Source organism: Campylobacter sp. RM12654 (assembly GCF_020137585.1).
Taxonomy (GTDB): Bacteria; Campylobacterota; Campylobacteria; order Campylobacterales; family Campylobacteraceae; genus Campylobacter_E.
On the sequence record NZ_JACGAR010000002.1, the window covers coordinates 56,624 to 113,617 of the forward strand.

The window sequence follows — 56,994 nt, forward strand, 5'->3', positions numbered from 1 at the left end:
TTAAGTGAATTAGGACGCCTTGAAGTTAGCGAAAAAACTAAAAAATTATATGGTAAAGACTTAAAATATGGAAAAGATTTAATAATTCCAAAACCATTTGATGATAGGGTAAAAGCTTATGTTAGCACTGCAGTTGCTAAGGCTGCTGTTGATGAAGGCATAGCTTTAGTTAAAAATTTTGATGATAAAGCATATTTTGAAAGGTTATTGAATGAAAGTAATTAAAAATACACTAGTTTCAACTTATTTAGCGAAAATTAGAGATAAGAACACATCTTGTAGGGATTTTCGTGAGCATATAAAAAAGCTTAGTGGATTTGTTATTTATGAAGCTTGTGAATTTTTAAGCACAGAAAAAGTTAATATTCAAACTCCACTTATGCCTTGTGAGTGCGAAGTTATTAGCGATGATATTGTAATAGTGCCTATTTTAAGAGCTGCACTTGGTATGAGTGATATTGCACTTGATTTATTGGGTAAAGCTAGTGTGGGATTTTTAGGTATTCAACGCAATGAAGAAACGCTTGAGCCTGAATTTTTCTTTGAAAAATATCCACAAGATATGCAAAATAAAACTGCAATTATAATTGACCCTATGTTTGCAACGGGCGGAAGTGCTATTGCAGCTGTTGATAGATTAAAATCAATTGGTGTCAAAAAAATAATTTTTGCAAGTATCATTGCAACTCCTGAAGCAAGAGATAGAATGAAAAAAGCTCATCCTGATGTAGCATTAATTACTGCTTGTTTGGATAAAGGGCTGAATGAAAAAGGCTATATTATCCCAGGTCTTGGAGATGCTGGAGATAGGATATTTAATACTTTAAAGGCTTAAAAATGAAAAAAATATTATTGGGTTTAAGTTTATTTGTTTGTTTAAATGCTGAGGTAATTACACAAAATATCAAGGAATTTGATTTTACTAATAGTGATTATGCTGTAATTGATGTTAGAATGCCTAGTGAATACGCTGCAACAGGTGTTGTAAATAAAGCAAAATTGATAACATTTCTAAACGAAAATGGAAGTATTAATCCTGATTTTTTGAATGAAATTAGTAAAAATTATTCAAAAGATAGCAAAATAGCAATTATGTGTAGAAGTGGTAAAAGAAGTGCAATGGTAACTAAAATGCTTGAGCAAAACGGCTTTACTAATATAATAAATCTTGATGGTGGAATGAACGAATTATTAAAGACAGATATTAAATTAGTTCCATATCAAAATTAATTTTTAATCCTATTTTAAATTCTTTTTAAAATAGGATTTATTTAAGTATTCCTTGATAGCCTGTATTAAAAAGCGCTTGATTTATTATGCTTTCGTTAAGTTCTTTATCGCTTTTAATTATCGCTGTTTTATTTTCTAAACTAACATTTACTTTATTTACTCCATCAATTTTTAGTAGTGCCTTTCTAACAATTGCCGTGCATAATGGGCAATGTATTTTAGGAATTTCTAAAGTGTATTCATAAGCATTTAAAACACTTAAAAATAAGCTTAACAATAATATTTTTTTCAAATCATTGCTCCTATAATTTCAGGATAAAATATGATAAATAATAATGCAAGTCCTATTAAAAATAATCTGATTTTATTTTTTTGATTTAGTTTTTTATAGATAAATATGCAATATAAAATGCAGGTTGCAATCCCCAAATATACTCTAAAAGGTGCTAAAAAATCAAAATTAACAAGGCTTACTCCAAATATCAAAAAGCTAATAGCTCCAACACAACAAAGGCTAGAGCTAATAGCTAAGATAAACATTGATATTAAATATTTTTTCATATTTGTTTTGAAGTGTATTCATATACAAATTCATTAGGTGAATAATAATCAATAGTATTTGAATCAACTTCAGCATATACATAGCCAAAATTATTAAGCGGTGCTTGAGCTGGGCGTGGAATTAACACGAAATCTCTTTTGGTATTAAACTCGCACCAACACATTTCCCAATTTCCGAATTGAAATTCTCTTAATTTTTGTATCCCACTATCATTATTATCTAGGTTTAAAGATAATTTAACTTTAGCTACATCAGCAGGATCGCAAGGAATCCACCCATAGCCTTTTAGATAAAACTCCGCCCTACAATGTTGAGCTTTTGTTATATTTTCTTTACTACCCATTGCAGCATAAAATCTACTCGCACCTAAACGAATTCCAAAGCACTCTCTAGCAGGAATATTAATACTTCTTAAAAGTGCTACAAAAACAGAGCTAATATCAGTGCATTTGCCATAAAGTTTTTTACTTTCTAAAATAGCCTTAGCATCACCAATTCCACACCCAATTACGCTCTCATCACGAGTAAAATTAAGTGCTACCCAATCATAAATAGCTTTTGCTTTTTCTAAATCGCCTTTTATACCTTTTGTAATTTTTAGTGCATATTCTTTTACTATTCCGCTAGTAAAAATATGTTCGCTTGGTTTTAGATATTGTGCGATACTTTCGTCTAATTTCTCGTTTTCATTAAAATTAACTTTAGAAAAATCAGTAATTCTATCGTGAGTTTTAATGCTAAATTGTGTTATTAATTCAGCTTTTACATTAGAAAAACTTGCATATAAACTATTAGTTTCAAAATCACTTAAATAAATTTCATTGTAATTTCCACTATTTACAATATCACTTGTAAGGTATTGATATGAGCGTGATTTTGGTAATGGAAGCCATATTTTGCTAACTTCGCCTAATTCGCTTAAATTATGTTTTAAGCTTACAATGTATTCTTTACTATCGTCTTTTGTTGCTTGAGTATTATTTACTAAAGGTGTTTCATTCGCACTTAGTAAAGTGTTTGCTGCAACTGCAGACGATAAAGTTAAAAATGTTCTTCTTTTCATAACTTTATCCTTGTGTGAAATAAACTTTTATTTTAAATTATTTTATTTAATAATAAATTTAGTTTTTTAATAGTTTTTATGTTATTATTGACCTTTACATTTTTACAAAGGAAAATTATGGCTAAAGATGATGTAATAGAAATTGACGGCGAAGTTATTGAAGCTTTACCAAATGCAACTTTTAAAGTTGAGCTTGATAACAAACACGTAATTTTATGCCACATTGCGGGTAAAATGAGAATGCACTATATTAAAATTATGCCAGGAGATAGAGTAAGAGTTGAGCTAACTCCTTATAGTCTTGATAAAGGACGCATTACTTATAGACACAAATAATTTAGCACTTTTTATGGTGCTAAACTTCTAAATTATTTTTTACCATTCATTTATCTTGGGGGGGGGTATAATCACTCTTTTGAAAGGAGATTAAATGAGTGATTTAACAACAAATGAAAATCAAAATGAAGACAAATATGATTTGTTTAATGGAGTTTTATTAGTAGATGTTGGTGCCGTAACGCAATATAGCTTAATTCATATGAGTGAATACGAAATAACTGCCGAGTCTAGTATTAATTATGAAGATGCAGAAAAGTCATTAAAAAATTTAGCTAGTTCTTTAGGCTTTAACTGTGTTTTAAATGTAGTAAGAAGCAATTATACTACAGGCAGTAGAACTACGGAGACTATGTATACAGAAGGTAGTTCAACAGGTAGTATTAATAAGGGTTTTTTTAACACTTATAATACTACATCTACAACTAATTCTACAACTACAGTCAATTCAAACACTAAGGTATATAATACTTTTATTATAAAGGGTATTCTTGCAATCATCGGTAAGCTAAGTCCTAGTGGAGAAATAATTAGTATAAATGCTATTTTAGAAAGAGAAAAAATGGCTCATGAATATATCAATGTTGTTAAAAATATCTACAATGCTAATTATAAGATGAATGATATACCTCGTGATGAATCTAAGATGATGTTATTTAGTTTTATATTTGTAGTACTTCTTTTACAATTAACTCCATATGTCGGACACTTGTTTTTTGCAATGGCTATATATGGTTTGTTTTATTATCCTAGTGTGTATAATGATGGTAGCATTGATATGGTTAAAAAAAATATTAAAGAATCAAACGATATTTATAATATTTATGAATCAAAACTTAAAAATCTTGTATCAATATATGGTTATGATGGTGTTTTAAATATTTATAGATTAACAAGAACCGGTGCAATTTACAACACATCAATTAAACACATAGGGGCATAAAATGAATAATTTAGAAAAAATAAATAATTTAGACAATCTTAAATGTGGTGAATTTTCAAGAGCATTACATAAAATTGCTGTGGATAATACATCAGATATTAATGAAATATTAAAGTATGCACAAAATGACCCACTTGAAGTAGTAACAAAAAGAGCAAGAGATAATATACCTTTTTATCGTTTAATATTAATAATAGTTGTTATAGTTGATATATGGTATTATATTTTTTATTAATACCTAATAGTAATTATAGACATTGCTTTTGTGAGTTTTGAGTAAATCATCTTAATATTAAAAGGAATTTTAAAATTTCTTTTAATAAATTCTTAAATAATTTTTATAATATGTTCTATTTTATTTTTATCTAGTATTTTTGAAACTTCGCTTATATTGGGATATTTCACATACTTTAAAAGTTATCTAAAACTTTATGAATTAAAAAAGTAAAATCTATAAATTAATTCTTAAATAATAGTTTGAGATTAGATTGCTAAGAAATTTTTAGAATTATCAAAGACAAATAAATTTAATATTTAAACCTATATTAATTTTGTTTTGATAATATTAGCACTTTTGCAATTTATCTGTGTGAAGAAGTAATATTTGAGTGAATTTTCCACCATTTAAATATTAGTTGGTAATTCGTGATACCTAAAAATGCAGATTGTAAAAAAGTGGAAAGCAAATTATTTTTTAGGAGACAAGATGAAAGTAAGACCATCTGTTAAGAAAATGTGCGACAAATGTAAAGTCGTTATGAGAAAAGGCGTTGTTCGTATTATTTGCGAAAATCCAAAACACAAACAAAGACAAGGATAAGGTATGGCTCGTATTGCAGGTGTTGATTTACCAAAGAAAAAAAGAATTGAATATGGCTTAACTTATATCTATGGTATAGGTTTATTTACTTCACGCAAAATTTTAGCAGCAGTTGGAATAGATCCAAACAAGCGTGTATATGAATTAAGCGAAGATGAAGCAGCAAATATTCGTAAAGAAATCCAAGAACATTATTTAGTTGAGGGTGATTTAAGAAAACAAGTTGCTATGGACATTAAAGCTTTAATGGATTTAGGTTCATATCGTGGTTTAAGACATAGAAAAGGTTTACCAGTGCGTGGTCAAAAAACTAAAACAAATGCTAGAACTCGCAAAGGTAAGAGAAAAACCGTTGGTGCAAAAGCGTAAGGATAGATAATGGCTAAGAGAAAAGTAGTTAAGAAAAAAGTAGTTAAAAAGAATATTGCTAAAGGTGTAGTATATATTAGTGCAACTTTTAACAATACAATGGTAACAGTTACAGATGAAATGGGAAATGCAATTGCATGGAGTAGTGCAGGTGGTTTAGGATTTAAAGGTTCTAAAAAATCAACTCCATTTGCTGCTCAACAAGCGGTTGAAGATGCTTTAAATAAAGCTAAAGAACACGGAATTAAAGAAGTTGGTATTCGTGTTCAAGGTCCTGGTAGCGGTAGAGAAACTGCTGTTAAGAGTGTTGGTGCAGTTGAAGGTATTAAAGTTACTTTCTTAAAAGATATTACACCATTAGCACATAATGGTTGCAGACCACCAAAACGCCGTCGTGTATAATATAAGTATAGGAATATAGGAGAAATAGTATGGCAAGATATACTGGACCAGTAGAGAAAATTGAAAGAAGATTAGGCGTTAGCCTTGCAATGAAGGGTGAAAGAAGACTAGCTGGTAAGAGTGCTTTAGATAAAAGACCTTATGCACCAGGTCAGCATGGTCAAAGAAGAGGTAAAATTAGCGAATACGGCTTACAATTAAGAGAAAAGCAAAAAGCTAAATTTATGTATGGTGTAAGCGAAAAGCAATTTAGAAAATTATTCCAAGAAGCTGCTAGAAAAGATGGAAATACAGGTTCTATTTTAATTCAATTCTTAGAACAAAGACTTGATAATGTTGTTTATAGAATGGGTTTTGCTACAACTCGCCGTTTTGCAAGACAACTTGTAACTCACGGACATATTTTAGTAAATGGTAAAAGAGTAGATGTTCCAAGTTATAGAGTATTACCAGGCGCTAAAATTGAAGTTGTAGAAAAAAGCAAAAACAATCCTCAAATAGTAAGAGCAGTTGAGCTTACAAATCAAACAGGTATTGTTGAGTGGGTTGATGTTGAAAAAGATAAAAAATATGGAATTTTCACAAGAAAACCTGAGAGAGAAGAAGTTGTCATTCCTGTTGAGGAAAGATTCATAGTAGAGCTATACTCTAAGTAATAAGGAGTAGCAAATGAGAAAAGTAGTTACAACAGCTCATATGCCAAATGATTTTACTATTGAAAATATCGGCGAAAATAAAGCACGCATTAGTGCTTGGCCTTTTGAAATTGGTTTTGGCATTACATTAGCACATCCACTGCACAGGCTTTTACGCCTTAGTGCAATTGGCTATGCAGCAACTGCTATTAAAATTGATGGAGTAAGCCATGAATTTGATAGCAAAAGAGGTATGGTAGAAGATATTTCTTTATTTATTATTAATATCAAAAATATGCGTTTTAAAATTAAAAACGAAGATAGTAAAAGAGAAGAAGTAAGCTTTAGCTTTAAAGGGCCAAGAGAAATTAAAGGTAGTGATTTAGCTAATAATGTAATTGAAGTTGTAAATCCTGATAACTACATTGCTACTATAAATGAAGACACTGAATTAGACTTCACATTAATTATTGAAAAAGGTATTGGCTATGTAGCAAGCGAAGATTTAAGAGAAAAAACTGATAGTAGTTTTATAGCTCTTGATGCGTTTTTTACACCAGTTAGAAATGCAAATTATTCAATAGAAAAGGTATTACACGAAGATAATCCTGATTATGAAAAAATTGTATTTGAAATAACAACTGATGGTCAAATTACACCTGAAGATGCGTTTAAAAATGCTTTAGATGCTATGTATCAACAAATGATGGTATTTAATAAAATTGCAACTACAAGTCCTAGATTAATAGGGGAAGAAACAACTGAAGAAATTGATTTATCTCCTTTATTAAAAAGCGTTAAGGAACTTGGTTTAAGCGTAAGAAGTAATAATGGTTTAGAAAAAGCTGGCATTGAATTTATAGGCGAATTAGCTTTAATGAGTGAAAGCGATGTAAATAATTTAAAAAATGTTGGTAAAAAATCAGTGGATGAAATTACTACTGCTATGAAAGAAATAGGCTATCCGATAGGTTCAAATTCTGTAGATGCTTATAAAGATAAACTTATTGAAAAAATAAAAGAAATTAAAGGATAATAAATGAGACACGGACATGGATATAGAAAGCTAGGTCGTACTAGCACTCATCGTGCAGCTTTACTAAAGAATTTAAGCATTGCAATTATCAAAAATGGTAAGATTGAAACAACTTTAGAAAAAGCTAAAGAATTAAGATCATACATTGAAAAACTAATCACTCGTGCAAGAGTTGGAGATTTTAACGCTCATAGAGCAGTATTTGCAGCTTTACAAGACAAAGAATGCACAAATAAATTAGTAAATGAAATAGCTCCAAATTACAAAGAAAGAAATGGTGGCTATACAAGAATTATTAAAACAAGAACTCGCCGTGGTGATGCGGCTACTTTAGCTTATATTGAGCTAGTATAATAATTGAGTGCTTCGGCACTCAAAATATTATGAATAAAATAACACTCCCAAATAATCAAACTTTAGAAAACTATATATTAAACAAAGAACTTTTTACCCTAGCTGATATTTCTCAAAATGCTTATAAATTTTGGAAAAATATAAAATACGCACAATATCCAAATTCTAGAATTGTATTTTTAGATAAAAATACAATAGCTAAAAAATATGAGAATTTAATCCCTAAATGCTCTAATTTAAGTGGATTAGTATTAGCTAGTGCTTTTTGTTCTATGAGTAATCTAGCGCCATCACATTTAAATCCAAATAATAATTCAAATCTTTTAAATGTAATAAAATTAGTAGAGATTGCAGGAATAAAATTTATTGATTTAAATGATTTTTTTACAAAGTTAAAAATACCTTTAAATTCTCATATTTATATAGAAAAATGTTGTTATTTTGCACCCGAGCCTTTTGAGAAAAAAATCAAACTCACAAATACTTTATGTTTAGGATATTACTAAGGAGATAAAATGCTTACGAAAATAAGAGATATTTTAAAAATCAATAATGCTGATTTTGCTTTAATACTAACGGCTGATTATCACTTGAGTGAGTATATTTCTGAATATTTTAAACTTAGAGAATTTATAAGTGGATTTAGCGGTTCTGCTGGCTCGCTTTTAATTAGCCTTGATGATGCAATTTTATTTACTGATGGTAGATATTTTTTACAAGCTGAAAATGAGTTAAAAGATAGCATTAGATTAATCAAAAGCCCTGATTATATAGACTATATTAAAAACAATCTAAGCACTAAAAAGGCTTTAATTGATTTAAAAACCATATCTCAAAATAATTATGAAAAGCTAAAAAACCTTGTTAATATAATAGATTATGATAATTTTTATAAAGATTTTTACGATAAACAACTCCCGCAAGAGCCAATCTATAAACAAAACGAAAAATTCATAAGTAATTTAAGTGCTAATAAAATAAAAAAAGTCCAAGATGAATTAAAAAATAAAAACATTGATTATTGTGTAATCTCAAGCCTTAGCGATATAGCTTATCTTACAAATTATCGTGGTAAAGATGTGGAATTTAACCCTGTATTTTTAAGCTATATGATAATTTCACAAACAAATGCGATTTGTTATATAGAGCCAACAAAGCTTAAAAATATTCAAAAAGATTTAAATATAATTTATAAAAATTACGATGAGTTTTATTCGGATTTATCTAGTTTAAGTGGTAATGTATTGTGTGATTTTGCCAATACGAATGCAAAAATTATTAGCTTAATAAATGCAAATTTAGTAAATGAAATCTTGCCTAGCACCATACATAAAGCTTGTAAAAATGATATAGAAATAAAGCACATAAAACAAGCTCATATAATTGATGCTATTGCATTAACTAAGTTTAATTATTACTTAGAAAATACTAATTTAAACTTAGTTGATGAGCTAAAAATTGATGAAGTTCTAACACAATTTAGACAAGAAAATGAGTATTTTATCAGCAATTCTTTTGATACTATCGCAGCATTTAATGAAAACGCCGCAATAATTCACTATAAAGCAAACGCAAAAACTTCAAAATTACTTAATAAATCAGGCTTATTATTACTTGATAGTGGGGCTCAATATGAGTGCGGCACTACTGATATTACGAGAGTTTTTAAGATAAAAAACGCAAGTTTAGAGCAAATTAGAGATTATACTTTGGTTTTAAAAGCACATATCGCAATATCAAAAACCATAGCACCTGAAAATATAAAAATGCCTTTATTAGATAGTATTGCAAGAAAAGAATTATGGCAATACGGATTTGATTATTTGCACGGCACGGGACATGGGGTAGGGTATTTTTTAAATGTTCATGAAGGGCCACAAGTTTTATCGCTAAATGCTAATATTAGCGAACATACTAAATTAAAAAGGGGTATGCTAACATCAATTGAGCCAGGTTTGTATCATAATAACAAATACGGAATTAGACTTGAGAATTTAGCAATTAGTAAGCATTGTTTTAGCAGTGAATATGGAGATTTTTTAAGCTTTGATATAGTTACGCTTTATCCTTTTGAGCTTGATTTGATTGATAAAAAATTATTAAATCAAGATGAGATTAATTGGTTAAATGATTATCATAAAAGGGTTTTTGATACCATAAGTGTATTTTTAGATGATGAGTTAAAGCAGTTTTTAGAATTTAAAACGAGAGCATTAAACTAAACTTTAGGAATATTATTTGCTATTAAACAAATAATTAAAGGAGTTTTAATGAAAGTAGAAAATATTGCATTATTTAATGATACTAAAATCAAAAAAAGCAAACAAATATCATCTGAGTTTTTTACAAATGAATTAGCCAAAGTTACGACAAAAACTATATCAAATAATACGCCAACTTTACTTAGCACTTTAAATAATAGTATAAAAAATGAGCTTGATTATAAAAACGAATTAAATAAAGCAAAATCTAGCATTCAGTTTGGCTATAGCGTAGATAATGATGGTTTTTTAGGAGCTGATTTTAACAAGGCTGCAGGGTTACCAGATGATTTTAAAATACATTCAAGCACACTAAAAGAAATAGTTAGATTTAATGAAAAAATGAATGTATATTCGGTGATGAAAGATTCGGGCAAGACATTTAGCAATATTGATTTAGCCGATACTATTAAGCATTATTATGATTTATTTACGCAAATTACTCACAACAATCAAGATTATCCAAGTGGCATTAGCATAGATTTTGGTTATAGCAAGGTTAGTTTTGATTATATAAATGATGTTAGCAAATACAAAATCACGAATATTTATAAAAATAACGAAGAATTAGAATATGCAAAAAGCATAAAAGCAGATGGCTTTAGCGTAATAGAGCTTAGTTTCGAGCCAAAAAATATTAGCGTTGATAAAGAACTTGCTTTTAGCCCTGATTTTTCTATGTATAATGAAAAAGAAAAGAAATTTATAGGATTTTTACAAAGCATAAATCCATTTGCAAGTGATAGTGGGACAACAAGGCTAAGCAAAGATGCTTTAAAATATGCTTTAGCTATGCAAGATGATTACAATAATATAAATAAAGATATTAAAAAGCATAAAGATTTATTAAAAATGGCTGATGAGATTAAGCATTTAGGCATTGATGAATTGCTAAAAACCAATACCGAAGTGGCTAAGTTTTTAGACAAAACTAAGGCTTGATTAGACTAAAATCTGCATTAGTTTTGTTTTATTCTCTTGGCTAATTTGGTAACTATCTTTACATTTTTGTAAAGTCATTTTAAGTGTTTTAGCGTCTAATTTGTGCGAACTTAAAAACGAAATGCCTAATTCAAATTCTTTAGCTAAAACTACTTGAAAATACCAAGCTCTAGCCATATTTATATAATATTCATCACTTTTTATACTAAATATAGCTTTTAACCCATCTTTATAAGCGATAAATTTCATATAACAAATTATCCCAAAACGAATTTTGTATATGTGGTTTTCGCAAATTAATTCATTTGCAAAAGCTTTTATATCTTGATTTTTAAAGCTTTTAGGCACTAAAGTATCACAATTAGCCCAATTATCAACGAAATCTAAATAAAGCTTAGTGTATTTTAGTGCTTTTGAGAAGTCTTTTTCATAATTAATCCCATAGGCAATTATTTGTAGATATTCATAAAATTTCTCATCTTTTAAAAACTTATTAAAAAATTCATCAAAGGTATTTTCTTTTTGAAGTTTTTTTGCGTAGTCTTTTAATATATTTGAGCGAACTCCTAAAATTTCATATTTGCTAAAAACTAATTTTTTATGAAATTCTTTATAATTGTTATCAATAAATTTTGTTAAATACTCTTTCAATCTAGCTCCTTTTAAATGCTAATATAAATAATTGGAATTTAAAGATTATATTTTAAATTCTAAAACTAAACTTAAAAAGAAATTACTAATTAACAAATATTTACAAATTTTTATTATTTTCATAGATTTAAAGTTAAATTTTGATAATATTAAAAGATTTTAATTCAAGGAATAATTATGAGAAATAAACTAAGTTTATCTTTATTAACTTGTTTGGCAATCAGCGGGGGGGGGTATTTACACGCTGAAGAATTAAACACCTTATGTAATGACAAGAACCCTTGTAATATTGATGGTAAAACAGTCACTGTTAGCGGAACAGAAAACATTGATACTGTTAGTGGAAACCAAACTAAAATAACTGTTAATGGTAGTTTAACTACAAAATCAATTAATCTAACAGGCGGAAGCTTATTTAGTAAAAATACTGGAAAAATTGATTCTAAAACTATAATAGGAGAAGGTATTTCTATTGACTTAACATCTAATACTAATTCCTTATTTAGAGTTGAAAAGCTAGAATTATATAATTCTTCTAAACTAAACATTGATGCCGGCTCTTCTGGATATAATATAGTTATTAATGTTGATTACTTTAAATTGGATAATTCAAGTATAGTTAAAAGTGGTATGCTTGGTGTTAATGTTCTTGAGTTGGTAAATAATGCTAGTTATAAAAATAATTTTTATAATGCAGAAATAGGTGAGTTAAAAATAGATGAAACTTCTACTTTTCATAATTTTCAAGGTAAAACTACTATAAAAAAAGTTACAAATAATAGCACGAATGGTTCAAATGTTACATTAAAATCTGAAGGTAGTAGTATTGCTATAGGAGATTCTTCTAGTAATTTGCAAGGTAATATGTCAAAAGTTAATATAGAGGGAAGCACTATTATATTTAGTAATTTAGTGTTAGATAATACTAATAATATAAATGTTAGTGGTAATATAGTTTTGGATAATAAAATTAATATTAATAATATGGATTTATCAAAAACGACTTCCACTCCAACTTCACATAAGATTGTTATAAAAGATGGTGCAAATGTTATAATTACCGATACAAATCTTACTAATCAATCTATAAATGCTAATAGTAAAAATGATACGAGTGGTTCTTTAACAATTACAGGTGGAATCTTTAAAGATGTTAGTATAGGTGGAGAACAATCAGGAACTAATCTAGCTAATGTTACTTTAGATAAAGTAAATATTGAAAATAGCGGATTAAATAAAGATAACAATATAATAGCTCAAAATGTTACTCTTAATAATATTACAACTTCAAATAATGCAAATATTAATGCAAAAACAAAATTGGATATAAAAAATTCTAAAATAGATAATACAAACAAACTTACAGCAACTAATGCAGAAATAGGAACTTCTACAATAGGTGCAGATATTAATGTGACTAATGAGTTAAAGGCAACAAATGGTGCGAATTTAAACGGCAGTATAACTTCAGGCACTATTATTGCTGAAAATGGTTCTATATTTAATGGCACAACAACTGCAACTGATAGCATAACTGCTAATAGTGGCTCAAAATTTGTAGGAACTACTACAGCAACTAATAAAATTACTTCAAATGGTGCTACATTTGATGGGGTAGTGGAAGCAAAAGATTTAGAAAGTTCTAATAACTCTAAATTTAATAACAATATAATTATTTCAAATTCTATAACTTCAAGTGATACAACATTCGCAAAAAATGTAAGTGCAAATACAATCACTTCTACTAATTCAGTGTTTAACGGCACAACCACTGCAACTGATAGCATAACTGCTAATAATGGTTCAAAATTTGTAGGAAATGTAAATGCAACTAATAAAATTACTTCAAATGGTGCTACATTTGATGGAGTAGTGGAAGCAAAAGATTTAGAAAGTTCTAATAACTCTAAATTTAATAACAATATAACTATTTCAAATTCTATAACTTCAAGTGATACAACATTCGCAAAAAATGTAAGTGCAAATACAATCACTTCTACTAATTCAGTGTTTAACGGCACAACCACTGCAACTGATAGTATAACTGCTAATAGTGGCTCAAAATTTGTAGGGAATGTAAATGCAACTAATAAAATTACTTCAAATGGTGCTACATTTGAAAAAGAAGTAAAAACTGCATTCTTAGACGCTCAAAAAGGCTCTACATTTGGTGCAAATAGTAATGTAACAGCAACAGATATTAAAGCAACAGGTGCTACATTTAATGGAAGCATAGTTAAAAACAATTCAATCACAGCTGATAGCTCAACATTTGCTAATGCAATTGATACAGCTACTCTAACAGCTAAAAATAATTCAAGCTTTGCAAATGTTACAGCAAATACTATCACTTCTACTAATTCAGTGTTTAACGGCACAACCACTGCAACCGATAGCATAACTGCTAATAGTGGTTCAAAATTTGTAGGAAATGTAAATGCAACTAACAAAATTACTTCAAATGGTGCTACATTTGATGGGTTGGTAAATACAAAAGATTTAGAAAGTTCTAAAAATTCTATATTCAATAACAACATAACAGCAAGTAATTCAATTACTTCAAGTGATACAACATTTAAAGCTATAGTAAATACAGCTACATTAAATGCTAATTCAAATTCTATATTTGATACTACAAGCATAGTCAATGCAACAGATATTAATGCAGTAGGTTCTACATTTAATGGAAGCATAGTTAAGAATAATTCAATTACAGCTGATAGTTCAACATTTGCTAATGCAATTGATACAGCTACTCTAACAGCTAAAAATAATTCAAGCTTTGCAAATGTTACAGCAAATACAATCACTTCTACTAATTCAATTTTTAGCGGTAGTGTAAATGCAAGTAATTCTATAAACTCTACAGGCTCAACCTTTAAAGCTTTAGTAAATACTTCTAGTTTAACTACTGATGCTAATAGTGTTTTTAGTGCTACATCTAAAGTAAATGTAGAGAAATTAACGGCTAATAGCACTAATTTTCAAGGTTTAGTGGATATTAATTGTAAAAATACTGACTGCACTTCAAGTCTTAATAATAGTAAGTTTAATGAATTAAGCGTTACAAATGCAACCATAAGCGATACATTTACAGCACACAAACTAACAGCAAATGATAAAGCTACATTTGAAAAAGATATAAAATCAGATTTTATCACGGCAAATAGCGGTTCAGTATTTAACGGCACAACCACTGCAACCGATAGCATAATTGCAAATGGCGGCTCAATTTTTAATGGTTTTGTATCGGCAAATAATATAACTTCAGAAAAATCAGTATTTAATAAAGAAGTTAATGTAAAAGATACTTTAAAGTCTAATAATTCTACATTTAATTCTATAGTTAATGCCAATACAATTGAAGCAGTTTTAGACACTACATTCTCTAAAGATTCAAAAGTTAATGCTAATACTATTAATGCTAGTAAATCTATTTTTGATGGCGAAGTTGTAGTAAGCAATCTTAATGCACTTAATACAAAATTTAATGGAGCTACTACAATTGATTGTAAGGATAATGCAAATTGTAAGTCAGATATTAAAGCTAGTTATTTTAATGATTTGACATTAAAAAATAATGCAAAAATTACTCTTGATGAGGGAAGTTCGGCAAATAACTTAACATTATCTGATGATACTACTTACCTAGCACTTAATGGCAAATCTCAAATCACAGGCGATATTAAAAATGAAGGTATTATTGAGATAGTTGATGGGACGATTTCATCAAAAATCACAGGTAGTGGGGATTTAATCAGTAATAAAGTAGTTTATACAAACGATGTTGAATTGAGTGATATTAAAGGTAGTGGGGGTAAATTTGGTGGAATAACAACTACTACAAATGATGTAAGTGTAGATAATACAATATTTGAAAAAGATTTAAATGTAGGTAAAACTTTATATGCTAATCAAGGAAATCAGTTCAGTGGTAAAGTTAGTGCTACTGATGCAATCTTTAGCCTTGATACAAGTAAATCTATGGAAAAAGGTAATGTAATTACGGCAAATCAAGTTGATATTACTAAGAATTTAAATATAAAAGATTTAAATGTTACAGCAGAAAATATCAAATCAAATTCCGCACGCATTACAAACTCTACTATCAACTCATCAAATATCAATTCTAATTTAGTAAATATTGCAAACTCTACTATTAATTCTAAGCTTTTAGGCAAAGATGATAGCTCAAGTAATGTATATGACGCTAATATACAAAAAGATAGCGGAACTTACACTACAAAACAATCAGAATTAAATGGCGGCGTAAGGGTTGATAAACTAGATACAACAAATACTCATATAAAAGGTCAAGTAGCAGTAAATACTTTAGTAGCTAATAATTCTAAGTTTTATATTTATGGTGGTGGAATTGATACTTCATTCCACGATATTTATAGTGGAGCTATAATAGTAAGAGAAGCTATAAGTGGTGCTAACAATACAATACAACTTGCTAATACAAACCTTACTATGCTAAAAGATAAAGAAGGTTTTATCCCTATAGCAATAGTTAATAACACTACTAATTCACAAAGAAGTGATGCAAATTCTCAATCAGGAATTAGCAAGGACTTTTTTAAAGTAACTTATCAAACAAAAGTGGCAAATTATGAATTAGCCGATAGATTTACGCATTTTAATCCTAATGCTAAAGGAAATGCTATTTGGAGCATTGGTATTAAAGGCGATGATTTAATAGATGAGAGTAATGTTGATAGTGTTATTTCGGGTCAAGATTTAGGCAATATAGCAAATGGTGCTAATAGCAATAATGTTAATACTTCTAGTTTAGAAGTTGTTTTAGGCGATATGTTTGATTTAATAGATTTTGATAAAGACGCTGTTGGGACGGCTAATTTCATTCTAACAAGCCCTGATTACATAGCAAATACTAAAAACAATACATTAAACAATAGATTAAGATTGGTAAAAAATCAAAAAGTAGGTAATGGATTTTGGCTAGATAATCAAATGGGATATAACAAATACGAATATAGTTCAATTCGTTATAAGAATTTTAATGTTGGTGCTGATAAGACAAATGAACTTAGCAATTCTAATTTAACTTTAGGTGTGGCTGCTAGTTTTGGAACGGCTGAAACTAAAGGAAATGTAAATGCTAATAGCGATTCAAAAGGCATTGGTTTATATGCTATGAATGTATTTAATAATGGAGTGTTTATAGGTGCTAATGCTTTTTACCACAATATATCAAGCTCTTATGAGGCAGATAAATTAGGAATTAAAGCTGATAAAAGTCATAATGTTTATACAGCTAGTTTTGAAAGTGGGGTTAGATTTGGGGATAAATATTATTTTGAGCCAAGTTTAAGATATGATTTGACTTCTTATAAGCCGACTGCAATTAGCACAAATGGTCTTAGTATAAGTGGGGATAGCCAATTAAAGCATACTTTATCAGCTAAATTAGAAGGTGGAGTTTCTATGCTAGATAGCCTTGATGGATTTTTATCTGTTGCACTTAGCAAAGAACTAACTAAAAAGCCTGATATGTTGTTAATAGATGAAGTTAAAGAAAATATCATTGAAGGTAAAAAGGGCGATACAAGTGTGAATTTAAATTTTGGTGTAGATTATAAAATCAACCCTAATGCTAGTTTTAATATCAATTTAGGAAGCAATCTTTACACAAATTCTGATAAAGAATTAAAAGGTAGCTTGGGCTTTAGCTATAAATTCTAATGAAGAATTCTAATTCGTAATAGTTATTACGAATTAGAATTTATTTTTACTATCACAATTATTTTCTTTTTTATTTGATATAACTAATAAAGATTTTATTGCTTTAAAATATTTTCAATTAATATATTTTTGAGTTTGTTGGTTGGATATTTTTTATGTAATTAATTTTTAAATTCTGCTAATTATGTCAAAATGTATATTTTAAACTAAGATATTTTGCCGATAATTTCTAGGAGTAGATAGAACTATAAAAGTTATTTTTAGCTTTATATTGGTATTTTAAAGGGTTGTTAAATAAAAATAAAAGTTGATTTTAGTATTAGATTAAGTATAAATTTTTTAAATATATAAGCTTATTAGGGCTAAAACCCTAATAAGATTAGTGAATTATTTTTTAATAAATTCGCCTAATAAATGTCTAAAAATCATAAATAATTCAAGACTTGATTTTTCTGCTTCTTTATAAAGCTCAACAATTTCTTTGCTATTAGACTGCTTGCTTGCAATATATCCAAGTGCTTGATTAATGCTTTCATGAACATTTTTATGCGGAGTATCAATTTTAGAATATAAAGGAAGATGTCCGAACATTTCTTTACCTTCATTTTGATACCACTTACCAAGACGGCAACTAAAATGGTCGCTTAATTTTGTTGGATTTTCACTTAGTGCATTTGCATATCCATTTGCTTTAAATAAGATATGGTCAAGTTTTACTAAAGATGTAAATACTTCGTATTTGATAGCACTCGCATTAAATTTAATATCTTTAGATATATGCGATAATCTATCAAATTGCTCCGAAAATGTTCCAATGTGTGCGTTTGAATCTTGTGATATTTGCTCTACCGATTCGCTTTGCGTAAACATTTCATTAGCGTTTTGTTTTAATAAATTGATATTCATTTCTACTTCAGCTGTTGCTTTTTGGGTTTTTTCTGCTAGTTTTCTAACTTCATCAGCAACCACAGCAAAACCACGACCATGCTCACCAGCACGAGCTGCTTCAATAGCTGCATTTAAAGCTAGCAAATTGGTTTGGTCTGATACATCTTTGATTAAATTAATTACATTTGTAATTTCATCAACGCTTCTATGGAGATTTTGTGCAGTATCACGAGATTTACTTGATGATTCAGTGATTTTTTCAAGTGATGTTATGATACTTTCAGATACTTTTTTAAGATTTACTATCATATCTACACAATCTGCTGAAAGAGTTTCTATTTCTTGAGCTCTTGATAAATCACCCTCAATATCTTTTTGAACAAAAGAAACGCTTTCTTTCATACCTTTTACCATAATGTCAAATAGTGAGAATTTGATTTTATCTTCTTCTTCGTTATTTGCCTTTGCAGTAATTTCATTTTTTAATTTCGCAATTTCAGCTTCTAACTTTTCTTTTTCTGCTATTGCTCTATTTAGTTTTTCCTGCAATTCATTTTGGAGGGTGTTATCTTTGTTAAAAAACATAAATACCCCCCCCCATCAAGCTTTATTTTTAATAGAATTTAAATAATTATTTAAATCATCTTTTAATTTTAATTTTTCCTTTTTCATTCTAGCTATTTCTAAATCATCTAAATGAATTCTACCTTCTTCAGCATCTTTTATCTTATGGTCTAAATCATTATGAGCTTCAAAAAGCTTATCAAAATGTGCGTCTTTACCTTTTAAATTCGTGATTAACTCTCTATGTTCGTGTAACATAACTTCTCCTTAATTTTTAGTAATGTGTATTAATATGGTAACTAAAATAAATTACAAACAGATAACATTTATATTTTATTTTAAACTTTCAGGAGTTTGCTTATTTTTAATAATTTTTTTAACTTCTTTAATACTTTCTGGAGTTCCTATTAACAATAATTTAGTCCCCGTTCCAATCATCGCATCACCTTTTGGCATAGGTAAAAAATTATTATTTGCATCTTTTATTCCGATTACGCTAACATTTGCTAATTGTCTAAAAGCTACATCTTTTAATCTTCTAAATCTAACCCAACTTTCATCAGGAACTTTAACTTCTTCAATATCAATACTTTGGTCTCTTGTGTATAAATATTGCTCTAATAGATTTTCCATTTCAGGTCTTACACTTACAACGCTAAGTCTTTGAGCTGCTAATTTCGTAGCTAATACAACCGTGTTTGCTCCTAGTTTTTTAAGTCTTGCTGCGTCGTGTTCGGAATTTGAAATCGTTATTATAGAATAAGGACTAATTCTTTTTATATCTTTTTCATATAGTCTAGCACTAGCAATTATTGCTATATTATCAGCAGAATTTGGGCTAAGAGAAATAATTCCTTTCGCACTTGATAAATGTGTTTTTAAAAATGCCAAATCACTATGTGGTGGGCATTTAATATAGAATGGATATTTATTTGCTTCAGCAATTTTTTCAAAATCTGGTATATCATCTACTACTACAAAAGGTGTATATGTTTGTTTAAATTGTTTTGCTAATTCTTGGGTAAATTCGTTGTGATAACATATAACATAATGATTTTTTAATCTTGCTATTTTGTATAGCATTCGTTTTTCCTTAATAATTCTTGTTAATTCGCCTTTTTTTAGAACTTCAATCACAATACCTATTGAAAAAGTAAAAGTAACAAAGCCTAATAATACATAGCAAATCGTAAAAAATCTACCAGCAGGAGTGATTGTAGCTACTTCAGTATAACCTAAAGTTGTAAAAGTCATACCTGCTTGATAAATCCCATCAAGTAATGAAAAATTACTAGTAAGCATATAACCAATCGCCCCAAATAGCATCATTACAACAACTGCTATTAATGGGAGACGAAAAGGTTTTAATTGTTCGTAAAACTCGGTATTTATATCAACTTCAGGTTTTCCACTTTCAGCCCAACCGAGCAATTTGCCTAGCTTTTTAAAAAAGCTCATAAAAATTCTTTATAAAAATTAGTTAGCTCTTCTTTTTTTTAGTGTGCGTAATGTTGAAGCTGCAACTCTAATTTTTTTAGTTGTGCCATCGCCTAAATCAATGCGAATAGTGCGTAAATTAGGTAAAAATCTTCTTTTTGTTTTATTGTTAGCGTGGCTAACATTATTTCCTACCATAGGACCTTTACCTGTTAATTGACAAAATTTTGACATCGTAAATCCTTTTTTTGTGTTCTTGTAAAAATAAAAGTATTAATCATAGCATCTTAAGCTTAATTTTTTTTTTAAGTTTTAATGATATTCTATAAAAAATAATTTTAAGGATTAAAAAATGTATGTTGCTCCTAGTTTATTGTCTGCTGATTTTTTAAATTTAGCTGAAGATATTAAAAAAGTTGAGGCTGCTGGTGCTGATTTATTGCATATTGATGTAATGGACGGACATTATGTTCCAAATCTAAGCATTGGAACTTGCACTACAAAAGCTATTGCTAAAGTTGCTACTATTCCTTTAGATGTGCATTTGATGGTAAGAGAAGTTGATAAATTTGTTGATTTATTTTTAGATATAAAACCTAAATTCTTAAGCTTTCATATAGATGCTACTACTCATCCTTTAAGATTGATTGATTATATTAAAAAACACGGCGTAAATCCTTCAATAGTATTAAATCCACACCAGAATTTAAATGAGATTGAATATGTTTTAAGTGAAGTTTCTATGGTGCTTTTAATGAGTGTAAATCCTGGTTTTGGTGGTCAAAGCTTCATACCAAGCACTCTTAGAAAAATCAGTGCCTTAAGAGAAATGATTGATAAGAATAATTATAAATGCTTCATTGAAGTTGATGGCGGAGTAAATGGCTTAAATATTGCAGATATTGAAAGAGCAGGGGCTGATATAGTTGTGGCTGGAAATTATGTGTTTAGTAGTAATGATTATAAAGTCGCAATTAATTCTTTAAAAATGGAATTTTGATGGATTATAACGAGCTTTATAAAAAACAAATTGCTAATTGTGATAAGATTTTAGAAAGGCTACTTACAAGTAGTATTAATTATAAAGATTTAAAAAACCAATACGAAAATGCCTTAAATTTTGAGATAACCTATGAAACTCTTTTAATGCTAGGGCTTGATATTACGCTAAAACAAAATCAAGAAGTATTTTTAAACTCAAGAAATAAATTAATTCAAGATGAGATTTTTTGTGTTGTTGATATTGAAAGCACAGGCTCAATTAGTAACGGGCAAATCATAGAAATTGGTGCTGTTAAGATAAAAAATGGCGAGATTTTAGATGAATTTGAAAGCTTTATTTATGCAAACGAAGTGCCTGAAAATATAGTTGAGCTTACAGGAATTACAACGCAAATGCTAAAAAATGCTCCTAGAAGTGCTAGGGTTTTAGCTGATTTTAGATTGTTTTTAGGTAATGCTATTTTTGTAGCTCATAATGTATCTTTTGATTATGGTTTTATCGCAAAAGAAAGTCTTGAATACTTAAACGCTCCATTGATTAATAGAAAGCTTTGTACGATTATGTTAGCAAGGCGTTGTATTGAATGTGATAAATATGGTCTTGATAGTTTAAAAAATGAATTAGGTATCATTAGCACTCATCATAGGGCTTTAAGTGATGCGAAAGCTTGTGCTGATATTTTGAATTATTGTATTAATTCTTTAAAAGGTTCGCAAATTAAAACAAGTAATGATTTGATTTTATATTCACGCTCTAAGATGAAAAAATAAGAATTTAAAAGTGGCTATTAAAAGCCACTTTATTATTTTTTAGTGCTTTTTGGGGTGCAAAGCATATTAATGTAGCGACCTTCAAATAAAGGTGCTTTATCCATATTTGCAATATCGCTAATTTCTTCATAAATTTTTAAAAGTAGCTCTTCGCCTGATTGTGGATTGTTTAATTTATGACCTTTTAAAAATACTTACATAATTGTAATATTTAAACATTTTATGCTTTTTATGAAGCACTTAAAAGATAGCATATTTTTTATTATTAAATTAGAATATAAAGTCAATGTAATTTTTGATAAAAATATTTAAAGAAATCTTTAGCACTAAGGCTAAAGATTTTGTAATTAGAATGTATATCTTACAACAGCGTTAATTTGATTGTCAATATTAAAATCAGCTCCGAAAGTTCTTTCGTAACCTAAGTTTAATCTTAAATTATCGTTAAACTTATAATCACCTGTTAGATTTAAGTAAAATTTATTATCTCTTTTACCTTTTATTGTTTCACTTGCTTTGCTTGATTTTGCGATTATTATAGAATCACTTGGCTTATTAACATCTATAATATAACCAGCACCTAGTCTTATATTAGCATTATCATTTACTTTAAATCCTGAGAATACTGCAGGTTTTATATGTAAATTAGAATTAGCCTTACTTGTAATGCTTATAGCATTATTTTCTAAGTTAGTTTTAGGTGTATAATCAAATATAGCTTCTATGCTAGGCTCAACATAAAATCTATTTAAATCAAATCTTTTACCAAGTTCAAAACTTGCAATAAATCCTGTCTTGCTATCTTTTAAACCTTTTAAAAGTTCTGAATTGTATTTAACATTATAATGATTTGCTTTAATTACTAAATCAGCATATAAATCATTGTTTGAAATATAGCTTGTATATAGACCAAACCCGTAATTATTTCCTTTTAAAACATCACTAGATTTAGAATTAGAAATATTAGCCATAATTCCTGTAATTACATTGCCATCTGCAAAATCATTAGCTTTATCAGCTCCAAATTGAACTTCAAATGAATTAAGTTTTACATCATCTATACTTGCGTTTGTATAATAAGCTCTAGCCCAAACGCCTAATTCCTTATCTAAACCTCTAATTTCGCCTAATCTTTTATTCATATTATTCCAAGCAAAAGTATTGATTAGATTTATTCCCTTTGAAATAACTTGAGCTTGAGCTTTAGCGTTTTTGTTGATTTTAATATCTTTTATAAAATCATCTGCTATTTGGTTTTTATCAATTGGATTTGTTACACTAGTATCTGGTTTGTTATCTGGTTTATTTTCAGGATTTGTTACACCTGTATCAGGATTTGTTACACCTGTATCAGGTTTAGAATTGTCTGGTTTATTATCAGGATTTGTTACACCTGTATCCGGTTTAGAATTGTCTGGAGCTTCAGGGCTTATACTAACTGTTTGTTTAGCTAGATTATCTAATGCAGCTTTTAAGCCTTCATTACCATTATAATCACCTGCACTTTGATTTACTAATTTACCTAGCTCACTTGTCTTATCGCCGTTTGCAATGCTAGCAATATTATTTGCATTAAGTCCTGTATCACTTACTTTGCCATTTTTTGTAGTAGTGATTGCATAGGTTAGATAATCCCCTAGCATTGCACTAGCAATATAATCATTATTTATCACATAATCACTTATTCCATCGCTAATCTTATAATCTTTAAAGAAAGTGTTTAGCTCTGCTGTTCCTGTTCCTTTTTTAAGTATTGCTAAAGGTAGGTTTGCGTTGATTTTATTTATATCTAGTTTATTATCACTCATAACATTAAGCAATACTAATTCATTGTTTGCTCCACTTGTGTTTTCTCTTGAGATTATTGCACCTGTGTAGCTTTCTTTATTTGCTCCTAGATAATAAGCTGTGTTATTTGAAGTAAGGCTATTTGCTAGAACTCTTTTTGCTACTTTTGAATTTTTTATATCTAAAGTATGTGCTCTAACACTATTTGTAGCTATTACATTATCTAAGTTTATACTACTTGTGTTTGCTATAGTTAGGCTATTCTCATTTTTTTCATCAGCAAATTCATTGTAAAAATTATCTTGGTTAATTAATGCTGAAGTTGTATAGCCTTTAGAACCTGATAATTGCATATTTATAGTGCTATTTTTAATCGTTCCTTCACCTATAATGCTACCACCAATATAATATTTATCACCAGTATCAAGCCTATCTATATCATAAGCACCTGCTCTTATAGTCTTAATAGCCTTTACCTTGCTTTGCTTTCCGCTCTCACTAGTGTTTAGGGTTAGTTTTGTAACATAAATATCATCATTGAATGTAGAGCCTTTAGAATCAAGACTACCTTTATATTTGCCAGTACCAGTAGAATCTATACCACTTACTTTACCACCAACAATACTATCAGTCAATGTTACCTTATCATAAGAATTTATTGAAGTAGTTATATTTGAATTTGTAATTCCTAGAAGTCCAGTAGATTTTATCTCTTTTATTGTAGATTTGTCAATTGTTAAATTTTTACTAACACTTATTAATCCTATATTAGAGTTTTTAATTGTTAAATCCTTGCCAAACTCTATATTTGTTACATCAGCGTGATTGATTGATCCTGTTGTTTCATAAAAATTATCTACTTTTACCAAATTATCTTTTGTCCCATTTAGATTAACATTAGAATATGATATTCCATTAATGCGTCCTCCATTTGCATCAATTGTTCCGGTAGTTTTATAAATAGAATTAACGGCAGAATTTGTTAAATCAATTTTTATTCCTTGCCCATTTTCTATGTAGTCTAAATAAGAATTTGCAGCTTTTATATTTTTAAAATTTATGATATATGAATCAACAAAACTGTTTTCAGCTATAAAATTATTTCCATTATTAAATTTTGCAGTTTCGGGATAACTTTTAATTAAAGAATTTTTTATAGTAATATTATTACTATTACTAATAGTTTTACTTCTTGAGTCCCAAAAAGAATTATCAAAACTTATAGGAAAATTTTTATTACTTAATCCTTCTGAAAAATATACATTTACATTATCAGCACTTTCTTCTGTAATATCTGTGATATTTTTAAGATTTGTCTTGTAATAATCTGGTTTTTTATTATCAAAAGGACCAAAATTATCATTAAATGGTTTATGAATATCTGGAAAAGTTTTAAAATCAAAGCTTTCCACCTTAGCTTTATCTACAACATTTATTGTTGCACCAAATAAGTTTGAAGAGATACATAGACTTGCAATTAATGAGAGTTTAAATACCCCCCCCCGTGTAAGTAAAATTTTGTTTCATAACATTCCTTTAAAAAAAAATTGAAATGCTATTATCTTAAAATCTAACTTAAAGATTAATAAATATAAATGATTTTTTTTTAAAAAATATCAATAAATTTCAATAATTATTATAAAGATTAAGGCAAATTAATTGCCTTAATGATAAGTTTTTATTTTTTAGTGCTTTTTGGGGTGCAAAGCATATTAATGTAGCGACCTTCAAATAAAGGTGCTTTATCCATATTTGCAATATCGCTAATTTCTTCATAAATTTTTAAAAGTAATTCTTCGCCTGATTGTGGATTGCTTAATTCACGACCTTTTAAAAATACTCTAAATCTAACATGCTTTCCTGATTTTAAAAACTCAATAGCGTGTTTAACTTTATAGTTAATATCATTTTGAGCAATTTTTACAGAAAGTTTGATTTCTTTAACTTCTACTACCTTTTGCTTTTTCTTAGCATCTTTTAGCTTTTTTTCTTGCTGATAACAAAACTTGCCATAGTCCATAATCTTACAAACAGGTGGCTTAGCATCTTTTGCGATTAATACCAAATCAAGCCCTAAACGATTAGCAAGTGCATTAGCCTCATCGCTACTAATTATGCCATATTGTGCTCCATCATCACCTATACATCTAACCTCTGCTAAATCTATTTCTTCATTTAACAATACATCTTTTTCTTTACTCAAAATACTACCTCGTTTTGTTTTTCTTTAATTAGTTTCAAAAATTCCTCCATTGTAAGTGTTGATTGTTGTTTAGCTCTTCTATCTCTTAAAGCTACTTGATTATTATTTATTTCTTCATCTCCGATTACTGCTATATAAGGCACTTTTAACATTTCTGCATTTCTTATTTTTTTACCTAAAGTATCGTTTTTCTCATTAATATCAGCATCAACTCCAAGCTCTAATAATTCCTTTTGTAATGCTTTTGAATACTCAATATGCTTTTCACCTACTGGTAAAATCATAACTTGAATTGGAGCTATAAAGAATGGTAATTCTCCTGCTGTATGTTCAAGCAATATGCCTAAAAATCTTTCAAAACTTCCAAGTAAAGCACGATGAAGCATTACAGGGCGTTTTTTCTCATTGTTTTCGTCTGTATATTCAAGCTCAAATCTTTCAGGTAGGTTAAAATCTACTTGAATAGTTCCACATTGCCATTTGCGTTTAAGTGCGTCTAGGATTTTAATATCAATTTTTGGACCATAGAAAGCTCCACCACCTTCATCAACTCCGTATTTAATACCTTCTTCATCTAAAGCTTCCATTAAAGCTTTTGTAGCAACTTCCCAAATCTCATCACTTCCTATTGATTTTTCAGGTTTTGTTGAGATTTCTAGTTCCCATTCAAATCCAAAAGTTACCATAATTTTTTTAGCAAAATCTAAAATCTCTTTTACTAAGGTTTTTATTTGACTTGGCATACAGAAAATATGGCTATCATCTTGAGTAAATTCACGAACTCTTAAAAGCCCGTGTAAAGCCCCACTCATTTCATGGCGATGAACCATTCCGTATTCAAAGAATTTAATAGGCAAATCTTTATAACTTCTACCTTCACTTTTATAGCAGAATACATGTCCTACGCAGTTCATTGGTTTTATTCCGTATTCTTGCTCATCAATTCTAGTAAAATACATATTTTCTTTATAGTTTGCATAATGTCCGCTTGTTTTCCAAACGCTAGAATTTAGTAATTCAGGGCCACGAACAGGCTCATAAAATCTAACTCTATGAGCTTTATATAAAATATGCTCTAATTTATTTCTAACTCTTGCACCATTTTTAAGCCATAATGGTAAGCCGCCACCAATTTGTTCGCTAAATGTGAATAATTTTAAATCATTTCCTAGTTTTCTATGGTCTCTTTTTTTAGCTTCTTCTATCATTGTTAGATAGTCTTTTAAAGCTTCTTTTGTTGCAAATGCGATACCATAAATTCTAACTAGCATTTCATTTTTTTCATCGCCGCCTAAATAAGCACCTGCTAATTTTGTTAATTTAAAATTCTTAAGCATTTTGGTGTGTGGTAAATGTGGCCCACGACATAAGTCGGTAAATTCACCTTGAGAATATGTGCTAATTTCTCCACTTAAACGACTTAAAACTGCTTGTTTTAATTCATCATTTTTAAACTTTTCGCAAGCAGCTTCATAGCTCATTGTATTTTTTATCATAGGAGAGCCTTTTTTTGCAAGCTCTTTCATTTTATCTTCAATTACTTTTAAATCTTCTTCGCTGATTTTTTCATCTACTTTAAAATCATAATAAAAACCTTCATCAACGCAAGGTCCTACGAAAAATTTAGCATTTTTATATAATTGTGTAATAGCTTCAGCTAAAAGGTGAGCACAGCTATGGCGAATGATTTCAAGTGCCATAGGACTATCATCATAGAAAATTGGCTCAAGTCCTGCTCCATCAGTGCTTAAAGTATCATAAATATTTTTATCTTTATCGTAATATCCTATTATTTCCATTATTAATCCTTTAAATTTTTATAAATTTCATTAAGATTTTTATACAAACTATCATAGTTTATATCATTTTGCTCTAGTAGTTCATATAAGATTACATTGTCTTCTTTACCATTCCAAAGTTTTTTATAAGTTCCATTTTTATAGCCGTTATCTTGGCGGAATTTATTTAAGACATTTTTACCAATGTAGATTTTATAAAGTCTTGTAAATTCTAACTCACAACTACACATTAGCTTTAAAAATATTTCTGTAATTTGCGTTATGTTTAGCTCTTTTGCACTACTTGTGTGAATTAATTCTCTTGAAAGTTCTAAAATATCATTTAAATTTTTATTTGTTTTATTGAATTTAAATTCTGAAATCGTGTTTATAAGTTCTTTTTGTTGATTTTGCATAATTGCAAGGCTTAAAATAAAATGCCAAATATCAACTAATTCAATTTGAATATTTTCTAAATCCCAACTAGCATCTATGCTTTTCCAATGTTTCCAAGGCATAGAATCAACGAGTTCAGCACATTCCATATAAATACAACGAGCAAAATCAATTAAGTGATTTTCCTTTGTATAACCTTTTTCCCAACCAATTCCGCAAGTTGCGTTATTTAAAGCTTGTTGTAAGCTTAACATATCATTAGTATATTGTAATTTCATCATCCCTTCTACATCAAAAAATATCAAAATACTAGCAAAATTATTTAACAATCAAGCGTAGTGCTAAAAATTTTTTTAACTTGTGCTTTAAAATATAAATAATCATCTTTAAAACTCACTTCGCAAATATCATTGCTTTTTGGATAAATAGTAGCCTTTTCATCAACTAATTTAAGCATTCTAGCATAATAAAAACAAGCGTTCATTCCAGTTCCACAAGCTAAAGTTTCTCCAACTCCACGCTCATAAGTTCTAACATACAAAACCCCGTCTTTAAAAGTTGCGTAATTTACATTTGCATCATATTTTTCTCTTAAATATTTAGCATTTTCTTCGTTGTAGTTTTGCACTCCATCAAGAGTTACTAGGTGTGGCACACCTGTATCAATTAGGCAAAATACATTTTGAAATTCCACTAAATTTTCGTGTATAACCTTAGCTTTCGTTAGTCTAATTTCTACAAAATCATCATCAAAAATTGTCGCCTTAATAATCCCTGCACCAGTTAAAAAACTCATATTTTTATTTGCCAAATCTTGAGTATAAGCAAAATGTGCCGCAGCTCTTGCACCATTACCACACATATTAGCTTTTGAGCCATCTTGATTGTAAAATCCCCAAGTAAAATCATAATCTTTATCATTTTTTTTGATTGCAATAAGCCCATCAGCACCTATTCCACTATGTCTATTACATAATTTTATGGCTAATTTACTTAAATAATTTTCATCTAAATTATCAGTTTGAAAAATAATAAAATCATTTCCATTTGCGTAGTATTTATGAAATTCCATGTTTTTCCTTTAGTTTTTGAATAAGTTTTAGCGAGTTATCTTTAAAATCTTCTAAATTACCATCGTTTTTGATTAAATAACTTGCAAATTTTATTTTTTTGTCTATATGTAATTGAGAATTTAATCTTAGTTTTGCTTCAAATTCTGTTAAATTATTTCTATTCATAAGTCTTGTTAAAGATAATTCATAAGGGCAATAAATCACAATTTTATTAAGCAAAAAATTATAATTGTTATTTTCAAAAAACAAGGGAATTTCTACAAAAATTATTTTATTTTTATTTTGTTTGATTTTTTTGAGAATTTCTTTTTTGATTTTTGAGTGCATTATTTTTTCTAATTTTTTCTTAGCTGTTTTGTCATTAAAAATCACATTTGCTACTGCTTGTTTTTTTTCTTTTAAGAATTTGAAATAGGAATTTGAAATATTTAATTTTTTACGAATTTGTTTCCATTTGTAGCAAAAAACTTTTGAAGAAATTTCATCAGCACTAATGCAAAATATTTCATTTTCTTTAGCAATATTTAAAAATGTAGATTTACCACAAGCAATGCTAGATGTTATTACATAAATATTTTTAAAAAATAGGTGTTTTTTTATCTTAATTTTTCTTATCAAAACCGACTCTTTTTATCATTATCATAATATTATTTTTTAGATAATTTTGTTTATTTTCTTAAGCCTAATTTTAAGGCAATAATGTATTATTTAGGTTACTTTTTAAAATTTTAGTAAGGAGGCAGCCATGGAGAACAAAAGAAGAGCTTTTCTTAAAAAAGCATTAAGTGCTGGAGCTACCTGTGCTGTTGCTAGCGTAGGTTTAAATGCAGCAACAAGTAGCGAAAATAATAGCTCTGGTGTAGTATCTGGTCGTGCAAAGAAAAAAGAAGTGTTATATACAAAGACCCTTCACTGGGAAAAATTTTATAAAATTGCATATTAATTTATAGAAAGGATTTAAATGCGTAATTTAGGTAGAAGAAGCTTTTTAAAACTTGCAGCAGTTGCAGGTGCAAGCACTACCGCATTTGGTGCGACAAACGCAACCTTAAAGGCAGATGAAAAAGTTAAAATGCCTTATGAAGGTAGTAAAAGTGTTCGCACAGTTTGCTCTATTTGTAGTGCTGGTTGTGGTATAGAAGCTGAAGTAGTAAATGGTGTTTGGGTTAGACAAAATAACGCAATAGACCATCCAATTTCACTTGGAAGTCATTGCTGTAAGGGAATTGACCAAATTGATTTAACCAAATCAAAATGTCGTGTTAAATACCCATTAAAAAGAGTTAATGGTAAATGGGAAAGAATTAGCTGGGAACAAGCTGTAAATGAAATCGGCGATAAAATGCTAGATATTAGAAAAGAAAGCGGTCCTGATAGCGTAATGTTTTTAGGTTCAGCTAAGTTTAACAATCAACAAGCATATTATTTTAGAAAATTTGCTGCATTTTGGGGAACAAACTCAATAGATCACGTAGCTAGAATTTGACACAGCGCAACAGTAGCCGGTGTGGCTAATACTTGGGGATATGGCGCTATGACAAATCACTTTGGTGATGTTGTAGGTAATACAAAATGTATGATTATGTTTGGTGCAAACTCAGCAGTTGCAAACCCTATTGGATTTAAGCATATTTTACAAGCTAAAGATAGAAATAATGCTCCTTTAATCGTAGTTGACCCTATTTTTACAAGAAGTGCAGCTCATGCTGATATTTATGTAAGAATTCGTCCAGGAACTGACATTGCATTTGTATATGGAATGTTAAATCTTATTTTTGAAAATGGTTGGGAAGACAAAGAAATAATCAAAAATAGGTCTTATGGAGTTGATTTAATTCGTGAAGAAGCTAAAAAATATACTCCTAGCGAAGTTGCTGATATTTGCGGATGTAGTGAAGAAATTCTAATTCAAGTTACAAAATTATTTGCGACTACAAAACCTGCTACACTATTTTGGTCATTAGGTATTACTCAACATTCAGTTGGTAGTTCAAATACTCGTATTTTAGCTATTTTACAATTAGTGTTAGGAAATATTGGAAAACCTGGTGGTGGAACTAATATTATTCGTGGTCACGATAATGTTCAAGGTGCAACAGATATGGGATGTTTAGCAGACACACTTCCTGCTTATTATGGCTTAGCAGAAGGTGCTTGGAAACATTTTTGCAATTTTTGGGGAGTTAGCTATGAAGATATGCAAAAACGCTTCGTAGATGATAGTGCAAATGGTGGCAAAAAATGGATGCACGAAAAAGGCTTTAGTTTATCTCGCTGGTGGCAAGGTGTTAAAGGCGTAGTTCCTTATGGCACAGATACAACTCATTCAAATGCTCCTGTTAGAGTTCTTTGGGTTCAAGGAACTGGAATTACTTCTATGGCTCACACTGTTAAAATTCAAGAAGCACTTAAAAAACTTGATTTAATAGTAGTTGCTGAACCATTTGTAAATGAAGTTGCAGTTTTAGCAGACCGCCCTGATGGAATTTATATACTTCCTGCTTCAACTCAATTTGAAACAGAAGGATATGTAACAGCTACAAATCGTTCTATGCAATGGAGAAGCCAAGTAGTAAAACCAATTTATGAAAGTAAAGAAGACCAAGAGATTATGTTTATGTTTGCTAAGAAATTTGGCTTTTATACAGAATATACTCGTGGTATGAAACTTGAACTTCAAAATCATAAATTAGTTCAGGTAATTCCTGATGATGTTGATGCAAAATGGCCTGATGATGCTACAAGAGAAATGAGTAATGGTTTATTATCAATTGGTCTTCGTGGTATTAGTGCAGAGCGTTTAAGAAAACATCAAGCAAATTGGGCTAATTTTGACCCTGATACTTTAATGGGTATTGGTGGAGATGTAAAAGGCGAATATTATGGCTTACCTTGGCCTGTGTGGGATGCAAAACACCCTGGAACTGCTATTTTATGGAACCCAAATGTGCCTTATGAAAAAGGTGGAATGGGCTTTAGAAATAGATTTGGACTTGAGCATAATGGAGTTAGTCAGTTAGCTGATAATTCATTCACTCCTGTTGGTTCTAAGGTTAAAGGTGGTTATCCTGAAATTAAAAAAGATAATATTGAGCAAGTATTTGGTATTACATTAAGTGATGAAGAAAAAGAATTAATGGGTAATTCTTGGAGCACAGATATTTCAGGAATTATATTAGAAAAATGCCGTGAAAAAAGTGCTTGTTGCTTAGGAAATGCAAGAGCTAGAACTATAGTTTGGGAATTTAGCGACCAAATTCCAAAACATAGAGAGCCAGTGCATTCACCAAGATGGGATTTGGTGCAAAAATATCCAACATTTGACGACCAAACAACTCCAAATTTCCGTGTTACTACAATGTTTAAGAGCGAGCAACAAAAACAAGACTGGAGCAAGGATTTTCCTATTATCATTAGCTCAATGCGTTTAGTAAATCTAAGTGGTGCTGGTATGCTTGAGAGAACTAGTAAGTATTTAGCTGATATTACACCTGAAATGTTTGCTAATGTTCATCCAGAGCTTGCAATGCAACACAATATTGGCGATGGAGAAATGATGTGGATACATAGCCCGCAAGGAACTAAGATTAAAGTAAAATGTATTCACAATAGAAGTGTAACTCCAGATAGAATTTGCTTACCTTACAACTTCGCTGGTGTTTTACAAGGAGTTGATTTAAGTCATAACTATCCAGAAGGCACTAAACCTTATACAATAGGCGAAATGTCAAATACGGTTACAAACTATGGTTTTGATCCAAATACACAAATTAGCGAATTTAACGCTGGACTTTGCAAGATAGAAAGGGCATAAAAATGGCTAGAATGAAGTTTTTTGTTGATAAAAATCGTTGTATTGGTTGTTTTGCTTGTCAAGTTGCGTGTTCAAGCGGACATGAAGTTCCTGTTGGTATTAAAAGAAGAAAAGTAATTACTTTAAATGATGGTATTGAAGGCAAAGAAGTATCAATGACAATAGCATGTCAGCATTGCACTGATGCACCTTGTGCTCAAGTTTGCCCTGTTAAATGCTTTTATATTCGTGAAGATGGTATCGTATTACACGATAAAAAAGAATGTATTGGTTGTGGTTATTGCTTATATGCTTGTCCATTTGGTGCTCCACAATTTCCAAGAGATGGAGCATTTGGAATTAAAGGCGAAATGGATAAATGTACAATGTGTGCAGGAGGTCCTGAAGAGACAAATAGTGATGAAGAAAGAGAGCTTTACGGACAAAACCGCATAAGCGAAGGAAGAGTGCCTATTTGTGCTGCTGTATGTGCTACAAATGCACTTTTAGTTGGAGATGAGAGCGAAGTTTCTAATGTATATAGAAAGCGTGTTTTAACTAAAAATGCAAATGTTAATTTAAGTAATATGTTTATTTAATTGAAATTAGGAGAGATGATGGAATTTTTAATTTTTGTTGGAGTTTTACTAGCTTTAATAATAGTCATTTTAATAAAGTCTATAATTATAGTATCGCAAAGCGATATTGTAATAGTTGAGCGATTAGGTAAATTTCACAAAGAATTAAGCGGAGGATTTCATTTAATCTTTCCTTTTATTGATATGGTTAAATCAATAATTACTATTAAAGAGCAACTAATAGATATAGAAAAACAACAAGTTATTACAAAAGATAATGTAAATATTTTAGTTGATGGGATAGTTTTTCTAAAAGTAACAAATGGAAAAATGGCATTTTATAATGTTGAAAATTATAAAAAAGCTATATCAAATTTAGCTATGACAACTCTTAGGGGCGAGATTGGTGGTATGTATCTTGATGATACTTTAAGTAGTCGTGATAGTTTAAATAGTGCTTTACAAATTGCACTTGGAGATGCTGCTGATAACTGGGGTGTAAAAATTATGAGAGTGGAAATTTCTGAAATTTCAGTTCCTAGTGGCATAGAAGAAGCAATGAATTTGCAAATGAAAGCTGAAAGAGAAAAAAGAGCTATAGAATTAAATGCTGAAGCACAAAAAGTAGCACTTATAAAAAACGCTGAAGCATTAAAGCAAGAGCAAGTTTTAAACGCTGAAGCAATAGAAAGAATGGCTGATGCTAAAAAATACGAACAAATTGCATTAGCTCAAGGTCAAAAAGAAGCTATGAATAACATAAATGAAGCAATGGCACAAAACATTAATGCAGCTGAATTTTTATTAGCTAAAGGCAGAGTAGAAGCATTTTTAGCTTTAGCAAAAAGTGAAAATAAAGATAAAATATTAGTTCCTTATGAAAGCACTGAATTAATAGGAGCTTTAAGTGTATTAAAAGAATTTGTAGGCAAAAAATGAGTAGCCTATATTTACTTTGTATAGGAATATTTTTAGGAATTTTAGAATTATTAGTCGGTAGTTTTTATATAATATTTTTTGCTATAGGATTTATTATTGTCGGTGCAATTAATTTAATAAAGCCATTAGATTTAGAATTACAAATAATATTAATTGCTGTTATATCTCTTGTTTTACTTATAATTTTTAAATTTTTTGTTAAAACTAAAAAAGTAGAGAATTATGACGATGATTTTTTAAATACTCAAGGCGAAGGCGTTGTTAAAAATGGTATGATTTATTATAAAGGCTCATTTTGGCAAACAACTGATAATTTAACCTTAAAAGAAGGTGAAATTGTAAAAATTGAAAAAATCCATAATAATAAAGTAAAAATCAAACAAGATTAATTTTTATAACTTTCAATAATATTTTTTAATTTATAAAATACAACCACAAACAATAATATTACATAACTTAAACCATAAATGCTACATAAATTACATAATAATGCAAATTGAAATTCTATGTTTGATTATTTTTTATAATCAAACATAATTTAAGTTATATTTAATTTATATAAATTATCATCACGACTTGCTTAGGCAAAATTATTTTTTTAAGGAGATGTCATGGCTAGACACATTACGGGGGGGGGGTATTTAAGCTCTCATTAGTTGCAAGTGCATTAATTCTTAGCACTAGCTTAAACGCTTTAGAGTTAAACAAAGCTACTCACGCAGAAGCTGAGAAAGACTACTACAAAATTACAAGTGATATTGCTGAAAATATTACTATTAAAAACTACGGAAAAGCAACTTTTCAAGAAGATATAGGTCTTAAAACAATTACAGGTGATATTGTAAATAATGGAGCGTTTTTATTAGACCATGAAGGTGGTGGCGTTCATAAAGAACACATTTTAAAAGGTAGTTTTACAAATAATAAAAGCCTAGTTGATTTTAATCGTGCTTTAATTGACCCAGAATTTACAGAAGAGAAAGTAGGTTTTTTTAAAAAACTTTTAAATACCAATAAAAACTACAAAATCAATGGTTTGATTGATGGAATTCAAATAGATCTTGCAGAAGGTAAAAAAATTACAAACAATAGTGGTTTGCATGTATCAAATATAGAAATTAAATCTGTAGGAACTACAATTGAGAATAATGATTTATTTGTTTTAGATGAAGGTGCTATTGAAAGTAGCAGTGGTGTAGCTATTAGTGGCAATGGAGATGTAATTTTACTTGAAGCTGATGTAAATGGTAGCGTAAGTGCTAAAGATTTATATGTAATGGGAACACCAGTTGGAAATGATAAACCATACATAGCAAGAGAGCCTAGTATCCAACATGGCGAACAAACAAGTGATTTATATGGTGGAGATATAACAAGCTCTAATTTAGTTAAATTTGAAACTTCTATTGTAAAAGGTAAAGTTACAGCAAATACTAAAGCAAGTGCAAATAATTCATTCTATGGCTTTAACACAACTTTTCAAGGTGCGATTGATAATCAAAACGGCAAAGCTAGATTTATCCTTTCGGACATTAAAAAGGGAGTTAAGAGTAAAGGTGATATAGAAATTTATGGAACAAAAATAAATGGTAATGTAGAAACTGATGGAAAATTCATAAGTGGAGCTCATCAAAAAGAATTAGCGAATAAGCATTTCTCAACTCTTTTAAATAGCGAAAAAATAGCAAGTGCTGAAGATATGAAGAGACTTGATGAGATAATGAATAATGAAGAAAAGTTCTTACCACTTATTAAAGCAGCAACTTCAAATTCTCATGATATTGATAGCACTACATTTTATAAAGATGCTTTAAAATATGTAGATAGTGAAGAGATGGAAACTGGAGATTTGATAGCTAATGGTGGTATTGATACAACTGGTTTTGAAATGAGTGGAGATGGGGTTGTAAAAGTTACTAAAGGCGATATAAATACTATTGTTAGTAGTTTTGAAAATACAGGCGGTGTTTATATTACAGAAGGTAATTTAAATGCTAATAACTCAAGTTTTACAAGTGATGTAAATATTGCTAAGGGCGATTTAAAAGCTTTAGGAAATTTATTAGAAGAAAAAAGAGATGAAAGTGGCGAAAGAGTAAAAGATAAAAACGGCAATCAAGAGTATAATCCTGCATTTTCTTATATTGACAATGATGATGCAATTAATACAATGTCAAGATTTGCAAATATCAATGTAAATGATGGAAATATAAGCCTAACAAATACTTATGCAGATAATATCATAGCAAACGATAAAGCTACAAGTTCTAAAACAATTACTCTTAAAAATGCAGTTATAAATAAGCTTACACACGGAACAAATCTAAAAGACGCAGAGTTTAATGTAAATGCTAATAAAGCTTTATTTAGAGAAAGAGTTACAAGCTACGGCTCAATCAATGCTGTTAGTTCATCATTTGATAAAGATGTTAAGGCTAAAAATCTAAGCTTAAGTGGTATCGTTGAAGATGTAGAAAGGCTAGATAAAGAAGCTAGAGTGTATCACGGAGAGATTAGCTATGACGCTAATATCGCAGCTTCAAATAATCTAAGCTTAACAGGTATAGAGAGTGCTTATAAATTAGATAAGAGTGCTAATACAACTCTTTTACAAGCAAAAGATATAAATATCAATAGTTCAGCTATCAAAGCTCAAGTTATAGGTAATGCTGATATTAGCGATGATTTAACTACTGGTGTATTGGCAAATCAAGTTAGTGCTGCGAATTTTTATAAAGACCCTATCTCAAAAGATTCAAGCATTAATTTAAATAACGCTATTGTATTTGGCGATATGAAAGCTGATAAATTAAATGTGAATAATTCTAAGATTACAGGTAGAATTTTAGCAAATGATTTAAATGCAAGTAATAATACATTTATTATGGGTGGCACAAACAATACATTCTTAGGCACAATGATTGCAAGAAATAGCACAAGTGGTAAGGCAAATGAAATAGGATTACTTGGTTTAAGTGTAAATAATGGCAAAGCTGATGCAACTAATCTAGCAAATCTTCCACTAGCTTTATTAAAGATTGGAAATGGAAATGCAACAGCAGAAGACTTCGTTACAAAAATCGGAGTTTATGATGGTCTAAGTGTATATTCATTAGATAAGAAAAATATCTTAAGCGGGACATTAAAGCAAGGAGATGAGGATTATATTTATTATTCAGTTGTAGCAAATCCTGTTAATGCGGCTGCAAGTAGGGCTGATGCTAGTAAGACAAGTGATAATTTTAGTGCTGATAGCAAAAGTGGTGCTGATAAGAGTATCTTAGATAATGCAAACTCAAGTGTAGGTGCAATTGCTCAACAAGCAAATGAAGTTGCAAAAGGAACTGCAAGTGATGAGGTAATGGCAAATGCTAATAAAGTTGCAAATGATACAAGCAAGATTGTAGCAAGTGAAACTAGCCTTGATAAAGCAATTGAAGAAGCGCAAACAGATATTAAAAACGCAGCAATTGAAGAAGCTATTAAAGTAGGGTCTAACATTAATGGTAATGAGATTGAACTTACTTTAAAAGGTGCTAATACTAAGGCTTTAACAGATGCAAAAAATATGCTAAATCAGACTTATTATTCTTATGTTAGTGAATGGAACAATCTAAACAAAAGAATGGGCGAACTAAGAAATAATGATGGCAAAAATGCTGGAATTTGGATTAGAAGTTTTGGTGGCGAAGGTAAGATTGATAGTGCTAAAATAAAATACTATGAAGTGCAATTTGGTGCAGATAAGCAAACTAGCACAAATTATGGAGAATTATATTCAGGTGTAATGGCAAATATAGGTCAAAGCACAAGTAATTCAAGTAATTCTAAGGTGAAAAATCACGGCATTGGTGCTTATGTTAGCTTAGTTGGTAATGATGGCTTATTTATTGATGCAACTGCAAGATATACTCATCATAAATCAACATTTAAAGATAATGTTTGGTTAGGCGATTTAAAAGATAGCGGAAGTGGATTTTTAGGTAGCGTTGAGGCTGGATATAGAATGGGAAGTGATTTTTATCTTGAGCCTAGTGCTGAATTAATCCTTGGCTATGTTCCTATGGCTAATTTAAAGGGTAATGATAAAGTTACTTTAAAAAGCGAAGGTAAATTTATGGGAGCAGCAAAAGTTGCTTTAAGTGCTGGTGCAAATATTAATGATACTTTTGGTTTAAGAGCTAGTGTTGGTGGGGCGTTTGATTTAAATAATACTCCTACTATAACTTTAAGCGATGGCACAACTACAAGAGTTGAAAAAGGCTTTAAAGATAGTCGTGGATTTGCAAGTGTAGGAGCTAATTTTAACTTAGGTAAAAATACTAAGTTTAGCTTAGATGCTGAAAAATCATTTAGTGGAAAATATAATACAAACTACAATATAAACGGAACTTTAAGATATTCGTTTTAAAAAATAGCCCTAGAAATAGGGCTTATTTTGATAATTTATTTTCTATATATTCATCTACACTTTTTTTGAATTTTATTGGTTCTCCAATAAAAGGAACAGGTGCAGAAGAACCAGCACCATTTATAAATATTGTGCCAAAATTAAAAATCCTACCAAGAATTCCTTGACCAACTCTGATACTTTCTATTTTTTCTAATCTTAGCTCTATTGTATCTCTTCTAATAAAGCCAAATTTAGCTATAACTTTTCTATTTGTTAAAGCAAGTTCTGTTGTTGTAATGATAACGAACATACGAAGTAAAAGAAAGATGATAAATATAGCAATAAAAGGATGAATAGCAATACTTAAAATTGCTAAAATTAAAATAGCAAATAAATCACCTATAAAAGCAAAAACACTAACTTTGGCTTTTAAAACAACGCTTTCATCTGCACCTAAAACTTGTTCTACATAAGACATAAAAACTCCTTTTAAAAAATTAAAAAAAGTATTATACCCCCCCCCATTTTTAATTCTAGCTTAAATGATAAATATATTTTGTGTTTAAATTTATAAAGAATTTGAATTAATAATTTTAATATTTTTAAAAGTTTTATAATAATTTGAATTTGGGTTTTTATAAGTATATTTTATTGTTGCTTTTAGTAATGTATTTTTAAAATATTTGTAGTTATTATTGAGTTAGAAAATATTCATACAAAAATTAATTTGACCTATTAAAAAACTTGGGAAAATTGATTTATCTTAAGTGAAATTAAATGGCGCGGCGGACGGGGCTCGAACCCGCGACCTCCGGCGTGACAGGCCGATATTCTAACCAGCTGAACTACCGCCGCAACCGAATTTAATGAATGGTGGTCGCTATAAGACTCGAACTTATGACATCCACCTTGTAAGGGTGGCGCTCTACCAACTGAGCTAAGCGACCATGGCGACCCTTGAAAGATTTGAACTCTCGTTTCCAAACGGAGAGAATGGCGTCCTGAGCCACTAGACGAAAGGGTCTCAAACCTGGATCAAAAAAATGGTGTCCTGTGCTGGATTCGAACCAGCGGCCCCCTCATTAAAAGTGAGATGCTCTACCTGCTGAGCTAACAAGACTTAAAATAAAAATAAGTTTGGATTATACATTTTAAAACTTAAATTAAAATTAATATTAAAATAATTTATAATATTTATATTAAATCTCTTGAAAATAAAGAAGATTTGAATAATCAAGTTTATAAAAATATTGCAAAAATTTTAATTAATAAGTTAAATAAATATACTTTCAAGATTTTATAACAAAAATATACTTAATTAAATTCTTTTATAAATAGTAATATGATTTGAAATTTATAAATTCTTATAATCAATTCCATCAAAATAAGCTAAAGCACTACCCCAAGTAAATCCGCCGCCAAATGCGTCTAAAAGCATTAATTTGCCATTTGTTAAACGACCTTGTTCGTAAGCTTCATTGATAGCTATTGGAATTGACGCAGCTGAAGTATTACCAAATTTATCAACACATACAACACACTGCTCATCACTTAAGCCAAGTTTTTCTTGAACATAAGAGATAATTCTAAGATTTGCTTGATGTGGTATAAATAAATCTATATCACTTGTTTTAAGTTTGTTTTTATCTAATAAATACGACACATCATCTGATAATGTTTTAACAGCTACCTTAAATACTTCATTGCCTTTCATTTCAAGTTTAATAGGCTCTAATTGTTTTGTTTGATTTGAACGCTTAGTGCATAATAAATCTTTAAATTCTCCATCGCTTCCTGTATGAATATCTATAATTCCTTTACCTTCACTTGCACTTACAACGCAAGCTCCAGCGCCATCTCCAAATAAAACACAAGTAGTTCTATCTGTATAATCAAGAACAGAAGATATTTTTTCAGCTCCTATTATTAATACATTTTTTTTAGCACCACTTTCAACCATAGAACGAGCAAGCTCAAGCATATAAATAAATCCCGAACAAGCAGCACTTATATCAAATGCACTTACACCTTTTAATCCAAGTTTATTTGCTACAACTACTGCAGTTGATGGCATAGTAAAATAATCAGGACTTAATGTAGCTACTATTATTAAATCTATCTCATTAGTTTGAATTTTAGCTCTTTGTATAGCTTTTATAGCTGCTTTATATGCTAAATCGCTAGTATTTTCAGTTTCACTAGCAATATATCTTTGCTTAATTCCTGTTCTTTTTAATATCCATTCATCACTTGTATCTAAAAAACTTTCAAAATCTTTATTTGTTAGTGTTTTTTCTGGTAAATACGAAGCAATACTTTTAATGCAAGCTTTTAATTTCATCTTCAATCACTTTATTTACATTTGAATTAGCAAATTTTAAAGCTTGAAAAATTGCATTTTTTATAGCTTCTTCATTGCTTTTTCCGTGGCTAATGATAGCACATCCATCAATTCCTAATAATGGAGCTCCACCATATTGGTCGTAGTCTAAATGCTGTTTTAAAGCATTAAATGCACCTTTGCTAAGCATATAACCAAGTTTTGACAATGATGATTTTTTAATCTCATTTTTTAACAACTTAGCAAAAATGCCTACAGCACCTTCTGCAGTTTTTAATAATATATTTCCAGTAAATCCATCGCAAACTACTACATCACATTCTCCGGCAAATATATGTCCGCCTTCAACATTGCCTATAAAATTGCTTAAATGTTCTCTTAATAATTTATGTGTGTCTTTTGTAAGTTTGTTTCCTTTGCAATCTTCTTCTCCGTTTGAAAGTAGTGCAATTTTAGGATTTTTTATATTCATTACTTCTTTTGCATAAGCTTCGCCCATTATTGCAAATTGTAATAAATTTTCTTCTTCGCAATCAACATTAGCACCTACATCTAATACCAAAACCCTGCCGTTAAAAGTAGGCATTAAAGTTGCGATAGCAGGTCTTAAAACACCTTTTACTCTACCTATTCTAAGGGTTGCAAGGCTCATTGTAGCACCACTATGCCCAGCCGAAACAACTGCATTTGCTTCGTGGTTTCTTACTAATTCAACTGCTTTATAAATACTGCTGTCTTTGCGTTTTAAAACATCTGTAGAATTTTCATCCATATCAAAAACATCGGTGGTATGAACAAATTCAACTCTATTTGATAATTCTGATGGAATTTGACTTTTTATTTTTTCTTCATCCCCAACTAGAATAACGCTAAAATTATCTTTTTCTTTTAACGCTTTTATAACTCCACTAATTATTGGGGGGAAAGAAAAATCTCCACCCATAGCATCAACAGCAACTTTTATCATAGGTATTAATATTCGCCAGTTGTTGGATTAATTCTATGAGGTAATTTCCAACTACCATCTTTATCTTTAATTGGTCTTACTAGCTCAATTTTGTAATGAGTGCGTCTTTTTGCTGCTCTTGTTTTACTAACTCTTCTCTTTGGAACTGCCATGTTATTCTCCTTATTTACATTTTTGACAATAAAAATAATCGCTTAAATATAAAGCTAATTCGCTTTTTAATACTTCAATTAAGTCTATTTCACCATCATAAAATTCCATAGTGTCGCTTAATTCGTTTTCTTCATCTTTAAATACACCATCGCTCAAATCTAAATTAATTTTTTCATTAATTTCAATCTCAATTTCAGCAGCACAACTATCACAATAATGAATTACATTGCCTACTAAAATTGCGTCTAGTGTAACTATTTTATTATCTTTTCTCTTTAAAAAGCCTTCTAATATTAAATTATCAAAATCTAACTTAAAAGGGTATTTTACCGAATTAATTTTACTAAAAGCAATTTTCATTTTAATTTATTTCAAGTTTATTAAAGAAAAACTCTATTTCTATTTTAGCATTTTCTAAACTATCACTACCATGCACTGCGTTTGCGTCAATACTTTCAGCAAAATCAGCTCTTATTGTTCCCTTAGCTGCTTCTTTTGGATTAGTTGCTCCCATTAATTCACGATTTTTAGCAACTGCATTTTCGCCTTCTAAAACAGATACTACAACAGGACCACTAGTCATAAATTCAACTAAATCTTTATAAAATGGTCTTTCTTTATGAACTGCGTAAAATTCTCCTGCTTGTTCTTTTGTTAAATAAAGCTTTTTAATAGCTGCAATTCTTAAGCCATTTGCTTCAAAACGACTTAAAATTTGACCTATAACACCTTTCTTAACAGCGTCAGGTTTAATGATTGATAAAGTTCTTTGCATTAAATCTCCTTAAAATAAAAGCTCATATTATACAAAAATAAATTAATTTAAGCTTTAAAAATTAAGTTCTTTTAATAAAGTTTTTGCATCAACTAATCCTATTATTTGTTTTAGCACTTCGCCTTTATCGTTTAAAACAAGTAAAACTGGTGGTCCAAAAACCTTATAAGTCTCTGCCATTTCTTGCTCAAATTGGTTTGGGTTAGTTAAATCTATTTTGATTAAATTGTAATTTTTCAACTCATTTATAACTTCTTTATCTTTAAAAGTAGTATTTTGCATAACTTTGCAGTTCTCACACCAACTAGCAGTAAAATATACAATATTTTTTGAACTTAGATTTAATTTTTCTTTTGCTTGTGTGAATTCTAAATTCTGTTGAGAAATATTATTACTTGGATTAAAAGTTTTGTTTAATAATATAAAACTATAAGCTAATATTAAAACTAAAATAATTTTAAAAAATAAAAAGAATTTATTTTTAGTATTTTCAAATAAGCCAAAAAATACTACAAAACTAATACCAAGTAAGGCATATAAGACATTTGTAATATTCTCATTTATTATTCTTTCTAAGAAAAATATTGCTATTCCTAATAAAATAAATCCAAAAAATTTATTAACATATTGCATCCAAGAACCAGTTATAAATTTAAAACCAAAACCAATTGCTATTAGTGGAATTCCCATACCTATACTCATAAAAAATAATGAAAAAGCTCCAAGTAATACATCATTGCTATTTGCTACATAAATTAAAATTCCAGCAAGTGGTGCAGCTACACAAGGTCCTACTATTAAAGCACTTAAGACCCCCATTAAAAATACTCCGATAATTCCACTATATTTTGAGCTTTTTTTATTTACGCTATTTACAATGAAGTTAGGCATTTTTAGTTCAAATAAGCCAAACATTGATAATGATAAAATTATAAAAATTAAAGAAAATAGAATGATTACAATTGGATTTTGAAAAAATACTTGAACTCCACTTCCTACTAAAGCTGCTATTATTCCTGCTATTGTATAGCTAATAGCCATTCCTAATACATAAATAATGCTTGAAATTATTGGATTTTTACCACTACTTTTTGCCAAAATACTAGATATTATAGGTATCATTGGTAGGGTGCAAGGTGTTAAAGATAATAATATTCCTGATACAAAAAAAGTTAAAATACTTATTAAAAATGAAGAATTTAAAAGCTTGCTTTCATATTCGTTTTGTGTAGATTGTTTTTCTTTTTTTAGTTTTAAAGCTTCTTTGTTATCGTATTCTAAAACCAATTTATCATTTTGATAATTAAAAGACGCTACAAGTGGTTGATAACATAATCCTTCAGTAGAACAACCTAAATAAAAAATTTTAATATTGTCATTATTTTTTAATGTAAAATTTGGGAAATCAAATTCTAAAGTATTGTAAAAGACTTCAACATTATCCTTTAATACCGCATTGCTTAAGTCAAATTTATTTGTGATATTTTCGTTGTTTAATAAGACTTTTATTTCGTTTTTATATAAATAAATATCAGGATTTAGATTAAGTTTTATAAAATTTGCTTGAGAATTATTTTCAAGTTGGAATTTAAATGCTTCATTTGGTGGTAGTGGATTTGCAATTGCTAATACGCAAAATATTAAAATATTTATAATAAATTTCATTGTTTTTTCCTTGTTTTTTTATATTGTATAAGAGTAAAACATATGATTGTAAAAATAATAAATAATGTGCTAAAAATAATTAGTATTTTTTCTTTATCGTTATAACTTGCCTTTATTTTTTTAAAGTTTTTAATTTTATCTAAATCAATAGTGCAACCATAATATACATTTAAATTTTTATCTTTTTTGATATAAGTTATTATATGTCTTATTGAGTAGTTAGTCCAAAAAATATTAGCTTTCGTATATCCTTCATCTTTTATTTTTGCTAGCAGTTCTTTTATATAAAATTTATTATTTGTGTCTTTTTCTAAAAAAATATTTTGATGCTCATAGTCCTTAGAATAATGAGCTATATAAAATCCTAACTCATTAAAAGCATAGGCTTTTTCTTGATAATTATCAAAATTAATCGTATTAATTTCTTTTTTGATTAGATTAATTTTTTCTTTATAATTTAAAGAATTTGGAAGATTTTTTGCATAATTATCTATTTTATCTACTATTGCTTTTGCTTGTTTTGCGATGATATTTTTAGTGCCTTCATTGTCTTTTAGTTGATAGTTTTTATCAAGTGTAATATAAACATCTATGCTATTTAATATTACGCTAATACAGGCTAATAATGAAAATAATATAATAGTTTTTTTACCCATCAATACTTACCCTATTTAAAATTGCACTACTTAAAGAGTGAATATCAATATCTTGAATTTTAATACCATTTGGAACGCCTTGAGCGATTTTGCTTACTTTTACATTGTAGTGTTTAAAATAATCTTCTAAATAAAAGCACACCGTATCCGTGCTAACGCTTGGTGTGTAGGCTAAAACCAGTTCTATTGTATTGTATTTGCAAATCATTTTTTCTAATTTTTTTAAATAGTATTCATTGGTTTTTGAAAGTATAAAATATCTACCTTCATATACTTTACATTCATCTATAAAAAATACATCTTTTGGGCTTTCTACTAAGCAAATTGTATTATCTAATTCATCATTTATGCAATAATCACAAAGTTCATTTTCACTTAAGCAACCACAAATAGAACATTCTTTTATATTTTTTTTAGCATTTTCTAAAGAATTCATTAGTTCTTCTAATAAATTTTTATTTTCATAACACAAATAATAAGCCATTTTTAAAGAAGTTTTTTTGCCAATTCCTTGAATTTTTCCTATGCTTTTGCATAAATTATCAAAATGTATCACAATATAATCCTAAAGTTATGATAGCCATCATCGTAAAAATATTTAAGCTCAAATCCTTGAGTATCACAAATATATTTTATTAAATAAAGTCCTAATCCAAATCCACTTTGCTCTGCATTACCCCTTGCAAATGGTTTAAAATACTCTTCTGTATTAAAGTCTTTTTCTTCTCCTATGTTTTTTACATTAATATAGTCTTTTTGAAATTCAATTATACACTTATGGTTGCTTGAGTATTTAATAGCATTATCTAATAGATTTTTAATTAATATTATAAACAAAGCTCCATCTACTATTATTGTTCTATCTTCGTTCATTTTTACATCAATAATTTGTAAATTATCTAAATATAAAGCACTGATTGATTGCTCTAATAAATATGAATACGAATATTCTTTTAAGACTACTTCATGGTTTTTAGATAATATTTCTTCTACTTGCTTAAATTCATTTACTAAAGCATTCATACCTTTAAATACACTTATTAAGATTTTTTTATTTTTTTCGCTTTCTGGCATAGTTGCCGCAAACATTCCTTTAGCAATAGGTGTTTTTAACTCGTGCATAATTGCTCTTAAAAAAAATCTTCTTGCCAATACTAATTCATTATTTTTTTTAGTAGCTTTATTAAATTCTTTAGTTAATAATCCTATTTCATCATTTTTATAATAAGAAAAATTGCTATTTTTTCCGTTTGATAAATCCCTAATATGTCTTGTAAGACCCTTTAATGGTTGAATTAAATTATAACAATATATTAAAGAAGCAAAAAACATCATAATAATTAATGATATTAATAATTTAATTAAACCATCATTTATATTATTATTGTGGGTGTTTTCATAAACTTTTAATGAATTATTTTTTTGATTTATGAGTTTTAAATAATATTTGTCTTTATAAACAATTCCTTGAATTAGTCCAAAATTAGTTTTATGGTCTATTGGCTTATCATTGCTTGTGCAAAGCTCACGCATAAAACGCTTATCTGTAATTTCTTGAAAATCAATATCTTGTAAGTATTTATCAATTTCTACACCAGCACCACTAGCATACAATTTATTAATAGCTAATATTGCAAAATAAAGCCTACTTATACTTTCAGCTCTTAAAGCCTTATTGGAGTATTGAGTTATTTGTATAATAGCTGTAATAGTAAGTATAATGCTAATAGCAAAAACTGCTATTAGCTTACTAAGAATAGAGTGTAACAGCATTAGCCAAGAAGCTTATAACCAATACCACGAACAGAGAATATATGTTTAGGGTCTTTTGAACTATCGCCTATCTTACTTCTTAATCTTCCTATAATTACATCTAAGCTTTTGCTATCTTTTTCTCTTAATGACCTACAGCTATTAGCTAGCTCATCTCTTGATACTGAATAGCTATGTCTTTTCACTAGATAACTTAATATATCATATTCAGCCGGTGTTAAGCTTAGTGGTTTTTTATCATAGTAAATTTCATGTTTTTCATGCTCAACTTTGAATAATGTGCTTACTTCTTCTTCAGGTGGTAGTAAGCTTTTTTTGTATCTTCTAACAAGTGATGATACCCTTGCTTGCAATTCAGTTGGCTCATAAGGTTTTGGTAAATAATCATCAGCCCCTAATCCAAGTCCTAAAACCTTATCACTTGTATCCCCTCTAGCACTTGAAATGATAATAGGAATATCATATTTCTTGCGAATTTCCTTGCATACTTCTAATCCATCCATTCCAGGTAGAGTTAAGTCTAAAATTAGACAATCATAATTACTAAAGTTAGCAGTTAAACCTTCAGCAGGAGTGCTGTAATTTGTAACTTTTATGTTAAACCTTGCTAAAAACTCTGTAATCAACTCAGCGAATTCCACTTCGTCTTCAATCATAATTACATTAATCATTTTTTCACCTTTATTTATTAAAGTCTTTCCATTCTAACAATAATTAATTTATAAATGATAAATTGCAAAAGGAAAAAGATGCGTGACTTTTATGAAATTCTAGGAGTTAGTAAAAATGCTAGTTCTGAAGAAATTAAAAAAGCTTATAGAAAATTGGCATTGAAATATCATCCTGATAGAAATCAAGGCGATAAAGATGCTGAAGAAAAGTTTAAAGAAATCAATGTAGCTTATGAAACCTTAAGTGATGACACTAAAAGAGCTAGATATGATAGATACGGCGAAGCTGGTCTTAATGGTGGTTCAGGTGCTGGTGGCTTTGGATTTGAAGGATTTTCAAATTTTAGTGATATTTTTAGTGATATTTTTGGTGGCTTTGGCGATAGTGATGATGAAGAAATTGATGAAGATTTATTTATTACTCTTGAATTAGGTTTTAAAGAAGCTATTTTTGGTTGTAAAAAGAAAGTTAATTATTCTTATAAAGCAAATTGTATTAAGTGTGATGGAACAGGCTCGGCAAGTAAAACTACAACTACTTGCTCAAGATGTAATGGCAAGGGCAAAATAGCTATTAGAAAAGGCTTTTTCCAAATGGTTAGCACTTGTGATGTGTGTGGCGGTAAAGGTAAAGTAGTAAAAGATAAATGTTCATCTTGTCAAGGTAGTGGAAAAGAAAATAAAAAAGAAGAATTAGAAGTAACTATTCCTGAAGGAGTTGATAACGGAGTAACTTTAAAATGCTCTAATAAAGGAAATGAGATTAATTCTAATGAGCGTTCTGATTTGTATATAAAACTTCGTGTAGCAAGAGATGATAGGTTTATTAGAAAAGGTGATGATATTTATATAGATGTTCCAATATTATTTACCCAAGCAGCTTTAGGTTCTACCATCATTGTGCCTACTATTAGAGGAGAAGCTAGTATTCAAATTCCATTTGGCTTAAGCGATAAACAACTTGTAAAAATTAGTGGCGAAGGTGTTAAAAACCATCATACAAGAAGAACAGGGGATCAATTTGTCCAACTTAGTATTATGTATCCAAAACATATAAATGCAGAACAAAAAGAATTATTAGAAAAATTAAATGAGAGTTTTGGTATCAAAAATGATGCTAAAGAGCAACAACACGGGATATTTGATACTATTAAATCTTGGTTTAAATAATTTTTATTTTAATTCAAATTCTTTTTAGAATTTGAATTAAAAATATTTTTATTAAAGTGAGCTTAAAATACTTTCATATGCGTTTTGCAAATCTTCTTCGCTTTTTATATTAAAAACTTTTGCATTAAATTTTTTATTAAAAGTTCTTTGTCTTTTTGCTAGTTGTCTTGTGTGAATTGTGATTAAATCTTCTAATTCATCTTTAGATATTTTTTGATTAAAACAATCAATTATTTCTTTAGCTCCAATAGAGTTTAATGCTTTTGTATCGCCATAAATCTTATATAAATTTATAACTTCATCATAAGCATTTAAGCTAAGCATTTGTTTGGTCCTTAGTCTAATTCTTTCGTTTAAAATATCTTTATCCCATAAAATATCGTATATTTTAAGCTCTTTAATAAGCGCTTCTTGAGTATTTGCTTTTAGCCAAAGGCTAGGAATTTCATTTGTACTTTTATAAATGCTATACCATTTATTTAGCCTATAAGTATCATTTGCTGATATGTTTGAGTTTTTATCAATTTTTAGCATTAGATTATAGATTTCATCAAGGCTTAAATTATGATTAATATCATTAATTTTAGGGCTTAATCCATCAAGCATTGCTTTTAGATAAAATCCACTTCCGCCTGTTATGATTAGATTTTTTTCATTATTTTTTGCAAATTCTAAAGCCTTTTTGTACTCATCAAAATAAAGCCCTACATTATAATTTTCATTTACGCTAATTAGATTTATTCCAAAGTATTTAATCTCTTCTAGCATTTGATTATCTGGCTTGGCATTTATAATATTTAATTCTTTATAAAGACATAAACTATCAAGGCTTAAAATTATAGAATTTGAAGCTTTAGCAAGTTTATGAGCTAGGTTTGTTTTGCCACTTGCAGTTGTTCCTATGAGAGCAATTTTTTTCATCTTTATCCTTAAATCTTAATTAAAATATTATAAACTAGATTAAAAACGGAAGAGTTATGAATAAATTAAAAAACATTTTAGAATTAATCGTATTTAAGCATAGTATTTTTGCTTTACCTTTCTTAATTATTTCAATGCTTAGCGCTATAAAATTATATGAATTAAGTTTATCATCAATTTGGCTTAATTTTATCTTAGCTATTTTTTGTGCTGTTTGTGCTAGAAATTACGCAATGGCACTTAATAGATTACTTGATGCTGATATTGATATATTAAACGAAAGGACAAAAAATCGTCCTAGTGTAGATGGTAGAGTAGGGCGTGGGAATTTGCTTTTATTTATAATCGCAAATGCTGTAATTTTCGTGCTTTTAGCGTATTTTATAAATACTACTTGCTTTTATCTTAGCTTTTTTGCCTTAGCTTTACTTGGTTCTTATTCTTTATTTAAGAGATTTTCTTATTTAGCTCATATTATTTTAGGCTTATCTTTAGGATTTGCTTGTGTAGCAGGTGAAATTGTGCTTACAAATTCTATTAGTGCTTATTCTATTGCTTTATGTTTTGCGGTTTGTTTTTGGACTGCTGGGTTTGATTGCTTGTATGCTTTGCAAGATTTAGAATTTGATAAAGCAAATAATTTATTTTCTATACCATCTTGTTTTGGTAAAACGGCTACTTTATTTATAGCTGCGATTTTTCATTTGATTGCATTTTTGTTTTGGTTTGTTTTTTTAGTTAGTGTAAATGCTGGATTTTATGGATTTTTAGGATTGATAATCGTAGGAATTTTATTAATAATAGAGCATTTTATAGTGAGAAAAAATACAGAAAAAATAGAAAGAGCTTTTTTTGATATAAACGCTATTGTTAGCATAGTGTTTTTGATATTTTTTATAATAGATTTAAAGGTTAGCTAATGATTATGTATGAAGCAAGATTTAGAATTGATTATCAAGAATGTGAGGAATTAGAAGATAGATTTTTACAAGAATATAATGCTATTAATTATCATAAATCTTTACAAGATTATAGGCACAGAGCTAGTAAAATGGATATGTATCCTGAAGATAAATTGTTTTTTGAAATGCTTTGTGATATTAAAAAAGATTTATTAGAAATTAAAAATCTTAAAAAAGATGAATTTATAAAATTAGATAATAGCACCTATTCAAATTCAATAAATTATGAATATATTCGTGTTGAAGATAGTTTAAAACCTAATCAAACATATTATGCAAGGCTTGTTTTAGTTGATAGAACTATATCTTGTTTTGTTAGTGCAATTGATGAGCATACTTTTAAAATCACTCAAATTAAAAGATATGATACAGAAGGGCTTAATTTATTTGTAGCTGATATTCAAAGGAATTTAATTAATATTAAAAAGGAAAAAAATGGGGATTGATTTATTAATTTATATTGTATTTATAATTTTTATAGTTTTATTATTTGTTTATGTAAGACTTAGTTTTAGAGATTTAAATGATAAATTAGATGGGGTTTTAAAGGCTATTGATGAGAATTATAAATCTATTCATAGACTTGAAAAAGATGTAGAAAAATTAAAACTAGCAGAGATAAATAACGCTAAACAAAATGATTTTAATGATAATATTATGCAAAATTGTGAGTTTTTAATACATTCAATTATTGATGAAAGAATTAATGAGCTAAATAGTGATTTAGGTATTATTCAAGAAAGTATTCAAGAAGTTACAAAAAACCAAGATAGTAGAATTGCAAATTTAGAACTTGCAAACGAGCCAATCACTAGGCTAAGTCCTAATGAAGACGCTGAAAGAATGCAGATTTTAAAACTTTTTGGAGATGGTAAAAGCGTAGAAGAAATAGCATTACTTCTAAACAAAAGCCCACAAGCAATTAATATTATTTTAAAAAGCTTATAAGGACTAAAAATGTTAATTGATTCGTATGGAAGAAGGATAAATTATTTAAGAATTTCACTTACTCAAAGATGTAATTTCCGTTGTCTTTATTGTATGCCAAAAGTTCCTTTTAATTGGGTTCCTAAAGAAAATTTATTAAGCTATGAAGAATTATTTTTATTTGCAAAATTATGTATGGATAAGGGTGTAGATAAAATCCGTTTAACTGGTGGAGAACCACTTGTAAGAGCTGATTTAGATAAATTCATAAAAATGCTAATTGATTATAAGAGCGATTTGGATTTAGCACTTACAACTAATGGATTTTTATTAAAAGAACAAGCGGCAAAATTAAAAGCAGCAGGACTTGTAAGAATAAATGTATCTCTTGATACTTTAGTGCCACAAAGAGCAAAATTAATCTCTCAAAAAGATATTTTAAAAGAAGTTTTAGAAGGTATAGAAGAAGCCTTAAAAGTAGGGTTAAAAGTAAAGATTAATTGCGTTCCTTTAAAGGGTATTAATGAAGATGAATTAATTGATTTGATTATGTTTTGCAAAGAAAAAAATATTCAAATAAGATTTATTGAATTTATGGAAAACGAACACGCTTACGGACAATTATGTGGATTAAGAGAAGCTGAAATACTAGATAAAATCAAGCAAAGATTTAGCATAAATGCACTTGAGAAAGAGCCAAATTCTCCTGCTAGTTTATATAAAATTGATGAGTTAGATTATGTATTTGGTGTGATTAATCCACACAAGCACGATTTTTGTGATAGCTGCAATCGTTTAAGACTTAGTGCGGAAGGATTTTTGATACCTTGCCTTTATTTTGATGAAGCTATGAGTATTAAAAAGGCTTTAAGAAATAAAGATATTAATAAGGCTTTAGAGATTTTAAATACGGTTTTAGAAAACAAACCTGAGAAAAATAAATGGAGCGAAGAAGATAATAAAAGCTCTGCTAGGTCGTTTTCACAAACGGGTGGATGATGAAATTAGTTGAAGAATTTTTAAGTATTCAAGGTGAAGGGATATTTGCAGGAAGACTTGCTTATTTTATCCGTTTTGCGGGGTGCAATTTCTCTTGCTATGGATTTGGAGTTGTTAAGAGCAAAAATAATAAAACATTAGTTGGTTGCGATACTTTAAGAGCTGTTTATACTAATGAGTTTAGCGATGAGTATAAGGAATTTAAATTAGAAAATATAATCAATAAATTAAACTCATTTAGCTATAAACCTATGATAGTAATTACTGGTGGAGAGCCTTTAATTCATCAAGAAAATCCTAAATTTATAGAGCTTTTAGAGTATTTGGTAAAAAATGAATATTTAGTGCAGTTTGAGACTAATGCTAGTATTTGTTTAAAAGAATACGATTTTTATAAAAATTGTTATTTTGCAATGGGAGTAAAACTTGCAAATAGCAAAATGCCAAAGGAAAAAAGAATAAATTATGAAGCAATTAATTCAATTTTAAAGCTATCAAAACAAGCGTTTTTTAAAATCGTTTTAGATAAAGCGGATTTAGAAGATAATCAAGAATTATTTGAATTAAGAAATGCTTATAAAGACGCTAATTTTTATCTAATGCCAAAAGGTGCTACGAATGATGAATTAAGAGCGAATGCTAAGAGCGTTTTAGAATTTGCTATTAAAAATGGTTTTAATTATACAGATAGGATACATATTAGAATTTATGATGATTTGGAGGGTGTATGAGAATAGGTAAATTATTTGAGTTTGAAAATGCTCATATAGTTAGGTTTTGTAGTTCAAAAAGATGTAAAACTAGCATTCACGGACATTCTTATAAATTAGAATTAATTTTATATGCAAATACTCTTGATAAAGCGGGAATGGTTTATGATTTCGGGCTTTTAAAGGGAAATATTAAGCAAATAATAGATGCGTTTGACCATAGCACTTGTGTTTATAAATACGATGATTTAGAGTATGTAAATGATATTAAAAAGCATTCAGCTAGGTGGGTTGAGCTACCTTGTAATATCAGTGCAGAAAATCTTAGCATAGTGTTTTTTATATTAATTTCTAAGATTTTACAAAATTCAAAAATGCACAATGATGAGAATGTAAGAGTAGATAAAATCAGACTAAATGAGACTAGAACAGGCTGGGCTGAATGTGAATATGATGATGCTTTTTATAATGATGAGCCTATAATTAATTTAAATGAAATAACTTTTTCTAAGGCGATTTTAGAAGATTTTAGTGATATAAATTTATTTGAAAAAATTAAAAATAATGAGATTTTTATAAATCCAAAGGAAGTTTAATGAGTATTATTGGCATTCATATGTTTTTCGTGTATTGCTTGGTAGCTTTAGAATTTTCTTATTTGTTTATTTCTCAATGTTGTAAGGATATTAATAAATTTATTTCAAGAATTTCAATTATTAGTCCAATACAAATTATAGCCTTAGTTTTGGTATTATTAAGTGGTATGTTTATTGAAGCTACTAAGGCATTTTTTAATTTTAAGATTTTTTTATTTTTAAGTTGGATTTTGATTTTTTATCTTAGCATTAGACAGCTTGTAATTTTTAATAAGATAAAAAAAGCAAAAAAAAGCTTTAATTTTAAATTATTCAGTATTGCTTTTGAGATTTTAAAAATATTTTTAATCATATTTGCCGGTGTTACAAATTCTTTATTATTTTAATCGGAGTTTTTAATGAGTGATTTTATAAGTGTGCATTTGTTTTTTGTATATATTTTAATAATTTTAGAACTTTTATATTTTGTTTTTTCACAATATTTAAAGGACATTCATAAATATATTTTTAGAATTAGAGTGCTTTTGCCTGCTTATTATACGATAATTGTTTGTGTTTTTTTTACAGGCATTATTATTGAAGCTATGAAGGGCTTTAATGATTTTAGATTTTTAATGCTATTTGCTGTTATTTTAATTTTAGGAATTTCTATATTTCAATTTATTAAATTTAAAAAATATAGAAAAAGCAAAGAATATTTAAAATTTAAAAAATTAAGTTTATTTTTAGAGCTTATAAAATTATTTGCTATTTTAATTGCAGGATTTAACAATGTTTTATTATTTTAATGATTTAGCAGGTAGTGAAGAAATTGTTTTAGATAGTGAATTAGTATCTCATTTTAAAGCTAGGCGAGAACAAATAGGAAATATAGTAAATATAAGTAGATTAGATGGGTTTTTATACAAATATGAAATAATATTTATGCAAAGAAATAAAATCATTTTAAAAATGCTAGAACAATGTGAATTTAAAGCAAATAAAAGTGGTGTAAAAATTGCACTTGCTATGATAGAAATTGATAGTATTTTTGAAATTGCACCTTATTTAAATGAATTAGGATTAGAAGAATTATTTTTAGTTTATACAGATTTTTCTCAAAAATCTTATAAATTTGATGATAAAAAACTAGCTAAACTTGAAAAGATTTTGCATAATTCAAGCTCACAATGTGCTAGGGCTGATATTTTAAAAATCACAATTTTAAATAATTTAGCCGAACTTAAAAAACTTTATAATGATTTTGTTTTAATTGATTTTAATAAAAATGATTTATGCGAGTTTAATAAAGATTGTTTATATGTAATTGGCCCTGAAGGTGGTTTTAGTGAAAAAGAAAGGAATTTATTTAAAACTCAAGGTTTAAAAATTACAAATATTTTAAAAGCAAAAACGGCTATTATAAGCATAAGTTCAAAAATTTTAATGTAGATTTAATGTAATTTAAGATACAATCACAGCTTTATTTATGCCAAAAAGGAAAATATTATGAAAAAAGACATTCATCCAGATTATAAAAAATGCACTGTAACTTGTGCTTGTGGAAATACTTTTGTAACTAAATCAAATAAAGAAGAATTAAGAGTAGATATATGCTCAAGTTGTCATCCATTTTTCACAGGAAGTGAAAAAATTGTAGATGCTGCAGGTAGAGTTGAGAAGTTTAAGAAAAAATATTCAATGCAATAATGCTTTATTTCGTTCCTACACCAATAGGAAATCTAGGCGATATTTCATATCGTGCTTTAGAAGTCTTACAAGTTTGCGAGTTAATTTTTTGTGAAGATGTGCGAGTTTGTAAGGCTTTACTTAATTTATTAAGTAGTAAATATAATATAGAATTTAATATAAATAATTTCATATCACTACATTCACACAATGAAAAAGATTTTGATTTTTCTAAAATTGATTTTTCTAAAAATATAGCTTATTTGAGTGATGCAGGTATGCCTTGCATAAGTGATCCTGGAATTTCACTAGTAAAATATGCTCAAGAAAATGATATAAAATATAGTGTTTTGCCTGGTGCAAATGCTGCTATTACTGCACTTGTTGCAAGTGGGTTTTCTGATAAGGAATTTATATTTTTAGGATTTTTAAATATCAAAAAAAATCGTCAAGCTCAAATAGAAAATGCTCTAAACCAAAGCTATCCAACTATTATATATGAAGCTCCTACAAGGATTTTGGATTTAGTATTAGATATTGCAAAAATTGATGAAGATAAAGAATTATTTTTAATTAAAGAAATATCAAAAATGTATGAAAAAACCTATAAAGATACTGCTAAAAATCTAGCAAATATTTTAAAAAATGAGAATTTAAAAGGTGAATGGGTAGTGGTTATAAATAATGAAAATTCTATTTCAAATTCTAATATAAATTCTCAAGATATTTTAAATCTTAATATAAGTTTAAAAGATAAAGCGAAATTATTGAGTAAATTAAATGGGCTTAGCCCAAAACAAAATTATGAAAATTTATTAAAGAGTGAAAAATGATAATTTACGGCAAACAAGTGCTAATGCACTATATTACAAAACATCCTGAAAAAATAGAAGAAATATATTTAGCAAAAGATTTAGATAAAGATAGCTTTAGACAAATTACAAAATTAGGCAAAAAAATCCATAAGTTAGATTTTATTAAAGCTCAAGCAATGGCAAAGGGTGGAAATCATCAAGGCTATTTAGCAAAAGTTAGCGAATACGAATTAGCAAATGTAAATGAGTTTAAAAAATTTGAAAAAATTGTTTTATTGCACGAATTAAGCGATGTTGGAAATATAGGTT

63 protein-coding genes, 4 tRNA genes and 1 pseudogene (2 of these 68 only partly in view) are annotated in these 56,994 nt (G+C 28.6%); 37 read left to right on the top strand and 31 right to left on the bottom strand.

Annotated features, from left to right (window positions below):
* The 3 genes in view from AVBRAN12654_RS00990 to AVBRAN12654_RS01000 are tightly spaced (at most 2 nt apart) and all read left to right on the top strand, a layout consistent with a single transcriptional unit that may run on beyond the window.
* Positions 1-225 carry the end of a malic enzyme-like NAD(P)-binding protein gene (locus tag AVBRAN12654_RS00990; protein ID WP_214119549.1) on the top strand. It extends 1,023 nt beyond the left edge of the window, so 225 of the gene's 1,248 nt are visible here — the last part of the coding sequence; its start codon lies off the left edge, out of view; its stop codon occupies positions 223-225.
* Complete coding sequence (gene upp, locus AVBRAN12654_RS00995; protein ID WP_214117776.1) at positions 212-835, top strand: uracil phosphoribosyltransferase; 624 nt, start codon at positions 212-214, stop codon at positions 833-835. The genes AVBRAN12654_RS00990 and upp overlap by 14 nt, the downstream gene beginning before the upstream one ends.
* A gap of 2 nt (positions 836-837) precedes the next feature.
* On the top strand, positions 838-1,230 hold the full coding sequence (locus AVBRAN12654_RS01000; RefSeq protein WP_214117775.1) for a rhodanese-like domain-containing protein: 393 nt from the start codon (positions 838-840) through the stop codon (positions 1,228-1,230).
* A gap of 37 nt (positions 1,231-1,267) precedes the next feature.
* Here the strand turns inward: AVBRAN12654_RS01000 and AVBRAN12654_RS01005 are convergent, their stop codons facing one another.
* From AVBRAN12654_RS01005 to AVBRAN12654_RS01015, 3 genes are read right to left on the bottom strand one after another with little or no spacing between them, the layout of a single operon-like run.
* Complete coding sequence (locus AVBRAN12654_RS01005) at positions 1,268-1,522, bottom strand: heavy-metal-associated domain-containing protein (RefSeq protein ID WP_214119551.1); 255 nt, start codon at positions 1,520-1,522, stop codon at positions 1,268-1,270.
* Positions 1,519-1,791, bottom strand: a complete 273-nt coding sequence (locus AVBRAN12654_RS01010; RefSeq protein ID WP_336613769.1) for a hypothetical protein — start codon at positions 1,789-1,791, stop codon at positions 1,519-1,521. The genes AVBRAN12654_RS01005 and AVBRAN12654_RS01010 overlap by 4 nt, the downstream gene beginning before the upstream one ends.
* A complete protein-coding gene (locus tag AVBRAN12654_RS01015) occupies positions 1,788-2,855 on the bottom strand; it encodes a transglutaminase-like domain-containing protein (protein WP_214119553.1) in 1,068 nt (355 codons plus the stop codon). The genes AVBRAN12654_RS01010 and AVBRAN12654_RS01015 overlap by 4 nt, the downstream gene beginning before the upstream one ends.
* Before the next feature lie 117 nt (positions 2,856-2,972).
* On the opposite strand from AVBRAN12654_RS01015, the gene infA reads away from it, so the two are divergent.
* The 12 genes from infA (at position 2,973) to AVBRAN12654_RS01075 (ending at position 10,953) form a co-directional block, all read left to right on the top strand.
* Positions 2,973-3,191: a translation initiation factor IF-1 gene (gene infA, locus AVBRAN12654_RS01020; protein ID WP_214117771.1), complete on the top strand. Its 219-nt coding sequence runs from the start codon at positions 2,973-2,975 to the stop codon at positions 3,189-3,191.
* A 94-nt stretch (positions 3,192-3,285) separates the two neighbouring features.
* Positions 3,286-4,134 (top strand): hypothetical protein, encoded by an 849-nt coding sequence (locus tag AVBRAN12654_RS01025; protein WP_336609366.1) that lies wholly within the window; start codon positions 3,286-3,288, stop codon positions 4,132-4,134.
* Position 4,135: 1 nt separating this feature from the next.
* Entirely contained in the window at positions 4,136-4,369 is a 234-nt protein-coding gene (locus AVBRAN12654_RS01030; protein WP_336609365.1) for a hypothetical protein, read from the top strand.
* Between the two features lie 471 nt (positions 4,370-4,840).
* Positions 4,841-4,954 carry a 50S ribosomal protein L36 gene (rpmJ, locus tag AVBRAN12654_RS01035; RefSeq protein ID WP_214117768.1) on the top strand — a complete coding sequence of 38 codons (114 nt, stop codon included), beginning with the start codon at positions 4,841-4,843 and terminating at the stop codon, positions 4,952-4,954.
* A 3-nt stretch (positions 4,955-4,957) separates the two neighbouring features.
* On the top strand, positions 4,958-5,323 hold the full coding sequence (gene rpsM / locus AVBRAN12654_RS01040) for a 30S ribosomal protein S13 (RefSeq protein WP_214117767.1): 366 nt from the start codon (positions 4,958-4,960) through the stop codon (positions 5,321-5,323).
* Between the two features lie 9 nt (positions 5,324-5,332).
* Entirely contained in the window at positions 5,333-5,725 is a 393-nt protein-coding gene (gene rpsK, locus AVBRAN12654_RS01045; RefSeq protein WP_214117766.1) for a 30S ribosomal protein S11, read from the top strand.
* A 29-nt stretch (positions 5,726-5,754) separates the two neighbouring features.
* Positions 5,755-6,381, top strand: coding sequence for a 30S ribosomal protein S4 (gene rpsD / locus AVBRAN12654_RS01050; protein ID WP_214117765.1), 627 nt, complete (start codon positions 5,755-5,757; stop codon positions 6,379-6,381).
* A 13-nt stretch (positions 6,382-6,394) separates the two neighbouring features.
* Positions 6,395-7,396 (top strand): DNA-directed RNA polymerase subunit alpha, encoded by a 1,002-nt coding sequence (locus AVBRAN12654_RS01055; protein WP_214117764.1) that lies wholly within the window; start codon positions 6,395-6,397, stop codon positions 7,394-7,396.
* A gap of 3 nt (positions 7,397-7,399) precedes the next feature.
* Entirely contained in the window at positions 7,400-7,750 is a 351-nt protein-coding gene (gene rplQ, locus AVBRAN12654_RS01060) for a 50S ribosomal protein L17 (protein WP_214117763.1), read from the top strand.
* Positions 7,751-7,779: 29 nt separating this feature from the next.
* Positions 7,780-8,256 carry a cysteine permease gene (locus AVBRAN12654_RS01065; RefSeq protein WP_214117762.1) on the top strand — a complete coding sequence of 159 codons (477 nt, stop codon included), beginning with the start codon at positions 7,780-7,782 and terminating at the stop codon, positions 8,254-8,256.
* Positions 8,257-8,265: 9 nt separating this feature from the next.
* Positions 8,266-9,972 (top strand): M24 family metallopeptidase, encoded by a 1,707-nt coding sequence (locus AVBRAN12654_RS01070; protein WP_336613770.1) that lies wholly within the window; start codon positions 8,266-8,268, stop codon positions 9,970-9,972.
* A 48-nt stretch (positions 9,973-10,020) separates the two neighbouring features.
* Entirely contained in the window at positions 10,021-10,953 is a 933-nt protein-coding gene (locus AVBRAN12654_RS01075) for a Cj0814 family flagellar-dependent secreted protein (RefSeq protein WP_336606734.1), read from the top strand.
* On the opposite strand, the gene AVBRAN12654_RS01080 is transcribed toward AVBRAN12654_RS01075, so the two are convergent.
* The gene (locus tag AVBRAN12654_RS01080; RefSeq protein WP_336613771.1) at positions 10,954-11,604 is read right to left on the bottom strand and encodes a DNA alkylation repair protein; all 651 of its coding nucleotides are present in this window, start codon (positions 11,602-11,604) and stop codon (positions 10,954-10,956) included.
* Between the two features lie 177 nt (positions 11,605-11,781).
* Between AVBRAN12654_RS01080 and AVBRAN12654_RS01085 the strand changes: the two genes are divergently transcribed.
* A complete protein-coding gene (locus AVBRAN12654_RS01085; protein ID WP_336613772.1) occupies positions 11,782-17,313 on the top strand; it encodes a hypothetical protein in 5,532 nt (1,843 codons plus the stop codon).
* A gap of 387 nt (positions 17,314-17,700) precedes the next feature.
* On the opposite strand, the gene AVBRAN12654_RS09490 is transcribed toward AVBRAN12654_RS01085, so the two are convergent.
* The 5 genes and pseudogenes from AVBRAN12654_RS09490 to rpmB form a co-directional block, all read right to left on the bottom strand.
* Complete coding sequence (locus tag AVBRAN12654_RS09490; protein WP_442862268.1) at positions 17,701-18,153, bottom strand: CZB domain-containing protein; 453 nt, start codon at positions 18,151-18,153, stop codon at positions 17,701-17,703.
* Positions 18,142-18,405: pseudogene (locus AVBRAN12654_RS09495) on the bottom strand (methyl-accepting chemotaxis protein); the annotation flags it as partial. The pseudogene AVBRAN12654_RS09495 and the gene AVBRAN12654_RS09490, both read right to left, overlap by 12 nt.
* A gap of 396 nt (positions 18,406-18,801) precedes the next feature.
* The gene (locus AVBRAN12654_RS01095) at positions 18,802-19,023 is read right to left on the bottom strand and encodes a YdcH family protein (RefSeq protein WP_214117038.1); all 222 of its coding nucleotides are present in this window, start codon (positions 19,021-19,023) and stop codon (positions 18,802-18,804) included.
* A 75-nt stretch (positions 19,024-19,098) separates the two neighbouring features.
* The gene (locus AVBRAN12654_RS01100) at positions 19,099-20,223 is read right to left on the bottom strand and encodes a potassium channel family protein (RefSeq protein WP_214117036.1); all 1,125 of its coding nucleotides are present in this window, start codon (positions 20,221-20,223) and stop codon (positions 19,099-19,101) included.
* An 18-nt stretch (positions 20,224-20,241) separates the two neighbouring features.
* The gene (rpmB, locus tag AVBRAN12654_RS01105) at positions 20,242-20,436 is read right to left on the bottom strand and encodes a 50S ribosomal protein L28 (protein WP_214117022.1); all 195 of its coding nucleotides are present in this window, start codon (positions 20,434-20,436) and stop codon (positions 20,242-20,244) included.
* A 118-nt stretch (positions 20,437-20,554) separates the two neighbouring features.
* On the opposite strand from rpmB, the gene rpe reads away from it, so the two are divergent.
* Positions 20,555-21,202 (top strand): ribulose-phosphate 3-epimerase, encoded by a 648-nt coding sequence (rpe, locus tag AVBRAN12654_RS01110; RefSeq protein WP_214117019.1) that lies wholly within the window; start codon positions 20,555-20,557, stop codon positions 21,200-21,202.
* Positions 21,202-21,975, top strand: a complete 774-nt coding sequence (locus AVBRAN12654_RS01115) for a 3'-5' exonuclease (RefSeq protein ID WP_214119567.1) — start codon at positions 21,202-21,204, stop codon at positions 21,973-21,975. The genes rpe and AVBRAN12654_RS01115 overlap by 1 nt, the downstream gene beginning before the upstream one ends.
* 347 nt (positions 21,976-22,322) lie before the next feature.
* Here the strand turns inward: AVBRAN12654_RS01115 and AVBRAN12654_RS01125 are convergent, their stop codons facing one another.
* From AVBRAN12654_RS01125 to coaE, 6 genes are all read right to left on the bottom strand, one after another.
* Positions 22,323-25,175: an autotransporter outer membrane beta-barrel domain-containing protein gene (locus tag AVBRAN12654_RS01125; RefSeq protein ID WP_336613773.1), complete on the bottom strand. Its 2,853-nt coding sequence runs from the start codon at positions 25,173-25,175 to the stop codon at positions 22,323-22,325.
* Positions 25,176-25,441: 266 nt separating this feature from the next.
* Positions 25,442-25,966, bottom strand: a complete 525-nt coding sequence (infC, locus tag AVBRAN12654_RS01130) for a translation initiation factor IF-3 (protein WP_214117012.1) — start codon at positions 25,964-25,966, stop codon at positions 25,442-25,444.
* A complete protein-coding gene (gene thrS, locus AVBRAN12654_RS01135) occupies positions 25,963-27,765 on the bottom strand; it encodes a threonine--tRNA ligase (RefSeq protein WP_214117010.1) in 1,803 nt (600 codons plus the stop codon). Before thrS ends, infC begins: the two co-directional genes overlap by 4 nt.
* 2 nt (positions 27,766-27,767) lie before the next feature.
* Entirely contained in the window at positions 27,768-28,418 is a 651-nt protein-coding gene (locus AVBRAN12654_RS01140; RefSeq protein WP_442862309.1) for a dUTP diphosphatase, read from the bottom strand.
* Positions 28,419-28,462: 44 nt separating this feature from the next.
* Positions 28,463-29,212 carry a diaminopimelate epimerase gene (dapF, locus tag AVBRAN12654_RS01145; protein ID WP_336612346.1) on the bottom strand — a complete coding sequence of 250 codons (750 nt, stop codon included), beginning with the start codon at positions 29,210-29,212 and terminating at the stop codon, positions 28,463-28,465.
* Positions 29,199-29,831 carry a dephospho-CoA kinase gene (coaE, locus tag AVBRAN12654_RS01150; RefSeq protein ID WP_336613775.1) on the bottom strand — a complete coding sequence of 211 codons (633 nt, stop codon included), beginning with the start codon at positions 29,829-29,831 and terminating at the stop codon, positions 29,199-29,201. Before coaE ends, dapF begins: the two co-directional genes overlap by 14 nt.
* Positions 29,832-29,958: 127 nt before the next feature.
* On the opposite strand from coaE, the gene AVBRAN12654_RS01155 reads away from it, so the two are divergent.
* From AVBRAN12654_RS01155 to AVBRAN12654_RS01180, 6 genes are all read left to right on the top strand, one after another.
* A complete protein-coding gene (locus tag AVBRAN12654_RS01155) occupies positions 29,959-30,156 on the top strand; it encodes a twin-arginine translocation signal domain-containing protein (RefSeq protein ID WP_336613776.1) in 198 nt (65 codons plus the stop codon).
* 18 nt (positions 30,157-30,174) lie between these two features.
* Positions 30,175-33,027, top strand: coding sequence for a formate dehydrogenase subunit alpha (locus AVBRAN12654_RS01160; RefSeq protein ID WP_214116987.1), 2,853 nt, complete (start codon positions 30,175-30,177; stop codon positions 33,025-33,027).
* 2 nt (positions 33,028-33,029) lie between these two features.
* Positions 33,030-33,605, top strand: a complete 576-nt coding sequence (gene fdh3B / locus AVBRAN12654_RS01165) for a formate dehydrogenase FDH3 subunit beta (protein ID WP_214116984.1) — start codon at positions 33,030-33,032, stop codon at positions 33,603-33,605.
* A 15-nt stretch (positions 33,606-33,620) separates the two neighbouring features.
* Positions 33,621-34,523, top strand: a complete 903-nt coding sequence (locus AVBRAN12654_RS01170) for an SPFH domain-containing protein (protein WP_214116983.1) — start codon at positions 33,621-33,623, stop codon at positions 34,521-34,523.
* Positions 34,520-34,912 (top strand): NfeD family protein, encoded by a 393-nt coding sequence (locus AVBRAN12654_RS01175; protein WP_214116980.1) that lies wholly within the window; start codon positions 34,520-34,522, stop codon positions 34,910-34,912. Before AVBRAN12654_RS01170 ends, AVBRAN12654_RS01175 begins: the two co-directional genes overlap by 4 nt.
* Positions 34,913-35,559: 647 nt before the next feature.
* The gene (locus tag AVBRAN12654_RS01180) at positions 35,560-38,934 is read left to right on the top strand and encodes an autotransporter outer membrane beta-barrel domain-containing protein (protein WP_336613777.1); all 3,375 of its coding nucleotides are present in this window, start codon (positions 35,560-35,562) and stop codon (positions 38,932-38,934) included.
* A 22-nt stretch (positions 38,935-38,956) separates the two neighbouring features.
* On the opposite strand, the gene AVBRAN12654_RS01185 is transcribed toward AVBRAN12654_RS01180, so the two are convergent.
* The 15 genes from AVBRAN12654_RS01185 to AVBRAN12654_RS01255 form a co-directional block, all read right to left on the bottom strand.
* Entirely contained in the window at positions 38,957-39,394 is a 438-nt protein-coding gene (locus tag AVBRAN12654_RS01185) for a PH domain-containing protein (RefSeq protein WP_336613778.1), read from the bottom strand.
* 300 nt (positions 39,395-39,694) lie between these two features.
* Positions 39,695-39,771, bottom strand: a tRNA-Asp gene (locus AVBRAN12654_RS01190).
* A 16-nt stretch (positions 39,772-39,787) separates the two neighbouring features.
* Positions 39,788-39,863, bottom strand: a tRNA-Val gene (locus tag AVBRAN12654_RS01195).
* A 1-nt stretch (position 39,864) separates the two neighbouring features.
* Positions 39,865-39,940, bottom strand: a tRNA-Glu gene (locus AVBRAN12654_RS01200).
* 20 nt (positions 39,941-39,960) lie between these two features.
* A tRNA-Lys gene (locus tag AVBRAN12654_RS01205) sits at positions 39,961-40,036 on the bottom strand.
* 234 nt (positions 40,037-40,270) lie between these two features.
* A complete protein-coding gene (locus AVBRAN12654_RS01210) occupies positions 40,271-41,257 on the bottom strand; it encodes a beta-ketoacyl-ACP synthase III (protein ID WP_239803065.1) in 987 nt (328 codons plus the stop codon).
* Complete coding sequence (plsX, locus tag AVBRAN12654_RS01215; protein WP_239803064.1) at positions 41,235-42,224, bottom strand: phosphate acyltransferase PlsX; 990 nt, start codon at positions 42,222-42,224, stop codon at positions 41,235-41,237. The genes AVBRAN12654_RS01210 and plsX overlap by 23 nt, the downstream gene beginning before the upstream one ends.
* Before the next feature lie 5 nt (positions 42,225-42,229).
* On the bottom strand, positions 42,230-42,376 hold the full coding sequence (gene rpmF, locus AVBRAN12654_RS01220) for a 50S ribosomal protein L32 (protein ID WP_214116941.1): 147 nt from the start codon (positions 42,374-42,376) through the stop codon (positions 42,230-42,232).
* A gap of 10 nt (positions 42,377-42,386) precedes the next feature.
* Entirely contained in the window at positions 42,387-42,737 is a 351-nt protein-coding gene (locus AVBRAN12654_RS01225) for a hypothetical protein (protein ID WP_214116939.1), read from the bottom strand.
* Between the two features lies 1 nt (position 42,738).
* Positions 42,739-43,152: a nucleoside-diphosphate kinase gene (ndk, locus tag AVBRAN12654_RS01230; RefSeq protein WP_214116937.1), complete on the bottom strand. Its 414-nt coding sequence runs from the start codon at positions 43,150-43,152 to the stop codon at positions 42,739-42,741.
* 54 nt (positions 43,153-43,206) lie between these two features.
* Positions 43,207-44,817, bottom strand: coding sequence for a protein-disulfide reductase DsbD (gene dsbD / locus AVBRAN12654_RS01235; RefSeq protein WP_336613779.1), 1,611 nt, complete (start codon positions 44,815-44,817; stop codon positions 43,207-43,209).
* The gene (locus tag AVBRAN12654_RS01240; protein ID WP_214116933.1) at positions 44,814-45,476 is read right to left on the bottom strand and encodes a hypothetical protein; all 663 of its coding nucleotides are present in this window, start codon (positions 45,474-45,476) and stop codon (positions 44,814-44,816) included. The genes dsbD and AVBRAN12654_RS01240 overlap by 4 nt, the downstream gene beginning before the upstream one ends.
* Complete coding sequence (locus tag AVBRAN12654_RS01245; RefSeq protein ID WP_214120267.1) at positions 45,466-46,029, bottom strand: recombination protein RecR; 564 nt, start codon at positions 46,027-46,029, stop codon at positions 45,466-45,468. The genes AVBRAN12654_RS01240 and AVBRAN12654_RS01245 overlap by 11 nt, the downstream gene beginning before the upstream one ends.
* Entirely contained in the window at positions 46,026-47,246 is a 1,221-nt protein-coding gene (locus AVBRAN12654_RS01250) for an ArsS family sensor histidine kinase (RefSeq protein WP_214116929.1), read from the bottom strand. Before AVBRAN12654_RS01250 ends, AVBRAN12654_RS01245 begins: the two co-directional genes overlap by 4 nt.
* A complete protein-coding gene (locus AVBRAN12654_RS01255) occupies positions 47,246-47,917 on the bottom strand; it encodes a response regulator transcription factor (protein WP_214116928.1) in 672 nt (223 codons plus the stop codon). Before AVBRAN12654_RS01255 ends, AVBRAN12654_RS01250 begins: the two co-directional genes overlap by 1 nt.
* 78 nt (positions 47,918-47,995) lie before the next feature.
* On the opposite strand from AVBRAN12654_RS01255, the gene dnaJ reads away from it, so the two are divergent.
* Positions 47,996-49,087: a molecular chaperone DnaJ gene (dnaJ, locus tag AVBRAN12654_RS01260; protein ID WP_214120268.1), complete on the top strand. Its 1,092-nt coding sequence runs from the start codon at positions 47,996-47,998 to the stop codon at positions 49,085-49,087.
* A gap of 51 nt (positions 49,088-49,138) precedes the next feature.
* Here dnaJ and miaA read toward each other — a convergent pair whose 3' ends face one another.
* On the bottom strand, positions 49,139-50,008 hold the full coding sequence (miaA, locus tag AVBRAN12654_RS01265) for a tRNA (adenosine(37)-N6)-dimethylallyltransferase MiaA (RefSeq protein WP_214120269.1): 870 nt from the start codon (positions 50,006-50,008) through the stop codon (positions 49,139-49,141).
* Positions 50,009-50,064: 56 nt separating this feature from the next.
* On the opposite strand from miaA, the gene AVBRAN12654_RS01270 reads away from it, so the two are divergent.
* The 12 genes in view from AVBRAN12654_RS01270 to AVBRAN12654_RS01325 are tightly spaced (at most 57 nt apart) and all read left to right on the top strand, a layout consistent with a single transcriptional unit that may run on beyond the window.
* Complete coding sequence (locus AVBRAN12654_RS01270) at positions 50,065-50,928, top strand: UbiA-like polyprenyltransferase (RefSeq protein WP_214120270.1); 864 nt, start codon at positions 50,065-50,067, stop codon at positions 50,926-50,928.
* Positions 50,928-51,416 carry a hypothetical protein gene (locus tag AVBRAN12654_RS01275; RefSeq protein WP_214116920.1) on the top strand — a complete coding sequence of 163 codons (489 nt, stop codon included), beginning with the start codon at positions 50,928-50,930 and terminating at the stop codon, positions 51,414-51,416. The genes AVBRAN12654_RS01270 and AVBRAN12654_RS01275 overlap by 1 nt, the downstream gene beginning before the upstream one ends.
* Positions 51,406-51,918, top strand: coding sequence for a helix-turn-helix domain-containing protein (locus tag AVBRAN12654_RS01280; RefSeq protein ID WP_214116919.1), 513 nt, complete (start codon positions 51,406-51,408; stop codon positions 51,916-51,918). The genes AVBRAN12654_RS01275 and AVBRAN12654_RS01280 overlap by 11 nt, the downstream gene beginning before the upstream one ends.
* Positions 51,919-51,927: 9 nt before the next feature.
* Positions 51,928-52,896 carry a GTP 3',8-cyclase MoaA gene (moaA, locus tag AVBRAN12654_RS01285; protein WP_214149883.1) on the top strand — a complete coding sequence of 323 codons (969 nt, stop codon included), beginning with the start codon at positions 51,928-51,930 and terminating at the stop codon, positions 52,894-52,896.
* On the top strand, positions 52,896-53,627 hold the full coding sequence (locus AVBRAN12654_RS01290; protein WP_336613780.1) for a 7-carboxy-7-deazaguanine synthase QueE: 732 nt from the start codon (positions 52,896-52,898) through the stop codon (positions 53,625-53,627). Before moaA ends, AVBRAN12654_RS01290 begins: the two co-directional genes overlap by 1 nt.
* A complete protein-coding gene (locus tag AVBRAN12654_RS01295) occupies positions 53,624-54,202 on the top strand; it encodes a 6-pyruvoyl trahydropterin synthase family protein (protein ID WP_336607879.1) in 579 nt (192 codons plus the stop codon). The genes AVBRAN12654_RS01290 and AVBRAN12654_RS01295 overlap by 4 nt, the downstream gene beginning before the upstream one ends.
* Positions 54,202-54,588, top strand: a complete 387-nt coding sequence (locus AVBRAN12654_RS01300) for a hypothetical protein (RefSeq protein WP_214120624.1) — start codon at positions 54,202-54,204, stop codon at positions 54,586-54,588. Before AVBRAN12654_RS01295 ends, AVBRAN12654_RS01300 begins: the two co-directional genes overlap by 1 nt.
* A 12-nt stretch (positions 54,589-54,600) precedes the next feature.
* On the top strand, positions 54,601-54,990 hold the full coding sequence (locus tag AVBRAN12654_RS01305; RefSeq protein ID WP_214116907.1) for a hypothetical protein: 390 nt from the start codon (positions 54,601-54,603) through the stop codon (positions 54,988-54,990).
* On the top strand, positions 54,974-55,633 hold the full coding sequence (locus AVBRAN12654_RS01310; RefSeq protein WP_214116905.1) for a 16S rRNA (uracil(1498)-N(3))-methyltransferase: 660 nt from the start codon (positions 54,974-54,976) through the stop codon (positions 55,631-55,633). The genes AVBRAN12654_RS01305 and AVBRAN12654_RS01310 overlap by 17 nt, the downstream gene beginning before the upstream one ends.
* Before the next feature lie 57 nt (positions 55,634-55,690).
* Positions 55,691-55,891, top strand: a complete 201-nt coding sequence (gene rpmE / locus AVBRAN12654_RS01315) for a 50S ribosomal protein L31 (RefSeq protein ID WP_214116903.1) — start codon at positions 55,691-55,693, stop codon at positions 55,889-55,891.
* Positions 55,891-56,703: a 16S rRNA (cytidine(1402)-2'-O)-methyltransferase gene (gene rsmI, locus AVBRAN12654_RS01320; protein ID WP_214116901.1), complete on the top strand. Its 813-nt coding sequence runs from the start codon at positions 55,891-55,893 to the stop codon at positions 56,701-56,703. The genes rpmE and rsmI overlap by 1 nt, the downstream gene beginning before the upstream one ends.
* Positions 56,700-56,994, top strand: the 5' end (the start) of a protein-coding gene (locus AVBRAN12654_RS01325) for a TrmH family RNA methyltransferase (protein ID WP_336613781.1). It continues 392 nt past the right edge of the window; the window shows 295 of its 687 coding nt (coding positions 1-295); the start codon lies at positions 56,700-56,702; the stop codon falls past the right edge of the window. Before rsmI ends, AVBRAN12654_RS01325 begins: the two co-directional genes overlap by 4 nt.

Excerpts from the sequence above, each read along its gene's own strand:
- upp (WP_214117776.1), top strand. The coding sequence starts at position 212 with ATGAAAGTAATTAAAAATACACTAGTTTCAACTTATTTAGCGAAAATT.
- AVBRAN12654_RS01000 (WP_214117775.1), top strand. The coding sequence starts at position 838 with ATGAAAAAAATATTATTGGGTTTAAGTTTATTTGTTTGTTTAAATGCT.
- AVBRAN12654_RS01010 (WP_336613769.1), bottom strand. The coding sequence starts at position 1,791 with ATGAAAAAATATTTAATATCAATGTTTATCTTAGCTATTAGCTCTAGC.
- AVBRAN12654_RS01015 (WP_214119553.1), bottom strand. The coding sequence starts at position 2,855 with ATGAAAAGAAGAACATTTTTAACTTTATCGTCTGCAGTTGCAGCAAAC.
- infA (WP_214117771.1), top strand. The coding sequence starts at position 2,973 with ATGGCTAAAGATGATGTAATAGAAATTGACGGCGAAGTTATTGAAGCT.
- AVBRAN12654_RS01025 (WP_336609366.1), top strand. The coding sequence starts at position 3,286 with ATGAGTGATTTAACAACAAATGAAAATCAAAATGAAGACAAATATGAT.
- AVBRAN12654_RS01030 (WP_336609365.1), top strand. The coding sequence starts at position 4,136 with ATGAATAATTTAGAAAAAATAAATAATTTAGACAATCTTAAATGTGGT.
- rpmJ (WP_214117768.1), top strand. The coding sequence starts at position 4,841 with ATGAAAGTAAGACCATCTGTTAAGAAAATGTGCGACAAATGTAAAGTC.
- rpsM (WP_214117767.1), top strand. The coding sequence starts at position 4,958 with ATGGCTCGTATTGCAGGTGTTGATTTACCAAAGAAAAAAAGAATTGAA.
- rpsK (WP_214117766.1), top strand. The coding sequence starts at position 5,333 with ATGGCTAAGAGAAAAGTAGTTAAGAAAAAAGTAGTTAAAAAGAATATT.
- rpsD (WP_214117765.1), top strand. The coding sequence starts at position 5,755 with ATGGCAAGATATACTGGACCAGTAGAGAAAATTGAAAGAAGATTAGGC.
- AVBRAN12654_RS01055 (WP_214117764.1), top strand. The coding sequence starts at position 6,395 with ATGAGAAAAGTAGTTACAACAGCTCATATGCCAAATGATTTTACTATT.
- rplQ (WP_214117763.1), top strand. The coding sequence starts at position 7,400 with ATGAGACACGGACATGGATATAGAAAGCTAGGTCGTACTAGCACTCAT.
- AVBRAN12654_RS01065 (WP_214117762.1), top strand. The coding sequence starts at position 7,780 with ATGAATAAAATAACACTCCCAAATAATCAAACTTTAGAAAACTATATA.
- AVBRAN12654_RS01070 (WP_336613770.1), top strand. The coding sequence starts at position 8,266 with ATGCTTACGAAAATAAGAGATATTTTAAAAATCAATAATGCTGATTTT.
- AVBRAN12654_RS01075 (WP_336606734.1), top strand. The coding sequence starts at position 10,021 with ATGAAAGTAGAAAATATTGCATTATTTAATGATACTAAAATCAAAAAA.
- AVBRAN12654_RS01085 (WP_336613772.1), top strand. The coding sequence starts at position 11,782 with ATGAGAAATAAACTAAGTTTATCTTTATTAACTTGTTTGGCAATCAGC.
- AVBRAN12654_RS01095 (WP_214117038.1), bottom strand. The coding sequence starts at position 19,023 with ATGTTACACGAACATAGAGAGTTAATCACGAATTTAAAAGGTAAAGAC.
- AVBRAN12654_RS01100 (WP_214117036.1), bottom strand. The coding sequence starts at position 20,223 with ATGAGCTTTTTTAAAAAGCTAGGCAAATTGCTCGGTTGGGCTGAAAGT.
- rpmB (WP_214117022.1), bottom strand. The coding sequence starts at position 20,436 with ATGTCAAAATTTTGTCAATTAACAGGTAAAGGTCCTATGGTAGGAAAT.
- rpe (WP_214117019.1), top strand. The coding sequence starts at position 20,555 with ATGTATGTTGCTCCTAGTTTATTGTCTGCTGATTTTTTAAATTTAGCT.
- AVBRAN12654_RS01115 (WP_214119567.1), top strand. The coding sequence starts at position 21,202 with ATGGATTATAACGAGCTTTATAAAAAACAAATTGCTAATTGTGATAAG.
- thrS (WP_214117010.1), bottom strand. The coding sequence starts at position 27,765 with ATGGAAATAATAGGATATTACGATAAAGATAAAAATATTTATGATACT.
- AVBRAN12654_RS01140 (WP_442862309.1), bottom strand. The coding sequence starts at position 28,418 with ATGAAATTACAATATACTAATGATATGTTAAGCTTACAACAAGCTTTA.
- dapF (WP_336612346.1), bottom strand. The coding sequence starts at position 29,212 with ATGGAATTTCATAAATACTACGCAAATGGAAATGATTTTATTATTTTT.
- AVBRAN12654_RS01155 (WP_336613776.1), top strand. The coding sequence starts at position 29,959 with ATGGAGAACAAAAGAAGAGCTTTTCTTAAAAAAGCATTAAGTGCTGGA.
- fdh3B (WP_214116984.1), top strand. The coding sequence starts at position 33,030 with ATGGCTAGAATGAAGTTTTTTGTTGATAAAAATCGTTGTATTGGTTGT.
- AVBRAN12654_RS01170 (WP_214116983.1), top strand. The coding sequence starts at position 33,621 with ATGATGGAATTTTTAATTTTTGTTGGAGTTTTACTAGCTTTAATAATA.
- AVBRAN12654_RS01175 (WP_214116980.1), top strand. The coding sequence starts at position 34,520 with ATGAGTAGCCTATATTTACTTTGTATAGGAATATTTTTAGGAATTTTA.
- AVBRAN12654_RS01185 (WP_336613778.1), bottom strand. The coding sequence starts at position 39,394 with ATGTCTTATGTAGAACAAGTTTTAGGTGCAGATGAAAGCGTTGTTTTA.
- AVBRAN12654_RS01210 (WP_239803065.1), bottom strand. The coding sequence starts at position 41,257 with ATGAAATTAAAAGCTTGCATTAAAAGTATTGCTTCGTATTTACCAGAA.
- plsX (WP_239803064.1), bottom strand. The coding sequence starts at position 42,224 with ATGATAAAAGTTGCTGTTGATGCTATGGGTGGAGATTTTTCTTTCCCC.
- rpmF (WP_214116941.1), bottom strand. The coding sequence starts at position 42,376 with ATGGCAGTTCCAAAGAGAAGAGTTAGTAAAACAAGAGCAGCAAAAAGA.
- AVBRAN12654_RS01225 (WP_214116939.1), bottom strand. The coding sequence starts at position 42,737 with ATGAAAATTGCTTTTAGTAAAATTAATTCGGTAAAATACCCTTTTAAG.
- ndk (WP_214116937.1), bottom strand. The coding sequence starts at position 43,152 with ATGCAAAGAACTTTATCAATCATTAAACCTGACGCTGTTAAGAAAGGT.
- dsbD (WP_336613779.1), bottom strand. The coding sequence starts at position 44,817 with ATGAAATTTATTATAAATATTTTAATATTTTGCGTATTAGCAATTGCA.
- AVBRAN12654_RS01250 (WP_214116929.1), bottom strand. The coding sequence starts at position 47,246 with ATGCTGTTACACTCTATTCTTAGTAAGCTAATAGCAGTTTTTGCTATT.
- AVBRAN12654_RS01255 (WP_214116928.1), bottom strand. The coding sequence starts at position 47,917 with ATGATTAATGTAATTATGATTGAAGACGAAGTGGAATTCGCTGAGTTG.
- dnaJ (WP_214120268.1), top strand. The coding sequence starts at position 47,996 with ATGCGTGACTTTTATGAAATTCTAGGAGTTAGTAAAAATGCTAGTTCT.
- miaA (WP_214120269.1), bottom strand. The coding sequence starts at position 50,008 with ATGAAAAAAATTGCTCTCATAGGAACAACTGCAAGTGGCAAAACAAAC.
- AVBRAN12654_RS01270 (WP_214120270.1), top strand. The coding sequence starts at position 50,065 with ATGAATAAATTAAAAAACATTTTAGAATTAATCGTATTTAAGCATAGT.
- AVBRAN12654_RS01275 (WP_214116920.1), top strand. The coding sequence starts at position 50,928 with ATGATTATGTATGAAGCAAGATTTAGAATTGATTATCAAGAATGTGAG.
- AVBRAN12654_RS01280 (WP_214116919.1), top strand. The coding sequence starts at position 51,406 with ATGGGGATTGATTTATTAATTTATATTGTATTTATAATTTTTATAGTT.
- moaA (WP_214149883.1), top strand. The coding sequence starts at position 51,928 with ATGTTAATTGATTCGTATGGAAGAAGGATAAATTATTTAAGAATTTCA.
- AVBRAN12654_RS01290 (WP_336613780.1), top strand. The coding sequence starts at position 52,896 with ATGAAATTAGTTGAAGAATTTTTAAGTATTCAAGGTGAAGGGATATTT.
- AVBRAN12654_RS01295 (WP_336607879.1), top strand. The coding sequence starts at position 53,624 with ATGAGAATAGGTAAATTATTTGAGTTTGAAAATGCTCATATAGTTAGG.
- AVBRAN12654_RS01300 (WP_214120624.1), top strand. The coding sequence starts at position 54,202 with ATGAGTATTATTGGCATTCATATGTTTTTCGTGTATTGCTTGGTAGCT.
- AVBRAN12654_RS01305 (WP_214116907.1), top strand. The coding sequence starts at position 54,601 with ATGAGTGATTTTATAAGTGTGCATTTGTTTTTTGTATATATTTTAATA.
- AVBRAN12654_RS01310 (WP_214116905.1), top strand. The coding sequence starts at position 54,974 with ATGTTTTATTATTTTAATGATTTAGCAGGTAGTGAAGAAATTGTTTTA.
- rpmE (WP_214116903.1), top strand. The coding sequence starts at position 55,691 with ATGAAAAAAGACATTCATCCAGATTATAAAAAATGCACTGTAACTTGT.
- rsmI (WP_214116901.1), top strand. The coding sequence starts at position 55,891 with ATGCTTTATTTCGTTCCTACACCAATAGGAAATCTAGGCGATATTTCA.